Source organism: Tistlia consotensis USBA 355, assembly GCF_900177295.1.
Lineage (GTDB): Bacteria > Pseudomonadota > Alphaproteobacteria > Kiloniellales > DSM-21159 > Tistlia > Tistlia consotensis.
In genome coordinates this window covers 164,963-220,049 of record NZ_FWZX01000004.1, presented here as the reverse complement: position 1 = coordinate 220,049, position 55,087 = coordinate 164,963, and the positions used below count along the sequence as shown (strand labels likewise).

The following is a 55,087-nucleotide window of genomic DNA, read 5'->3' as shown; positions in this document are numbered from 1 at the left end:
CGGGATCTTCGGCAGGTCGCGCACCAGCAGGTTGACGAAATCCTGGACCACGAAATGGCAAACGCCATAGCCGACGTGGACCGCGGCGTCGGTCTCCGCCAGCGCCTGGTGGTAGAAGCCGGGCGGCACGTAGAGCAGGTCGCCGGGCTCGAGCGTCACCTCGAACAGCAGCGGGCCCTTGCGCTTCTCGCCCTCCTCGGGCGAGACGCTGGGGCTGTCGAAGCCGGGAATGCGCGCCGGATTCTGCTCGCGGTTGGCATAGATCTTCCAGGTCTTGCGGCCGACGATCTGCAGCGCAAAGACGTTCTGGGTGTCGAAGTGGACGTGATAGCCCTGGACCTTGTGCCAGGAGGCGAAGAGGCTGACGGAGACCGGCGCGCCGGCCGCCGAGGCGACCGCCGCCGCGGTCGAGCGGATGCCGGGCAGCAGCGTGTCGATGTAGTTCAGTACGACCGTCGCGCCGCGGGCGACCAGCTCCTGGACTCGCTGGCTGTCCGGCTTCAGCGTGCGCCGGCCCTCCCGATCGATGCCCTCGTAGCAATAGGCCTGGGGCGGCAGGGAGCGCCCGTTGAGCGCGAGCTCCAGTGACGAATCGCTCCAGATCGAGGTCATCGCCATGATCTCGTTGATCTGCGGCCAGGTCACCGTGCGGCCGGCCTTGTCGATCGCCCCGGCCGGAATGTGCAGCGGCCGGCGACCGTAGTAGTCGGCGAAGAAGCGGGCGGGCTCCAGCGGTGCGATCAACGCACGGAAGCTGAGCGGTGCCTCCGAAGGCGCACTCCCGGGAGAGGCGGCGGTCGGCTTGGCGAGCCCGGCAGATGTCACGTGGCGGTGCTCCGGTATCCGGGGCCGGACGGCGCGATCGGTCCGGCTGTCTGGAGACTAGTCACGGCAGTCACGGAACGCAAACGGAACGCTCGGTGGTCGCGGAACGGAAAAGGGGAGCAGCCGGAGCTGCTCCCCTTCCCGCAAAACAGGTACCGGTGTCGGATCAGAACTTCAGCTTGAACGCACCGATGACGGCCCAGGTCTCGGCATTCGAGCCGTTGTCCGCATCGAGGTTCTGGTAGCTGACCGAGCCGACGGCCGTCACGCCCGGGCCGAGGGCGTAGCTGGCCGCGCCCTCGTAGGCCTGGTACTCGCTGCGACCGGCAGCGGCAGTGGCGTCGGCCTCACCGTTGAAGTAGGTGAGCGACACGCCCCAGGGGCCGGTCTCGTAGGACGCACCGACGTCGAACGAACGGCCGGTGTTGGCGCCCATGTCGTTGGCCTTGGCATAGGAGCCACCGACCGTGAAGCCGGCGTAGCCCAGGTTGGCGCCGAACGAGTAGATGCTCGGGTCGGTACCGGCAGCCGACTGGTCGTTGGCCCAGTCGTAGCGGCCCGACACGGCGACGTCGAACCCGCTGAACGAGTTGACGAAGTTGCCGCCGAGCGAGAAGCCGTCACGGTAGGAGACGGTCGTCTCGTCGACCTGCGAGTTCGAATCCTGCTGCGGATCCGGCAGGTAGGACGCGCCGAACTGGAAGCCCGAGAAGCGCGGCGTGAAGTAGGTGATCTTGTTCGAGTCGTTGTTGCGATCGAGCTCGAGGTAGGTCGACCCCAGCGGCGCCCGGAAGAAGCCGGCACCGGCGAAGCCGCCGCTCTGCGGCAGGAAGCCGGTCAGAACGCCGGTCGAGTTGACACCGACGCCGACGTCCGGCGCGGCGTAGGTCATCAGGTAGCCGGCCGAGTTCTCGGAGCCGATGTTGAAGCGGCCGAACGAGCCCTCGACGAAGAGGAAGGACTCGTCGATCTGGTCGCCGGTGTTGGTGTTGCCCTCGAGCTGGATGTTGACGCCGAACTTGAGGCCGTTGTCGAGGGTCGTCGAACCGACGAACCAGACTTCGGAGTTCGACTTGACGTCGAAGCCGTTGAAGGCGTCGCTGCCGGAGCCGACGTTGGTGCTGCTGTTGCCATAACCCAGGTACTGGATCATGTAGCCGCCGAGGCCCAGCTGGATCTGGGCCTGGGCCGGAGCGGCCGCCACGCCAGCGACGACGCCGGCAGCAGCCAGAGCCGTACCGCTGAGAAGAAGCTTCTTCATTGCTCAACCCTTCCTTTTATCGTCCGGCCGAGACCGGACCAGTTGGTTTTCTGCCCCTAAGGGATTTGGGGATGTCCCCTGGCCCCAGTCACAGAAGGCGATCGCAGCGCTGAGCCGCGCGTCGATCCGAGCGGCAGTCTTATCGACGGGCGCCTCAGGGTCAACGCGGATCACATCCTCTCTGTGCTGTTTGTACAATACTGTGGCTTTCACGACACAGTCGGTGACTTTGGCATGGAATCAATGCCTTAGCCTTTCGCACTAGCGAGATGGGCGAAGGCCTCGCGCTCCTGCCGGTGCCTCCCGGCCGGGTTCGGGACGGCCCGGCGCCGGGGTCCGGCGGCGGCTGCGACAGCGTGTCTACGGCCGTGCGGCGATTTGGACGCCGCCGGCGGTCCGCTTCCGTGCCGTAGTTTCGCGCGTCCCCGGCAAGGCGAGCGCGCAACGTGAACGACGTCCTGTCCCTCGTCGAACGACAGCAGTGGAGCGAAGCGGAACGGCGCTGCCGCGCGGCCCTCGCGCGCGATGCCGTGAATCCGCAGCTGCTCACGCTGCTCGGCATGGCGCTCCTGATGAAGGGCGAGCCCGAGGCCGCGTTGCGGCCCCTCGAGGCGGCGCTCAGGCGGCAGCCGGGCCTGCCGGGGCCGTCAACGCCAAGGGCCTCGCCCTGGAGCGCACCGGGCGCTTCGCGGAGGCGGTTGCGGCCTACCGGCAGCTGGTCGCCACGACGCCGTCGGCGGCCGCCTGGTTCAACCTGGGCAATGCCTGCCGCCGGGCCGGTGACGCGGCGGCCGCGCTCGCCGCCTACGGCGAGGCCTGCTCCCGTGCGCCGGACGACCTGCGCGCGCGCTCGGCCCTGGTGCGGATGAAGCAGGATCTCTGCGACTGGCGGGGGCTCGACGCGCTGGCGGCCCGGCTCGTCGAGCAGGCCGAGCGCGTCGGCCAGCCGCTCGACCCCTTCCGCTTCCTGACCCTGACCGACGACGAGGCGGCCCAGCAGAGGAACGCCCGGCGCTGGGCCAGGCGCTTCGAAACGGCACGGCAGCAGCCCCGGCCGGCGGTCGCCAGGGACCGGATCGCGCTCGGCTACCTCTCCGCGGACCTGCAGCACCATGCGACGGCCCACCTGATGGCGCAGCTGTTCGAGCTGCACGATCGCCGGCGCTTCTCGGTCACCGCCTACTCGCTGGGCGCCGACGACGGCAGCGCCGAGCGGCGCCGCCTGCTGCGGGCGTTCGACCGCTTCGTCGACTGCGCCGGCCTGCCGGCCGAGGCCGTCGCCCGACGCATCGCGGAGGAGGAGACCGACATCCTGATCGATCTCAAGGGCTACACGCGCGATGCCGCGCCGCGGGTCCTGGCCGCCCGGCCGGCGCCGGTGCAGGTCCAGTGGATCGGCTTTCCGGGAACGCTGGGCGCGAGCTTCGTCGACTACCTGCTCGCCGACCGGCTGGTGCTGCCGGACCCGGCGCGGGGCTTCTACGACGAGCGCGTCGTCAGGCTGCCCGGGAGCTACCAGGTCAACGACCGCCGGCGGCCCCGGCCGCGGACGGCACCGCCGCGAGCCGCCTTCGGCCTGCCGGAAGGCGGGCCGGTCGCCGCCTGCTTCAACAATCCGAACAAGCTGACGCCCAAGGTCTTCGCGCTCTGGATGCGGCTGCTCGCCGCCGTCGGCGACGCGACGCTCTGGCTGCTCTGCGACCGCGCCGAGGGGCGGGCGAACCTGCGCGCCGCCGCGGAGGGCCACGGCATCGACGGCCGCCGGCTGGTGTTCGCGACCAAGCTGCCGCTCGAGGCGCACCTCGCACGCTACCGGCACGTCGACCTGTTTCTCGACACCCTGCCCTACAACGCCCATACGACGGCCAGCGATGCGCTCTGGATGGGCTGCCCCCTGGTCACCCGGATCGGCGACAGCTTCGCCGGGCGGGTCGCCGCCAGCCTGCTCGCCGCGGTCGGCCTGGAACGCTACGTGACCCGCACGCCCGAAGCGTACGAAGCCGTCGCGCGGCGCCTGCTGCAGAGCCCCGAGGAGCGCACGGCCGTGCGCGAGCATCTGGCCCGCAACCCCGAATCCCTGCCGCTCTTCGATACGCCGCGTACGACGGCCGCGGTCGAGCGCGCCTACGAGACCATGTGGGCGCGGGCGCTGGCCGGGCTCGCGCCGCAGTCCTTCGACCTCTGAGCGGACCGCAGGCCGGCCGTCACGCCGGGGCCGGCCTGCGGGGCCTTGCCCTGCCCGCTCAGAACTCGAGCTTGAGGCCGCCGACGACCGCCCAGGTCCGGGCGTTCGATCCGGTGTCGGCGTCGAGGTCCTGGTAGCTGACCGACCCGACCGCCGTGACGCCCGGGCCGAGGGCGTAGCTGGCGGCACCCTCGTAGGCCTTGTAGGTGCTGTCGCCGGGGGCCGCGCTCGCCTCGGCCTTGCCGTTGAAGTAGGTGAAGGAGACGCCCCAGGGCCCGGTCGCATAGGACGCGCCAAGGTCGAAGGAGCGGCCGGTGTCGGCGCCGTTGTCGTCGGTGTGGGCATAGGAGCCACCGACCGTGAAGCCGGCGTAGCCCAAGTTGACGCCGACGGCGTAGAGGCTGGGATCGCTGCCCGCGGCCGACTGGTCGTCGGCCCAGTCGTAGCGGCCGGAGACCGCGACGTCGACGCCGGCCAGCGTGTCGACGAAGTTGCCGCCCAGCGAGAAGCCGTTGCGATAGGAGACGGTGGCCTCGTCGACCTGCGCGTTCGAATCCTCGTTCGGGTCCGGCAGGTAGGAGGCGCCGAGCTGGAAGCCCCGGTAGCGCGGCGTGAAGTAGGTGATCTTCTCCGACTTTCCGCTCCCATCGAGCTCCAGGTAGGTCGAGCCGAGCGGCGCATCGAAGAAGTTGGCGCCAGCGAAGCCGCCGTCCTGCGGCAGGAAGCCGGTCAGGATCGAGGTCGAGTTGACACCCAGGCCGACATCCGGCGCGGCATAGCTCATCAGGTAGCCGGCCGAGTTCTCCGATCCGATGTTGAAGCGGCCGAACGCGCCCTCGACGTAGAGGAAGGACTCGTCGATCTGGTCGGCGGTGTTGGTATTGCCCTCGAGCTCGATGTCGACGCCGAAGGTCAGGCCGTTGTCGAGCGTCGTCTCGCCGAGGAAATGGACCTCGGAGTTCGACTTGACGTCGAAGCCGTTGAAGGCGTCGCTGCCCGAGCCGACGTTCGTGCTGCTGTTGGCGTAGCCGAAGAACTGCTGCATGTAGCCGCCGAGGCCCAGCTTGACCTGAGCCTGGGCCGGTGCCGCGACCGCGACGCTGGCTGCGGCCACCGCCACCATGGCGGTGCTGTTGAGAAGACCCCTCTTCATTGCCCAACCCCTCCTTCTGATCAGGAAGACCCGGGCGGTTGACGCTTTGCCCCTTAGGGGAAGGAGTTGCCCCCGAAGATCCCGGTCGGATGAAGCGATCGACACGCCGTGATCTGACGCGGTCACTGTCATCCCGGCCCTCAGGTCGGTCAATCTGTCGCAGTGCGGTATGCTACCAATCCATTTTGGCTGTAACATTCCCGCCACAGATCGAAGGCGGCTTGTGCTTCAATAGCTTGAAGGCCCATCCATGTTGCTGCATTGCAAACGATGCGATGCAACATCCGTGGCCGCGGGGCGGTTCGTCGCTACCGATGCGGATACACCTGCCCGCACGGAGGCGGCCGCGGCAGCCCGAGGCCTTGCGGTCGGCCGGTTCCGCTGGATCCTGCGCCAGCTTGACGGGGCGGCGGACCCCATGGTCTATCATCGGTCGCCCCTTGGACCACCGCGCGACGGGCGGTGGGCGGTCACCGACAAGAGAGCGATACGTCCCGTGGATTTCAAATCTCCCTTCAGCCGGTCAGCCGGCAAGCGCTCGCGGCTCTGTTGGCCGGCGCTGCGCTGGACGGCTGTGCTGCTGCTGAGCGCGACGGTCGCGGCCTGCTCGGCGGCCGACTCCAATACCGCCTACCCGCAGAGCAAGCCGGGCAAGGGCGGCGGCGCGACCTACAAGCAGCAGGAGAGCCTGTTCGGTCCCGGCGGCCTCAACCTGTTCGGCGGCGGCAAGGACCAGCCGACGCCCGACAGCGGCGGCACAGGCATCGGCGTCAACGCGTTCCTGTGGCGCGCGTCGCTCGACACGCTGTCGTTCATGCCCCTGGCCTCGGCCGATCCCTTCGGCGGCGTGATCATCACCGAGTGGTACTCGCCGCCGCAGAGCCCGAAGGAACGGTTCAAGGTCAACGTCTTCATCCTCGGCCGGGAGCTACGCGCCGACGGCGTGCGCGCCTCGATCTTCCGACAGGTGCGCGACGAGACGGGCGCCTGGGCCGACGCGCCCTCCAGCGAGGACTCCAATACCGAGATGGAGAACGCGATCCTGACCCGGGCGCGCCAGCTGCGCATCGCGCAGGCCGGCTGACGCCCGGCGGCCGCGACCGACAGGCTTTCGCCGAACCGAGGGGCGGCCCGCCGCCCTCAGCACGAGGATCCCCATGAGTCGTTACGATCCGAAGGTCAGCGAACCGAAGTGGCAGGCGGCCTGGAACGGCGCCGGCTGCTTCGAGGTGCGCGCCGAGCTGGATCGCCCCAAGTACTACGTCCTGGAGATGTTCCCCTATCCCTCGGGGCGCATCCACATGGGCCACGTGCGCAACTACACGATCGGCGACGTGATCGCGCGCTACAAGCGCGCGCGCGGCTTCAACGTGCTGCATCCGATGGGCTGGGATGCCTTTGGCCTGCCGGCCGAGAACGCGGCGATGGAGCGTGGGGTCCATCCGGCGACCTGGACCTACGGCAACATCGACGCGATGCGCGAGCAGCTGAAGTCGATGGGCCTGTCGATCGACTGGAGCCGCGAGCTCGCGACCTGTCATCCCAGCTACTACCGGCACCAGCAGCGCCTGTTCCTGCAGTTCCTCGAGGCCGGCCTGGTCTATCGCAAGGAATCCTGGGTCAACTGGGATCCCGTCGACCAGACTGTGCTGGCCAACGAGCAGGTCATCGACGGCTGCGGCTGGCGCTCGGGCGCGCCGATCGAGCGGCGCAAGCTGTCGCAGTGGTTCTTCCGCATCACCGCCTTCTCGGACGAGCTGGCCGACGCCCTCGACGGCATGGACGGCTGGCCCGAGAAGGTCAGGCTGATGCAGCGCAAGTGGATCGGCCGCTCCGAGGGCGCCCGCGTGTTCTTCGAGGTGCTCGGCCGCGACGAGCGGCTCGAGGTCTTCACGACACGGCCCGACACCTTGTTCGGCGCCTCGTTCTGCGCCCTCTCGCCGCATCATCCCCTGACCGCCGAGCTGGCCGCCGCCAATCCGGCGCTGCGCGACTTCGTCGCCGAGTGCGATCGCCTGGGCACCAGCGAGGAGACGATCGAGCGGGCCGAGAAGCAGGGCTTCGATACCGGACTCAGGGTCCGGCACCCCTTCCTGCCGGATCGGATCCTGCCGGTCTACGTCGTCAACTTCGTGCTGTACGAGTACGGCTCGGGCGCGATCTTCGGCTGTCCGGCCCACGATCAGCGCGACCTCGACTTCGCCCGCAAGTACGGCCTCGACGTCACTCCGGTGGTGCTGCCGACGGGCCAGGACCCGGCGACCTTCGAGGTCGGCGATACGGCCTTCGTCGAGGACGGCACGCTGATCAATTCCGCCTTCCTCGACGGCCTCGACGTCGCCGAAGGCAAGCGCGCGTCGATCGCCAGGCTCGAGGCGCTCGGCGCTGGCAAGGGCACGGTCCAGTACCGCCTCCACGACTGGGGCGTCTCGCGCCAGCGCTACTGGGGCTGTCCGATCCCGGTGATCCACTGCCCGAGCTGCGGCGCCGTGCCGGTGCCGGTCGCCGACCTGCCGGTCGCGCTGCCCGACGAGGTCGACTTCTCGCAACCCGGCAATCCGCTGGCCCGCCACGAGGGCTGGAAGTCCGTCGCCTGCCCGGGCTGCGGCGGCGCCGCGACGCGCGACACCGACACGATGGACACCTTCGTCGATTCCTCCTGGTACTTCGCGCGCTTCTGCGCGCCGCAGTTCGAGGAGGCGCCGCTCGACCCCGCGGCGCTCGACTACTGGATGCCGGTCGACCAGTACATCGGCGGCATCGAGCACGCGATCCTGCACCTGCTCTACTCGCGCTTCTTCATGCGCGGGCTGAAGCAGTTCGGCTACAGCCGCGAGGCCGAGCCCTTCGCCGCCCTCTTCACCCAGGGCATGATCGGTCACGAGACCTACCGCGATCCGGACGGCAAGTGGCTCTCGCCGGACGAGGTCGAGAAGGACTCCGACGGCGGGCTCTCGACGCGCGACGGCCGCCCGGTGACGCTCGGCCGCGTCGAGAAGATGAGCAAGTCGAAGCGGAACACGGTCGATCCGACGACGATCATCGGCAACTACGGCGCCGACACCGCGCGCTGGTTCATGCTGTCGGACAGCCCCCCGGACCGCGACATGGAGTGGACCGAGGCGGGCATCGAAGGCGCCTGGCGGTTCGTTCAGCGCCTGTTCCGCATCGTGACCGGGGCCGCGCCGTCTCTGCCTGCCGCCGGCAGCCCCCTGCCCGCCGCCTTCGGTGCCGAGGCCTTCGCCCTGCGGCGCCAGGTCCACAAGGCGATCGAGCAGGTCGGTCGCGATTTCGAGAGCTTCGGCTTCAACAAGGCGGTCGCCCGGCTCTACGAGCTGACCAACGCCCTGGCCGGCTTCCGCGCCGCCGACGAGGGCGACCGCTGGGCCCTGCGCGAAGCCTGCGAGACCCTTGCCCGCCTGGGCGCGCCGATGATCCCGCACCTCGCCGAGGAGCTCTGGCACCGGCTCGGCCGCGACGGCCTGCTCACCGACCAGCCCTGGCCGGCCTTCGATCCGGCCCTGACCCGAGACGAGAGCGTGACGATCGCGGTCCAGGTCAACGGCAAGCTGCGCGCCAAGCTCGATCTCGCCCGCGATCTCGACGAGACCAGCGTTCGCGAGGCGGCCCTCGCCGAGGAGGCGGTGCGCCGCCACCTCGACGGCAAGCCGCCCCGCAAGGTCATCGTCGTGCCGAACCGTGTGGTGAACATCGTTGCCTGAGGCGAACACACTCCCCGCCGCCGCCCGGCGGCGCCTGCTCGCGGCGTCCGGGCTGATGCTCTGCGCCCTGGCTCTGTCGGCCTGCGGCCTGCAGCCGCTCTATGGCCGCCAGTCCTCGGGCGGCTCGACGCTGGGCGAGCTGCAGACCATCCGGATCACGCCGATCGCCGACCGGCCCGGCCAGGAGCTGCACAACGCCTTGCGCAACGAGCTCAACCCGCGCGGCCAGCCGGCCGATCCGCGCTACGCCCTGAAGGTCACGCTGACGGTCTCCAAGGACGAGATCGGCGTGCAGAAGGACGACACCGCGACCCGGGCCAACCTGATCCTGTCCGGCACCTTCACCCTGGTCCGCCTGGCCGATCGAGTCCTGATGACCAGCGGCATCGCCAAGTCGATCGTCTCCTACAATATCGTCACCTCCGAGTTCGGCACCTATGCCGCCGAGGAGGACGCCCGCAAGCGCGGCATCAAGCAGCTGGCGCAGCAGCTGCGGCTGCGGCTCGCCACCTATTTCGAGCGCCTCGCCAGCGGCGCGGTCTCGCCCTGATCCCGGCGCACGGCGCCGTCCTCCCATGCAGGTCAAGCCCCAGCAGGCCGACGCGCTGATCAAGGCGCCGCCGCCGGCGCTGCGTGCCTTGCTGCTCTACGGCCCGGATTCCGGCCTGGTGCGCGAGCGTGGCCGCGCCGCCCGGATCGCGGTGCTGGGCGAGGGCGACGACCCCTTCCGGCTGAGCGAGCTGTCCGGCGGCGACCTCAAGGACGACCCGACTCGCCTTGCGGACGAGGCCGCGGCCCTGTCCTTCACCGGAGGACGGCGCGTCGTCGTCCTGCGCGACCTGACCGACGCCCAGGCGCGCCTGGTCCAGGACTTCCTGAAGGATCTGCCGGGCGAAGCGCTGGTCGTCGTCGAGGCCGGGGACCTGCCGAGACGCTCGGCCCTGGTCAAGGCCTTCGAGTCCGCCGGCGCCGAAGCTGCCGCCGTCGCCTGCTACCGCGACGAGGCCCGCGACCTCGGGCGCGTCATCGACGAGAGCCTGACCGCGAACGGCCTCGCCGCCTCGCCGGACGCCCGCGCCTATCTGGCCGCGAACCTGGGCGGCGACCGCCTGCTGACCCGCCAGGAGCTCGACAAGCTGGCGCTCTATCTGGCCGGCGGCGCAGACGGCAGCCGGCGGGTGGAGATCGACGACGTCCTCGCGGTGATCGGCGACAGTGCGGCGCTCAGTCTCGACGACCTTGCCTTCTCGGTGGCGTCGGGCGACCTGCCGGGCGTCGACCGGGCGCTCAAGCGCAGCCTCCAGGAGGGCGTCACCGTCGTCGGACTGCTGCGCGCCGTCGCCCGGCACTTCCAGCGCCTGCACCTCGCCGTCGGACTCGCTGCCGAGGGCGGCGATCCCGATGCGGCGCTCAAGAAGCTTCGGCCGCCGGTGTTCTGGAAGCAGGCGGCCCCCTTCAAGGCGCAGATGCGGCTCTGGCCGCCCCGTGCGCTCGGCGCCGCGCTCGGCCGGCTGCTCGAGGCCGAGGCCGACTGCAAGCGGACCGGCTTTCCGGACGAGGCGCTGGCCGGCCGGCTGCTGCTCGATCTCGCCGCCCAGGTGGCGGCACGGAGCGGCCGCGGCCGCTGAGGCGCCATCCCGGGATTCAGGCGGCGCCCAGGTTTCCGGCCTTGTTGAGCCGCTTCAGCACGTCGTCGAGCTGATCCAGCGTGTCGTAGTGAATGGTGATCGTGCCGCGCTCGCCGTCCTTGAGGTCGATCGAGACCTTGAGACCGAGCACCTGGGCGAGATCGCGCTCGATCGCCAGGGTGTCGGCGTCCTTCGAAGGCGCCGAGACGCGCGGCGGCCGGCCGGCCCTCGGGGCCTTGGGCTCCTCCCCGGCCAGCCGCTCGGTCTCGCGCACCGACAGGCCGCGCGCCAGGACGCGCTCGGCCAGCGCCTCCGGATCGCTGGCCGCGAGCAGCGCCCGGGCATGGCCCGCCGTCAGCGCGCGCTCGCGCAGCTTCTGCCGCACCGGCTCCGGCAGGTTGAGCAGCCGCAGGGTGTTGGCGATGTGCGGGCGGCTCTTGCCGATCAGCTTGGCCAGGTCGTCCTGGCTGTGGCCGAAGTCGTCGATCAGCCGCCGATAGCCCTCCGCCTCCTCGACGGGATCGAGGTCCTGGCGCTGGACGTTCTCGACCAGGGCCGCCTCCAGCGCCTGGCCGTCGGTGAACTCGCGGATGATGACCGGCACTTGGTGCAGCTGGGCGCGCTGGGCCGCGCGCCAGCGACGCTCGCCGGCGATGATCTCGTAGTCGTTGGCCTGGTCGGGATGGCGGCGCACCAGGATCGGCTGCAGCAGGCCCTGCGCGCGGATCGATTCCGCGAGGCTCTCAAGCGCCTCCTCGCTGAAGGTGCGCCGCGGCTGCACCCGGCTCGGATGCAGGCGCTCGATCGGAACCTCCTTGGCGGCGCGCATCCGGTCCAGGGAGGCATAGTCTTCGCTGTCCTCGCCGAGCAGCGCGGCGAGGCCGCGGCCGAGGTTGCTCCGGCGGGGAGTCTCGCTGTCGCTCATGACCTCTTCCTTCCGGTCACGAGGCGACCGCGGTCAGCGGCGGCGGCGCTTCCTCGCGCCGCAGCAGCTCCCGTGCGAGGCGGATGTAGGCCTGTGCGCCAGCGCAGCGGAAGTCGTAGAGCAGCACCGGCTTGCCGTGGGACGGCGCCTCGGAGATCCGCACGTTGCGCGGGATCATGGTGTCGTAGACCCGGGCCCCGAGATAGTCCCTGACGTCTTTCGCGACCATGTCGCACAAGTTGTTGCGTTTGTCGTACATCGTCAGCACCACCCCTTGAATCCGCAGCTCCGGATTCAGGGCGCGTCGGACGCGCTCGATGGTGCGCAGCAGGTGACTGAGGCCTTCGAGCGCATAGAACTCGGCCTGCAGCGGCACCAGCACCGACTGCGCGGCGACCATGGCGTTCAGAGTCAGCAGGCCGAGCGCCGGCGGACAGTCGATCAGGATGTAGTCCCAGGCCCGCGCCGTCTCGCTCAGCGCTTCGCGCAGGCGGTTCTCGCGGGCCAGCTCGCCGACCAGCTCGATCTCGGCGCCGGACAGCTCGACCGACGCCGGCACGATCTGCAGGTTCGGGACCGGGGTGTTGACCACGCACTCGGGCAGCGGCCGCTCGCCCATCAGCACGTCGTAGACAGTGATCTTGCGCCGCGAGGGGTCGAGGCCGAGGCCGGTGCTGGCGTTGCCCTGAGGATCGAGGTCGACGATCAGCACCTGCTTGCCGCAGGCCGCCAGCGCCGTCGCCAGGTTGATCGTCGTCGTGGTCTTGCCGACACCGCCCTTCTGATTGGCAATGGCGAGGATGCGGCCGGCGCGCTGCGGGGTCAGGGCGCGAGCCAACGGCACGGGGCCGGCTTCCGGTCGCGCGGCGGTGACCGACTCAGGAATCATGTCCAGGGTCCTCGAATGCGAAGTATGCGCGCCTCCGGATCGCTGAGGCTTGGCAGCAACTCGCTGCGATCCTGCACCGCGAGCGGGAGTCGGGTCAATTCGGCCTGCGCCCCCCGCCCCTTGTGGAAAAGGCAAATAGCGTGAGTCGATAGCTGCGGGCCGGCCCAGGCGAGCAGCTGCTCGGCGGAGGCCAGCGCCCGCGCGGTGACGACATCGGCCGCGAGCGGCGGCAGCGTCTCGATCCGTTCGTTGTGCAGCGTGACCGCCGCGCCGGTCTGCCGTGCCACTTCGCGCAGGAAGGTCGCCTTCTTGCGATCGGCCTCGACGAGGTGGACCTCGCCGGCCCCGGCGATCGCCAGTACCAGGCCGGGGAAGCCGGCACCGCTACCGAGATCGACGATTCGCGGGACACCGCCGGTTCGCGGGAAGGCGGCCCGGATCAGCGGCAGCAGCTGGAGCGAATCCAGGAAGTGACGGCGCCAGAGGTCGACCAGGCTGCTGCGCGCCACCAGGTTGATGGCCGGCGCCCAGCGCTGCAGGGACGCCGCGTAGATTTCCAGGCGCTCGCGTGTTTCACGTGAAACAGGGATGCGCTCGGCCAGCTCGGCCGAGGTCATCGCGCGGCCGGGCGCTCGGTCCCCGGGAGTCAGGCCGACCTCCCTGCCGGACGCTTGACATGGCGCAGCAGGGTCAGAACGGCGGCCGGCGAGACCCCGGGCAGACGCCCGGCCGCCCCCAGCGTCGCCGGCCGGGCCGCCGCGAGCTTCTGCGCCGCCTCCGTCGACAAGCCCGGCACCGCGCCATAGTCCAGCTCCGCCGGCAGCGTCAGCGCCTCGTCCCGCCGGAAGGCCTCCACGTCCGCCTCCTGCCGGGCGAGATAGCCGGCATAGCGCGCGTCGATCTCGAGCTGCTCCGCGATCGCGGCCGGAATCGCCGCGAGCTCCGGCCAGATCGCCGACAGCTGCGACCAGGAGAGCTGACGCAGCAGCTCGACCGCCGTCCGCCGCCGGCCGTCCCGGTTGACCTCGAAGCCGGAGCGCGCGAGGGCGTCCGGGGTCGCCGAGAGCCGACCGGCCAGCGCCCGCGCCTGCTGCAGCGCCTCGGCCTTGCCAGCGAAGAGAGCTGCACGCGGGCCCCCGATACAGCCGAGCGCCAAGCCGAGCGGCGTCAACCGCTGGTCGGCATTGTCGGCCCGGAGCCGCAGGCGATACTCCGCCCGGCCGGTCAGCATCCGGTAGGGTTCGGTCACACCGCGGCTGGTCAGGTCGTCGATCAGCACGCCGAGGTAGGCCTCGGCGCGATCCGGCAGGAAGCGGCGCTCGGAGCCGCCGACGGCGAGAGCGGCGTTCAGGCCCGCCACGAGGCCCTGTGCCGCCGCCTCCTCGTAGCCGGTCGTGCCGTTGATCTGGCCCGCGAGATAGAGCCCAGGCAGCCGTCGGCATTGCAGATCGCGGGTCAGCTCTCGCGGATTGACATAGTCGTATTCGATCGCATAGCCGGCCTGCAGCATGCGCGCGGACGCAAGGCCGGGTATGGTCCGGAGCAGCGCCAGCTGGATCTCTGCCGGCAGGGAGGTGGAGATGCCGTTCGGATAGACCGTCGGATCGTCCAGACCCTCGGGCTCCAGGAAGATCTGGTGCCGCTCCCGATCGGCGAAGCGGACCACCTTGTCCTCGATCGAGGGGCAATAGCGCGGCCCGACCGAGTCGATGCGCCCGCCATAGATCGCGGTCCGGTGCAGGTTCTCCCGGATCAGCGCGTGGCCTTCCGGAGAGGTATAGGTCACGCCGCAGTCGACCTGCGGATTCGTGATCCGCTCGGTCAGGCTGGAGAAGGGCTCCGGCGGATCGTCGCCGGCCTGGCCGTCGATCGACGCCCAGTCGATCGTGCGGCCGTCGAGGCGTGGCGGCGTTCCGGTCTTGAGGCGGCCGAGCGCGAAGCCGAGACGCTGCAGCGTCTCGCCCAAGGCGACCGCCGGCGCCTCGCCGACGCGCCCGGCCGGCCGTTGCGCCTCGCCGATGTGGATGACCCCGCGCAAGAAGGTGCCGGTCGTCAGGACCGTGGCGCCGCTGGATCGCTCGGCCCCGGTCGCAAGACGCACGCCGACGCAGCGGCCGGACCGGTCGAGCAGCAGATCGTCGACCGCCCCCTCCTCCACGGCCAGGCCGGGTTGCTCGGCGAGCAGCTGCTGGACGGCCTGGCGGTAGAGCTTGCGATCGGCCTGGGCCCGGGGGCCGCGAACCGCAGGGCCCTTGCTGCGGTTCAGGACACGAAACTGGATGCCGGCCCGATCCGCCGCCAGCCCCATGATGCCGTCGAGCGCATCGATCTCCCGCACCAGGTGGCCCTTGCCGAGGCCGCCGATCGCGGGATTGCAGGACATCACCCCGATGGTCTCGCGCCGATGGGTAAGCAGGAGCGTCGCCGCGCCGACGCGCGCGGCGGCCGCCGCAGCCTCGCAGCCAGCGTGCCCGCCCCCGACGACGATGACGTCCCACTGCTTGCCCATGGCTGGGAAGATGCGGGGACGTCGTCGGAGGGTCAAGCGCCAGCCGCACCACCCCGGCGGTGTTTCACGTGAAACAGGATCACTTGCCGATGCAGAACTCGCGGAACAGCCGGTCGAGCAGCTGCTCGACGTCGATCCGCCCGGACAGGCGCCCGAGCGCATCCCGGGCCATCCGCAGGTCTTCCGCCACGAGCGCCACCTCCCCCGCCGCGGCTGCCCGCTCGAGCGCGTCGGCGCAGTCCCTCAGCGCCACGCGATGCCGCTCCCGATTGAACAGGGCGCCGCCCACCCCGGCGGCGCCCAGGTCCGCGATCCTCCGGGCCAGCTCGGACTGCAGCTCGGCCAGTCCCTCACCGGTCCTGGCCGAGACCCGCAGCGCCGGCCGGCCGCTCACCACGCCCGCTCCCGGCGCCGCCAGGTCGCCCTTCGACAGCACCAGAACCGTGCGACCTCCTACCAGATCTAGCGTTGCCGCGTCGCAGTCCGGCCATATCTCGCTGTCGAACAAGGCGAGGACCAGGTCGGCCGCCTGTGCCCGCGCCCGCGCTCGCCGGATGCCCTCGCGCTCGACCGGGTCGACGGCGCCGTCCCGCAGCCCCGCCGTGTCGAGCAGCGTCACGGCAAAGCCCTCGAGATCGAACCGCACCTCGACAACATCCCGGGTGGTGCCGGCGGTCTCGTGGACGATCGCCGCCTCGCGGCGCGCCAAGGCGTTGAGCAGGCTCGACTTGCCGACGTTCGGCGCGCCAACCAGCGCGACCTCGAAGCCCTCGCGCAGCCGCTCGCCGAAGCCGACCTCCTCGACCGCCTGGCGCAGCGTCGTCGCGACCCCGACGATCTCCCGCCGGCAGCGGTCCAGCAGGTCGGCCGGCAGATCCTCCTCGGCGAAGTCGATCGCCGCCTCGACCCGCGCCGAGACCCCGAGCAGCGCCGCCTCCCAGCCGGCGAGCCGTGCCGACAGCGCGCCCCCTCCGACGGCCAGCGCCTGGCGACGCTGCCGCTCGGTCTCCGCAGCCACCAGATCGGCGACCGCCTCCGCCTCGACCAGGTCGAGACGCCCGGAGTCGAAGGCGCGCCGGGTGAATTCTCCCGGCTCGGCCGGCCGCAAGCCCGGCAGCCCTGCCAGGGCGTCGAGCAGGGCGCGCACCACCGCAGGCCCCCCGTGCACCTGGAGCTCGGCCATGTCCTCACCGGTGTAGCTCGCGCCCGCCGGGCCCGCCGGCAGCCAGATCGCCACGCCCTCGTCGAGCAGCTCGCCGTCCGCCCCGAGGATCCGGCGCCGCGCGAAGCGCCGCGCCGCCGGCAGCGTCCCGCCCAGAAGCCCGCGCAGCGTATCCGCGGTCCGGGCTCCGGACAGGCGCACCACGGCGATCGCGCCGCGGCCGGGCGGCGTCGAGAGCGCGAAGATCGTATCGGAGCGGCCGCTCACGGCCCCCTGCCGAGACGGCCGGATCAGTCGGCAGCGGCGTCGAGCGCCTGCGCGCCATGCCACTGCCGCACGAAGTCGCTCGCCTCCGGGCGCCGCTTCGCCGGCTGCGGATCGGTCGGCGTGCCGACGTAGACGAAGCCGACGAGCTCGTCCTTCGGCTGCAGGCCGAAGGCGGCCTTGACGAAGGGATCGTGGGCGTTCGGGCCGGTCAGCTGGATCGCGCCGTAGCCCTTGGCGTGCAGCGCCACCAGCATGTTCTGCACCGCGGCCCCGGTCGAGACGACCTGCTCGATCGGCGGCACCTTCGGATGGCCCTCGCGGATCTCGGCCCAAACGGCGATCACCAGCGGGCTGCGCAACGCCTTCTTGCGGGCCTCCTCCACGACCTCCTCGCCGACCTCCGGCTCGCGCCGCCGCAGCGCTTCGCCGAACAGGTCGGCCAGCCGCTCCAGCCCCTCGCCGCGGATCACCGCGAAGCGCCAGGGCCGGATCGCCCCGTGGTCCGGCGCCGTGACGGCGGCGGCGAAGACCTCCGCCAGCTCGTCGTCGCTCGGCGCCGGTTCCTTCAGCAGCTGCGCCGGTACCGAACGACGGGTCAGGATCGCATCCAAAGCTTCCAAGGGGCTCACTCCTTCCGGCCGCTGCCGGCCATCTGACTCCAGAACAGCTTCTGCAGCTGCTCCCAGTTCTGGATCGTCGCCGGCAGCCAGGTCTTGAACAGCGTCTCCGGCTCCATCGCCTGGAGGTTGGCCTTCATGCGCTTCTCGATCTCGTCCATCAGCGCCGCCTGCATCGGCGCGATGTCCGGAAGACCGAGGAAAGCCCGCGCTTCCGCCGGCGTGCAGTCGATATCGATGGTCACCTTCATCCGCCCCCTCCCAGCGCCTGGCCGGCCCGCCGCCGCAACCCTTGCGCTTTCGCCACGGGCCGCCGACGGTTGAGTCCTGACGTCCAGCCCTTCATATAGGCGGAAGCGCTCGTCCGGTCCAAGGGCGCCGGAGCGGGCGCTGGCAAAGCCCGAGTCCCTCCCCCGAACCCCAGCGAGGCCCGATGGCGAGTTCCTCCGACAGCAGCAGCGCCACGACCAACCGGCTCGCCGGGGAGAGCAGCCCCTACCTGTTGCAGCACCAGCACAACCCGGTCGACTGGTATCCCTGGGGCGAGGAGGCCTTCGCCCTCGCCCGGAGCGAAAACCGGCCGATCCTGCTGTCGGTCGGCTATGCCGCCTGCCACTGGTGCCACGTGATGGCCCACGAGTCCTTCGAGGATCCCGGCGTCGCGGCGCTGATGAACCGGCTGTTCGTCAACGTCAAGGTCGACCGCGAGGAGCGCCCCGACGTCGACGCGCTCTATCAGAACGCCCTGGCCCTGCTCGGCGAGCACGGCGGCTGGCCGCTGACTATGTTCCTGACCCCAGCCGGAGAGCCCTTCTGGGGCGGCACCTACTTTCCGCCGACCCCGCGCTTCGGCCGGCCCAGCCTGTCCCAGGTCCTGGAAGGCATGGCCGCGGCCTGGCGCGACTCGCGGGACGACGTCACCAAGAACGTCGCGACGATCCGCCAGGGCCTGGAGCGCCTGGCCTCGCCGGAGGCCGGCGGTCCCCTGACCCCGGACGCGCCGCTCACGGTCGGCCGGCGCCTGCTGCGGGAGCTCGATCCCTTCGAGGGCGGCATCGGCGGCGCGCCGAAGTTCCCCCAGCCGGCGATCCTCAAGCTGTTCTGGCTGAACTGGCTGCGCAGCGGCGAGGCGCCGCTCCGCCACGCCGTCGACCTGACCCTGACCAAGATGAGCCAGGGCGGCATCTACGACCACCTCGGCGGCGGCTACGCCCGCTACGCGACCGACGAGAAGTGGCTGGTGCCGCACTTCGAGAAGATGCTCTACGACAACGCCCAGATCCTCGACCTGCTGACCTGGGCGTGGAGCGAGAGCGGCAGCCGGCTCTACGCCGCCCGGGCGCGCGAGACCGTCGAGTGGCTGCAGCGCGAGATGCTGGCCGAGGACAGACCCGGCGGCCCGGCCAGCGGCGGCTTCGCGGCGAGCCTCGACGCCGACAGCGAGGGCGAGGAGGGCCGCTTCTACGTCTGGACGGACTCCGAGATCGACGCCCTGCTCGGCCGCGAGGCCGAGCTCTTCAAGCGGCACTACGACGTCTCGCCGCGCGGTAACTGGGAAGGCCGCACGATCCTCAACCGCTCCGACCGCCCGGAGCTGCTCGACGAGGACGGCGAGCGCCTGCTGGCGGAGGCCCGCGCCAAGCTGCTCGCGGCCCGCGCCGAGAGGGTCCGGCCGGGCTGGGACGACAAGGTGCTGGCCGACTGGAACGGCCTGGCGATCGCCGCCCTCGCCCAGTCGGCGCCGGTCTTCGACGAGCCGGCCTGGCTGGCCCTCGCCGCCCGCGCCTTCGACTTCGTCGCGAGCCGCATGGCCGAGGGCGACCGCCTGCACCACGTCTGGCGCCACGGCCGCAACCGCCAGGCCGGCCTGCTCGACGACTATGCCCAGATGGCCAACGCCGCGCTGGCCCTGCACCAGACGACCGGCGAGGCCGCCTACCTCGAACGCGCCCGGGCCTGGGTGGCGACGCTCGACCGGTGCTTCTGGGACGGCACCGACGGCGGCTATTTCCAGACGGCCGACGACAGCAACGACCTGATGATGCGGCCGAAGAGCGCGCTCGACAACGCTACGCCGTCCGGCAACGGCACGGCCGCGGCGGTGCTCGCGCGCCTGCACCACCTGACCGGCGAGCCCGCCTACCGCGAGCGCGCCGAGCGGCTGATCGCCGCCTTCTCCGGCGAGATCCAGCGCAACCCCTTCGGCTATCCCAGCCTGCTCGCCGCCAACGACCTGCTCCAGGACGCCGTCCAGGTCGTCGTGGCCGGACCTGCCGACGCCGAGGCGACGGCGCGGCTCGTCCGCACGGCGCTGCGCCGCCCGCTGCCCTACCTGGTGTTCCAGCGGGTCACGAGCGCCGACGGTCTGCCGCGCCTCCATCCGGCTGCCGGCAAAGGCCCGCTGGGCGGGCAGCCGGCGGCCTATCTCTGCCGCGGCACGACCTGCTCGCTGCCGCTGACCGACCCCGACGCCCTGGCCGAGGCGATCGCCGCCAGCCGTGCCTGACGGCCGCCGACGGTCCAGGCCACGGTCCAGGCGGCGGATGACGGCCGGCGGCTCCGCGGCTAGGCTCACGCAACGCAGGACCGGCCGCTCGCGAACGGCCGGCCCCGAGAGGTCCACGACACGAACGGGAGGAGGTTTCCCATGGCATCGCTCACGATCCAGGCCAGCGACGGCAGCGGCAGCTTCGGCGGCTATCTTGCCCTGCCGGGCAAGACCCCGGCCGCGGCCGTCCTGGTGATCCAGGAGATCTTCGGCATCAACAAGGTGATGCGCGACCTCTGCGACGGCTTCGCCGCCCAGGGCTACCTCGCCTTCTCGCCGGACCTGTTCTGGCGCATCAAGCCGGGCATCGACATCACCGACCAGACCGAGGCCGAGTGGCAGCAGGCCTTCGAGCTGTTCCAGAAGTTCGACGTCGACAAGGGCATTGAGGACCTCAAGGCCTCGCTCACCACGTTGCGCGGGCACGAGGCCTGCAACGGCAGGGTCGGCAGCGTCGGCTACTGCCTGGGCGGCAAGCTGGCCTTCCTGATGGCGACGCGCTCCGACGCCGACTGCAACGTCAGCTACTACGGCGTCGGCCTGCTCGACCACATCGCCGAGGTCAAGAACATCGCGAAGCCGCTGCTGATGCACGTCGCCCGCGAAGACGGCTTCGTGCCCAAGGACCAGCAGGACGAGGTCGCCGCGGCGGTCGCCGCGAATGCCCACGTGACGCTGCACAGCTACGAGGGCCAGGACCACGCCTTCGCGCGGGAGGGCGGTGCCCACTACGACGCCGCGGCCGCCAGCACCGCCAACCAGCGCACCCGGGAGTTCTTCGCCCGTAACCTGCGCGACTAGCGCCTGTTCCGGGCCGTCGCGATCGGCTCGCCGATTCCCGTCCGGGCGCCCGCTAGGATAGCGCTGCTTCTGCCGGCGCCCGCCGTGCCGTCCCTGGCCGACGGATCCGCCCCCGGCACCACGAAACGAACCAGAACGAGGGAGAGAGCTACGTCATGCCGCATGCCATCCGCTTCCACGAGACCGGCGGCCCCGAGGTCCTGCGCTGGGAGGAGGTCGAGGTCGGCGCGCCGTCCGCCGGCCAGGTCCGGCTGCGGCAGACCGCCGTCGGCCTCAACTACATCGACACCTACCACCGCACCGGCCTCTATCCGGTGGCGCTGCCGAGCGGCATCGGCCTCGAGGCTGCCGCGGTCGTCGAGGCGGTCGGCGAGGGCGTGACCGAGCTTAAGCCCGGCGACCGGGTCGCCTATGCCGGCGGCCCGCTCGGGGCCTACGCCGAGGCGCGGCTGATGCCGGCCGACCGCGTGGTCAAGCTGCCCGATTCGATCCGCGACGAGACCGCCGCCGCGATGATGCTGCAGGGCATGACCGTCGAGTACCTGATCCGCCGCACCCACCGCTGCCAGAAGGGCGAGACCGTGCTGTGGCACGCCGCGGCCGGCGGCGTCGGCCTGATCGCCTGCCAGTGGCTCAAGTCGCTCGGCGTCGCGGTGATCGGCACGGTCGGCAGCGACGAGAAGGCTGCCCTCGCCAAGGCCCACGGCTGCACCCACACGATCAACTACCGCACGGAGAACTTCGTCGAGAAGGTCAAGGAGCTGACCGGCGGCGCCGGCGTCCCGGTGGTCTACGACGGCGTCGGCAAGGACACCTGGGACGGCTCGCTGGACTGCCTCTCCCCGCTCGGCCTGATGGTCTCCTTCGGCAACGCCTCGGGGGCCGTGGCGCCGGTCAACCTCGGCATCCTCAGCCAGAAGGGCTCGCTCTTCGTCACCCGTCCGACCCTGATGACCTACACGGCCAAGCGCGAGGACCTGGTGACCAGCGCCCAGGCGCTGTTCGAGGTCGTCGGCAGCGGCGCGGTCGAGATCGAGATCAACCAGCGCTACGCCCTCAAGGACGCGCAGCAGGCGCACCGCGACCTCGAGGCGCGCAAGACCACGGGCTCGACGATCCTGCTGCCCTGAGACGGCCGGCGCCGACGGCTCGCCGAAAAGACGCTGGCCTCGTCAGGCGAAGCGTGCCAGATGCGTGACTTGGCGATCCCGCGGCCCCCGGGGGCCGCGGGATCTTTTCCGTGCTACGTTGCCCGCCCGCCGACCCGCCCCGCCTCGCTCCCGGCGACGCCTGCCCCGACCACCCTGCCGGTACCGCCTTGAACGCGATCCTCGACAGCCGCCCGGTCTTCTTCATCCTCGGCCTCGTGCTGCTCATGGTCAGCGCGGCGATGCTGGTGCCGGCCTTCGTGGAATGGGGCTACGGCCATCCCGATTCCGCGGCCTACTTCATCTCCAGCGTGCCCTCGCTGTTCCTCGGCGGCGCCCTGGTGCTGGCCAACCGGAGCAGCGGCAAGATCGCCCTGCACCGGCGCGACGTCTACATCCTGACCGCGCTGACCTGGATCGTCGTGCCGGCCTTCGCCGGCGCGCCCTTCATGATCACCAACCTCGGCCTGTCGCCGGCCGACGCCTACTTCGAGTCGGTCTCAGGCCTGACCACGACCGGCTCGACGGTGATCGCCGACCTCGCCCAGGTCCGGCCCGGCCTCCTGATGTGGCGCTCGCTGCTGCAGTGGCTCGGCGGCATCGGCATCGTCGTCATGGCGATCGCGATCCTGCCCTTCCTGCGCGTCGGCGGCATGCAGCTGATGCGTGCCGAATCGTCCGACCGCTCGGACAAGATCCTGCCGCGCCCCGGCCAGACCGCGGCGGCGATCGGCGGCATCTACCTCGGCCTCAGCCTGCTCTGCGTGTTCGGCTACCTGGCCTCGGGCATGACGGTCTTCGAGGCGATCAACCACGCCATGACCACGCTCTCGACCGGCGGCTACTCGACCAGCAACACCTCGCTCGGCGCCTTCTCGCCGGCCGCCCAGTGGGTCGCGATCGTCTTCATGCTGTCCGGCGCCCTGCCCTTCGCGGCCTACGTCCGGGCGGTGCGCGGCGTGCGCGGCGCCCTGGTCAGCAACCCCGAGATCCGCCTGCTCGCCGGCGTCATGGTCGTCGCCAGCCTGCTGTTCGTGCTGCCGATCTGGCTGCACGGCACCGACCGGCCGGTCGAGGCGCTGCGCCACGCCGCCTTCACCGTCGCGACCCTGGTCACCACGACCGGCTACGCCTCGACCGACTATCAGCAGTGGGGCGGCTCTGCGGTCATCCTGGCCTTCCTGCTGACCATGGTCGGCGGCTGCACCGGCTCGACGGCCGGCGGCATCAAGATGCTGCGCTGGCGGGTCCTGGCGGTCCATGCCCACAGCATCGTGCGCCACACCGTCCAGCCGCACCGGGTGATCCCGCGCAGCTACCACGGCAAGCCGCTGCCCGACGACGTCGTCGCCGGCGTCATGGGCTTCTTCGTGCTCTACGTCGCGGTGGTCACCCTGATCGCCCTGGCGCTCGGCTTCTGCGGGCTCGACTTCATCACCGCGCTGTCGAGCTCGGCCCAGGCGGTCTCGAACGTCGGCCCGGGCCTCGGCGCGATCGTCGGCCCGTCCGGCAACTTCGCCAGCCTGCCCGACGCCGCCAAGTGGCTGCTCAGCCTGGGCATGATCCTCGGCCGGCTCGAGCTGCTGACTCTTCTGGTGCTGTGCGATCCGGCCTTCTGGCGCGCTTGACCGGCCTCAGTCGCCGTAGCCGAAGGCCTCGATCCAGGGCTGCAGGACCGGCAGGACCGGCGCCATCTGCGTCTCGTAGCGCCGCCAGCGGCCCTTCGCCCGGCCATGCAGCGGCTCGGTGACCTGGCGGTAGCTCGGCGTGTCGATGCGCCGGCCGCGCGCCGTCTTCACGTGGTCGAGCAGCGCCGGGTGCCAGGCGAGCCCCAGGAACTCGATCAGCGGACGGGCCGTCGCCTCGGGGTCGGCGATCAGGTCCTCGTAGCGCAGGCGGTGCACCGCCATCGGGAAGACCTCTTCGTAGCGCCGCCACAGGCCGAAGGCCCGGTCGTAGAGCCCCGCCGAGCCCTCCAGGGTCAGGAAGTTGGCCATCGCCGTGTTCAGGCGGAACTGCTGCATGAAGCAGCTCAGCACGCAGTCGCAGGGATGGCGTAGCGCCAGGATGAAGCGCGCCGAGGGGAAGAGCCGCTGGATCAGCGGCACCTCGACGAGGTTGAGCGGCAGCTTGTCGACGATCAGCCGGCCCGGCGCCGGCTCGACCCCCTCGTCCCGCACCGCCTGCCAGTAGCGGCCGCGCAAGGCCTCCAGCGCCGCCCGGTCGAGCCTCGCCAGGCTCTCGGGATAGTCCTCCGGCCGCGCGCCGGCGAGCAGCGCCTTCTCTTCCAGCACCGTCACGGCCGGGTGGCCGCTCAGGAACTGGTCGAGCAGCGTCGTGCCGGACCGCGGGAAGCCGACCAGGAAGACTGGCGCGCCTTCCGGCCTCTCCGGCAGCGGCGCGTCGAGCCAGTCTGGCCTGCCGACCGCGTCGAGCCAGCGCTCGAGCCGCTCGATGCCGGCCAGGAAGGCCTCCTTCGGCGCCCGCCGGCCCGCGGCCGAGACGCTCTGCAGCCGGTTGCCCTCGGCGAAGTGCCCGAAGGCCCGCGCGGCGTCGCCTTCGGCGTCGTAGAGCTGTCCGAGATCGAAGTGCCGGGCGTAGGCCCAGTCGCCCTGCCACTGCGGCCCCGGCCCCTCGGGCTCCAGCAAGGCGATCGCCCGCGCCCGGTCGCCGCGCCGCGCCGCGATGCGCGCGGCCGTCAGGGCCATGCCGGGATGCGGCAGCCCCGTGCCTGCCGCGAGCACCGCCTCGGCCTCGTCGAGCCGGCTGAGCCGCTCCAGCAGCGTCGCCTTGAGATAGAGGATCTCCGGCTGCCGCGGCTTCAGGGCCAGCGCCTTGTCGAACCAGGCGAGCGCCGCCTCGGACTCGCCGAGGTCGCGCAGCAGGTTGCCGAAGTTGGTCAGCAGCTCGACGCTGTCCGGCTTCAGCGCCAGCGCTCGCTCGTAGAGGTCCCGCGCCTCCGCGAGCTCGCCGAGATCGGCCAGGATCAGCGCCAGGTTGCCGAGGATGCCGACCTGCCCGGGATGGCGCCGGGCCAGCGCCCGGCCGGCCCTCTCGGCCTCGGCCAGCCGCTCGCCGCGGCGCAGAGCCGCCAAGAGGTTGCTGCCGATCTCCGCGACGCCCGGCGCCAGCTTCAGCGCCTGGCGGTAGAACCCGATCGCCTGGTCGAAGTCGCCGCGGGCCTGGGCCACGTCACCCAGCGCCGAGACCGGCCGCGGATCGCGCGGCGCCAGCTTGGCCGCCTGGCGGAACAGGCCCTCGGCCTCGGCGAGGCGCCCGGCCAGGGCCGCTCTCTGCGCCCGGCCGAGAAGGTCTGCATTGCCTGCCGGCGCCAGCAAGAAAGCCGCCTGCCCTCGTCGGGTCTCGTCGTTTCGGGGGCTACTGGTTCATCGCCTCGAAGAAGTCCGAGTTGTTCTTCGAGTGCTTCAGCTTGTCGAGCAGGAATTCCATCGAGTCGGTGACGCCCATCGGCATCAGGATGCGGCGCAGGACCCACATCTTCGACAGCGTGCCCTTGTCGACCAGCAGCTCCTCCTTGCGGGTGCCCGACTTGCCGATGTCGATCGCCGGGAAGGTGCGCTTGTCGGCCAGCTTGCGGTCCAGCACGATCTCGGAGTTGCCGGTGCCCTTGAACTCCTCGAAGATCACCTCGTCCATGCGGCTGCCGGTGTCGATCAGGGCGGTGCCGATGATCGTCAGGCTGCCGCCTTCCTCGATGTTGCGCGCCGCGCCGAAGAAGCGCTTCGGCCGCTGCAGGGCGTTGGCGTCGACGCCACCGGTCAGCACCTTGCCCGAGGACGGCACGACGGTGTTGTAGGCCCGCGCCAGTCGGGTGATCGAGTCGAGCAGGATCACCACGTCCTTCTTGTGCTCGACCAGGCGCTTGGCCTTCTCGAGCACCATCTCGGTGACCTGGACGTGGCGCTGCGCCGGCTCGTCGAAGGTCGAGGACACGACCTCGCCCTTCACCGTGCGGTCCATGTCGGTGACCTCCTCGGGCCGCTCGTCGATCAGCAGCACGATCAGGTAGACCTCGGGGTGGTTCGCCTCGATGGCACGTGCCAGGTTCTGCAGGATCACCGTCTTGCCGGTGCGCGGCGGCGCCACGATCAGGGCGCGCTGGCCCTTGCCGACCGGCGCCGTCAGGTCGATGACCCGGTTGGTCATGTCCTTGTAGGTCGGGTCGTCGATCTCGAGCGTCAGCTTCCGGGTCGGATAGAGCGGTGTCAGGTTGTCGAAGTTGATGCGGTGGCGCGTCGACTCCGGCTGGTCGAAGTTGATCGTCCGCACCTTGAGCAGCGCGAAGTAGCGCTCGCCGTCCTTGGGGCTGCGGATCTGGCCCTCGACCGTGTCACCGGTGCGCAGGCCGAAGCGCCGCACCTGGCTCGGGCTGACGTAGATGTCGTCCGGGCCGGCGAGGTAGTTGGCCTCGGGGCTGCGCAGGAAGCCGAAGCCGTCGGGCAGCACCTCCAGCACGCCGGCGCCGTAGATCGGCACCTCGTTGTCGGCCAGCTGCTTGAGGATCGCGAACATCATGTCCTGCTTGCGCAGGGTGCTGGCGTTCTCGATCTCGAGCTCCTCGGCATAGGCCAACAGGTCGGCCGGGGACTTCGCTTTGAGTTCCTGAAGATTCATGGCTCTACCGGCGCGTTGCCGCGCGTGTCGGATGGGGGGCGATGGCGGGGACCGCCCGGCCTCTCGGCCTTGTCGGGGGGCGGCACGGCCACGGGTGGAATGCAGCCGTTGCTGCCGTCCTGGCCTGCCGGATGATCACGGCGCGCGACGCGGACGGCGAATGGACTGGGAATGGCGCGGAAGGGTCCCTTGGCGGGCCGCTGTTCTCGAACCGAAGGTGGGATGCGAGCCGGGCGATGGCAAGCACCGCCGTCTCTTGCGACCGTCGATACCCGAGCCTGCCCGGCCCGTCAAGCGGATCGCGGCCGCGACCTCCGTTCAGAAGGGCTTGGCGACCGCCAGCAGCACGATGCCGATCATGAGCAGCGTCGGGGCCTCGTTCATGATCCGGTAGAAGCCGGCACCGCGCCGGTTGCGGTCCGCGGCGAAGTCCTTGCGCCAGCGCGAGAAGAAGCCGTGCAGCGCGAACATGCCGAGCAGCAGCAGGATCTTGCTGTGGAACCAGCCGGCGTGGAGCAGCCCCGGATTGGCCCAGAGCATCAGCAGGCCGAACAGCAGGGTCGCGATCATTGCCGGATTGACGATGGCCCTGAGCAGGCGCCGCTCCATCACCTTGAAGGTCTCGCTGGTCTCGGAGCCGGCCGCGGCCTGGGCGTGGTAGACGTAGAGCCGCGGCAGATAGAGCATCCCGGCCATCCAGGCGATCACCGAGATGACGTGCAGTGCCTTGATCCAGGGATAGACGCTCGCCAGGAAGTCGCTCATCGCCCGTCCTGCTCCTCCGTTGCCGCCGGCAGCCAGCCAGCCAGCTCGCGCCGCGTCAAGCCCTCCAGCAGATCGATCGAGCCCGGCGTGTCGTTGAGGCAGGGCAGGTAGGCGAAATGCTCGCCGCCGCCCTCCAGGAAGGTCTCGCGCAGGCCGATGTTGAGCTCCTCCAGCGTCTCGACGCAGTCGGCGACGAAGCCCGGGCTGATCACAGCCAGCCGTTTCGTGCCCTGGCGTGCCAGCTCGGCGGTCGTGACGTCGGCATAGGGCTGCAACCATTCCTTCGGCCCGAAGCGCGACTGGAAGACGATGCGCAGCCGCTCCTCCGGCCAGCCCAGCGCCTCGCGCAGCAGCCGCGCGGTCTTCTGGCAATGGCAGTGGTAGGGATCGCCCTTCGCCAGGTTCTCCTTGGGCAGGCCGTGGAACGAGGCGAGCAGGACCTCCGGCTCCCAGTCGAGCCGGGCGAGGCCGCTGCGGACGCTGTCGGCCAGGGCGCCGATGTAGGCCGGATCGTCGTGGTAGGGCGGCAGGGTGCGCACCGCCGGCTGCCAGCGCAGGGTCATCAGGTGCCGGAAGGCCTGGTCGCAGGCCGTGGCACTCGTCGCCGCGCTGTACTGCGGGTAGAGCGGCGCCAGCAGGACCCGCCGGCAGCCCGCGGCGAGCAGCGCGTCCAGGCGCTCGGCGATCGAGGGCCGGCCGTAGCGCATCGCCCAGTCGACGACCACCGCCTCCGCTGCGCCGAAGCGGCCGGCCAGCGCCTCGGCCTGGGCCCGGGTGATGGTCCTCAGCGGCGACTCGTCGCGCTCGCGGTTCCAGATCTTGGCGTAGTTCCGCCCGCTCCGCGTCGGCCGGGTCGTCAGGATCACGCCCTGCAGGATCGGCTGCCAGAGCCAGGGCGACAGCTCGACGACCCGGCGATCGCTGAGGAACTCCCGCAGGTAGCGACGCATCGCGTGATAGCCGGTGTCGTCCGGCGTGCCGAGGTTGATCAGCAGGACGCCGAGGCGCTCGTGCGGGACGGCCGGATGTCCGGCCGGCCTGCGCGCCTCTGCCCTCGCGTCCTCGCTCATCGCCCCGCTCCTCTTCCGGTTCCGCGCAAGAGCTAGGCCGTCGACCGACCGTGACCAGCCGGCCGTCCCCTCAAGCGCCACGCAGCAGCGTCATCAGGCGCTCGACATGGGCCGGCGGCGTCGATTTGTCGATGCCGTGGCCGAGATTGAAGACGAAGGGCCCGCCCCGGAAGGCCTCGAGAATGCGCCCGGCCTGACGCTCCAACGCCGGCTCGCCGACGATCAGTGCCACCGGATCGAGATTGCCCTGGACGCAGACCCGGCTCTGCAGCTCGGCCCGCGCCCAGTCGAGCGGCACGGTGGTGTCGAGCGACAGGGCATCGGCGCCGGCCCGCTCGGCGACGTCCCGGTAGAGCGCTCCGGCCCCCCGCGGAAACAGGATCACCGGCAGGTCCGGGTGGGACCGCTTGAGGGTCGCGACGATCCGCGTCGCCGGCTCCAGGCACCAGCGTCGGAACTGGTCGTCGGGCCAGACGCCGGCCCAGGAATCGAACAGCTGCACAGCCTCGGCACCGGCCTCGACCTGTGCCAGCAGGTAGTCGCTGGTGGCCTCGACCAGCAGGTCGATCAACCCCTGGAAGCCCGCCGGGTCGCCGTAGGCCCAGGACCGGCCCTTCTGGAAGTCGCGGCTCGAGCCGCCCTCGATCATGTAGCTGGCGACCGTCCAGGGCGCCCCGGCAAAGCCGATCAGCGCGGTCTCCGCCGGCAGCGAGCTGCGAAGCCGCCGCAGCGTCTCGAAGACCGGCGCCAGGCGCTCCCGCAGCGCCGACGGCTCGAGGCGCCCGATCGCGGCCGGCGAGTCGAGCGGCTCGAGCCGCGGGCCGGTCCCTTCCTCGAACCAGACCTTCTGGCCGAGGCCATGGGGCACCACCAGGATGTCCGAGAACAGGATCGCCGCATCGAAGCCGAAACGCCGTATCGGCTGCAGGGTGACCTCGACCGCGAGCTCCGGCGTCAGGCAGAGATCGAGGAAGTCGCCGGCCTCGGCCCGCGTCTTGCGGTACTCCGGCAGGTAGCGCCCGGCCTGGCGCATCAGCCAGACCGGCGGCGGCCAGACCGCCTCGCCGCCCAGGGCCCTCAGGAACCGCTTGTCTGCCGACTGTCCGGGCACCATCCGAGGGGTCCTTTCGTGGGAGCCGAGGGGTCAGGTGCTTTCCCTACTCCAGTTTCTCTTATCGAATAAAGGTTTGAAGGCTGTTGTAGTAGAGGCTGTGGATGACGGGGATCGGCCTGTTTCAGCAAGTCCTCCCCAGGACTCTCCGCCCGGGCCGCCGGATCGGCCGGCCGGGGAAAAGCGTGGGGAGCTCGACGCACGGCAACCGGCCGGGCGGGCCTTGCGCGGTCTTCGGAATCAGGGGGATAACAGGGAAAAGTTTCTGCCGGGACCTCGGTCCACAGGCAGGGAGGAGGACCATCCACCTGGGCAGCACCGCCGGAAGGACTTGTCGGCTTCCGGGGAGGGAAATCGACCCGCTGCCCGTTTCGCCGACCTGTCCACCGCCATCGACGGCTTTTCCCGGGGACCCTGAGGACAGCTTGCCGAGCTACCATCATCTCCACCTGGTGTCCGACGCGACCGGCGAGACCGTCGGCACCGTGGTGCGCGCCTGCTCGGTGCAGTTCCGCCAGATCGAGACGATCGAGCACGCCTGGACCATGGTGCGCACGCCGCTGCACATGGAACGCGTGCTGGCCGGCATCGGCGCCAACCCCGGCCCGGTGCTCTTCACCCTGGTCGACGGCAAGCTGCGCCGCCAGCTGACCGAAGGCTGCGCACGCCTGGCGGTGCCCTGCGTGTCGATCCTCGATCCGGTCATCGCCGTGCTGGCCAGCCACTACGGTGTCGAGACCGAGGGCCGCCCCGGCGCCCAGCACGAGATGGATGCCGAGTACTTCGAGCGGATCGCCGCGATGGACTTCGCGCTGGCCCACGACGACGGTGCCGGCCTGGAGACGATCCACAAGGCGGATGTGATCCTGCTCGGCGTGTCGCGGACCTCGAAGACGCCGACGACGGTCTATCTCGCGAACCGCGGCATCAGGGCCGCGAACTACCCGCTGGTGCCTGGTGTGGCGCTGCCGCAGGAGATCGAGCGGGCCGAGGGCCCGCTGATCGTCGGCCTGACCAAGGATCCTGCGCGGCTGGTCGACATCCGGCGCAACCGGCTGAGAATGATCGGCGGCGACGCCAAGGAGGACGACTACGTCGACCTCGACTCGGTGCGCCGCGAGGTTGCCGAGGCGCGCCGTCTCTTCACCCGCCACGGCTGGCCGGTCGTCGACGTCACGCGTCGCTCGATCGAGGAGACGGCGGCGGCGATCATCACCCGCCTCGCCAATCACCGCGCCGAGCAGGCCGAAGGGGCCGCCCGATGAGCGCTCTGCTGTACGAGACGGCGGCGCCGGACCTCGTCTTGGCCTCGGCCAGCGGCTCGCGGCGGCGGCTGCTCGGCGCGGCCGGGCTCGCCTTCGAGGCGCTTGCTGCCGGCGTCGACGAGTCGGAAGTCAAGGAGTCGCTCAAGGCCGAGGGCGCCGAGCCGATCCAGGCCGCCGAGACCCTGGCCGAGCTGAAGGCGGCGCGGATCGCGGCACAGCGGCCGGGTGCGCTGGTGATCGGCGCCGACCAGCTGCTCGCCTGCGAGGGCCGCTGGTACGACAAGCCGGCCGATCTCGCGGCCGCGGCGGACCAGCTGCTGGCGCTCGCCGGCCACACCCACAGCCTGGAGACGGCGGTCTGTGTCGTGCAGAACGGTACCCGGCTGTGGCACCATAACGCGGTCTGCCGCCTGACCATGCGCCCTTTCGACCGTGCCTTCGTCGACCGCTACCTGGCGGCGGTCGGGCCGGCCGCCCTCGAGTCGGTCGGCGGCTACCAGCTCGAGGGTCTCGGCGTGCAGCTGTTCAGCCGCATCCAGGGCGACTTCTTCGAGATTCTCGGCCTGCCGCTGCTGCCGCTGCTCGGCTTCCTGAGGGATCGCGGCGTGGTGCCGAGATGACGAGAGGACTGGGGGGAAAGGCGACGTGATCCTGTCCGGCAAGGCGAAGCTGGCCGGCGTGCTGGGCTGGCCGGTCGGGCATTCCCGTTCGCCGCGGCTGCACGGCTTCTGGCTCGAGCACTACGGCATCGACGGCGCCTACCTGCCGCTGCCGGTCCGTCCGGAGCGTTTCAAGGCAGCGGTCCGGGCCCTCGCCGACCTCGGCTTCCGGGGTGCCAACGTGACCGTGCCGCACAAGCTGGCCGCCCATGAGCTCGCCGACAGCCTGACCGGGCGCGCCGAGGCGATCGGCGCGGTCAACACCCTGGTCTTCGAGGACGGCCGGATCCGGGGCGACAACACCGACGGGATCGGCTTCTACGAGAACCTGCGCACCGCTGCGCCGCGCTGGCCGCCGTCGGATGGCCCGGCGGTAGTGCTCGGCGCCGGCGGAGCGGCCCGTGCCGTGCTCGTCGCGCTGCGCGACGCCGGTGTCCCGGAGATCCGCCTGCTCAACCGGACCCGGCCGACCGCCGAGCGGCTGGCCGCCGAGCTCGGCGGCGGCATCCGGGCGCTGGACTGGGAGCGGCGGCCGGAGGCGCTGGCGGAGGCCTGTCTCCTGGTCAACACGACCTCGCTCGGCATGACAGGGCAGCCGGCCCTGGAGCTGGATCTTGCGGCCCTGCCGCGCGAAGCCGCGGTCTGCGACCTGGTCTACGCGCCGCTGACCACGCCCCTGCTGGCGGCGGCAGAAGCGCGCGGCAACCCCACGGTCGACGGGCTCGGCATGCTGCTGCACCAGGCGGTGCCGGGCTTCGCCGCCTGGTTCGGCGTCGAGCCCCAGGTCACGCCGGCCCTGCGCGCCTTCGTGCTGGCACCGGGATGACCGCCCGACGCGCTTCCGGACGGCGCGGTGGTCGCCCCGGTGGCCACCCCCGCGTGCTCGGCCTGACCGGCTCGATCGGCATGGGCAAGTCGACGGCGGCCGGCATGCTGCGCCGGCTCGGCGTCCCGGTGCACGACGCCGATGCCGCCGTGCACCGCCTGATGGCCAAGGGCGGCGCGGCGGTGCCGGCGATCGAGGCGGCCTTCCCCGGCGTCGTCGTCGAGGGGCGGGTCGACCGCCGCCGGCTCGGCGCCCGGGTCTTCGCCGATCCGGCGGCGCTGCGCCGGCTCGAGGCGATCCTGCATCCGCGGGTCCGGGCCGCGGCGCGGCGCTTCGTCGAGCGCCACGCCCGGCGCCGGGTGCCGCTGATCTGCCTCGACATTCCCCTGCTGTTCGAGACCGGCGGCGAGGCGCAGTGCGACGCCGTCGCCGTGGTCACGGCCCCGTCCTGGCTGCAGCGGCAGCGTGTGCTGCGCCGCCCCGGCATGACCGAGGACAAGTTCCGGCAGATCCTGGCGCAGCAGCTGCCCGATGCCGAAAAGCGCCGCCGGGCACAATTTGTGGTGCAGACGGGACTGGGTAAGCGCGATACCTTGAGGCAGTTGCGGTCTATCGTCCGGCAGATGGAAGCCAGCCCATGCGGGAAATCGTCCTCGACACGGAAACCACGGGCCTCGACCCGAACGGCGGCCACCGCATCGTCGAGATCGGCTGCGTCGAGCTGATCAATCGCCTGCCGACCGGGCAGGTCTTCCACGTCTACATCAATCCGGAGCGGGACATCCCCGAGGACGCCCTCCGGGTCCACGGCATCACCTCCGAGTTCCTGGCGGACAAGCCCCGTTTCGCCGAGATCGCCGAGGATTTCCTGGCCTTCATCGCCGGCGACCCCCTGATCATCCACAACGCCGCCTTCGACATCGGCTTCCTCAATGCCGAGCTGCAGCGCCTGAAGCATCCGCCGCTGCCGATGGAGCGCTCGATCGACACGGTGCAGATCGCCCGCAAGCGCTTCCCGGGCGCGCAGGCCAGCCTCGACGCGCTCTGCCGGCGTTTCGAGATCGACCTGTCGGGTCGCGACCTGCACGGTGCGCTGCTCGACTGCCGGCTGCTCGCCGAGGTCTATCTGGAGCTGCACGGCGGGCGCCAGCCGGGCCTCGAGCTGGCCCGCGAGCGGGCGCAGGCCGTCGTCGCGGCGGTACCGGCCGCCGAGCGCCGCCGCCGCGAACCTCGGCCGCACGCCCCGAGCGAGACGGAGCTCGCGGCGCACGCACGCCTGCTGGAAAAGCTCAAGGAGCCGCTCTGGCGGCAGTAGCCGCCCGCGCCGCGGGGCCCGTGGAGAGGCCCGGCCGGCTCAGGCCTCGGCGAAGCCGCCCTGGCGGCGCTGCTCGTAGAGTCGCGTGAAGTCGATCGTGTTGATCAGCACCGGCGGGAAGCCGCCGTCGCGGGTCACGTCCGCAATGACCCGGCGTGCGAAGGGAAAGACCGTGCGCGCGCCTTCGATCATCAGCAGCTGCTGGACCGTATCGTTGTCGAGCGTCGGCTCGACGGTGCAGAGCGCGCCGTACTCGAGCTCGAGCACGAAGGCGGTCTGCTCGGCCTGCTTCGCGGTCAGGTCGATCTTCAGCAGCAGCTCGTAGATCTGCTCCTGCAGGCGCCGGGCCCCGACGTCGAGCTTGACCTCGATCTTCGGCTGCTCCCCCTGGTTGGCCAGGCTGGCCGGCGCGTTCGGGTTCTCGAACGACAGGTCCCGGACGTACTGGCTGTGCACCACCAGGGGCGGCTGGTTCGACGGCTCGGCTGGCGGGGCGCCGTTGCCGGCGGCGGTCTCGTCGAGATCGCTCATCGCGCTGCTGGATCCTCGATCTGGCTCTGCAAAGGGCGCTTCGCTACCACGTCGGCACCGATCCCCACAAGCAGCGCCGGTGTCCTAGGCCGACGAAGCGCCGCTGCCGGCGGGATCGAAGCGCAGGTGGGTGCCGTTGGCGATCGCCTCGCCGGTCAGGCCGCGGATGAAGGCCCAGTGCGAGACCACGAGGGTCTCGCGCCAGTCCTCCCGAGCGGCGATCCGCTCCCGGAACGAACGGCAGCGCAGCAGCATCTCGCTCTCCGGCTCCTCGCCGTCGGGCCACCAGCGCTCGGGCAGCCCGCCGAAGTCGAGGTGCGGCCAGCCCTGCTCGAGCGCCGAGCGCGGGCTGCCGACGTCGCAGACGAAGAAGGCGCGCTCGCGCACCAGCGGCTCGACCACCACCTCGACCTCGGACTCCAGGGTCTGCAGCAGCTCGGCCGCGGTCTCCAGCGTGCGGCGATAGGGACTGACCAGGACCCGCCGGATCCCGGCGCCGGCCAGCGCCCGGCCGGCCGCGGCGGCCTGGCGCCGCCCCTCGTCGGTCAGGCCCGGATCGACGATGCCCGGATCGATCCGCGTCTTGTTGAAGTGCAGGTTGAAGTGCGATTCGCCGTGGCGCAGCAGGATCATCGGGACGCTCCGCCCTTCGGCTCGTCGGGCTCGTCGGCGGCCCGGCCGGGTCCCGGCAGGACCTCAGCGGAGCCGCCGGCCGGGGTCTCCTCGTCGCCGACCTCGGTCCATTCGCCCTCGATCGTGCCCGGCGGCGCGCCGCGGCCCCAGCGGCTGCGCGGCCCGGCCGGCCCCGGCTCGCCGGGGCGGATCTCCTCGCCGTTGACGAAGATCCGGGTGCCGGCGTTGCCGGCGCGCGCGCGCGCCTCGAGATGACGGGCGAAGGCGCGGCGCAGCCAGCGGCGCACCGGCGGCAGGAACAGCGAGGCGCCGACGAGATCGGTGACGAAGCCGGGGGTCAGCAGCAGGGCGCCGGCGGCCAGCAGGCAGACGCCGTCGAACAGCTCGCGCGTCGGGATCTCGCCCTGGTCCATCTGGCGGCGCGCCCGCGCCAGCGTGGCCATGCCCTGCAGGCGCAGCTGCCAGGATCCGAGCAGCGCGGTCAGGATGATCAGCGCCAGCGTCGGCCACAGGCCGATCCAGTCGCCGACCCGGATGAACACCGCGATCTCGACGACCGGGATGGCGAGGAACAGCAGCAGAAGAACCAGACCCATCCTTGCCCTTTCTCGTGTGGGTGCTTATGTCTTGGGGGCGCCGGAGGCCGCTGGCAAGGAATTATGCCAGCGGACAGTTCGGTGCGCTCGGCCGCTTCCTTCGCTGCGAGCCGCGGGGGCCCAAGGGCCGACGCTGGAAGCTTTACCGGCCCGACCTGATGTTGGGCCCGAGGAACGGATCGGCGGCGATGGGTGACGGTTTCCAATACGTGGACATTCTCTTCTTTGCCGCCATTGCGGCCTTCCTGGTGCTGCGCCTGCGCAGCGTGCTGGGCAAGCGCACCGGACACCAGTCGAACGACTTCGACCCCTTCCGCGACCGCCAGGGCGCGGAGAAGGCGGCCGACGAGAAGATCGTGCGCCTGCCCGACGGTCGCCGTCCGGCCGAGCCGCAGCCGGCCGACCAGCCCGAGGACACCGCCCTGGCCGGGACCGAGCGGCCGGCCGTCAAGGGCGTGGCCGCGGTCCGGGCGGCCGATCCCGCCTTCGACGAGGCCGGTTTCCTGCAGGGCGCCCGCGCCGCCTTCGAGATGATCGTGACGGCCTTCGCCCAGGGCGACGCCAAGGCCCTGCGCCCGCTGCTCGCCGACGAGGTCTACAAGGACTTCTCCGGCGCCATCGACGAGCGGCAAGCGCGCAAGGAGACCCTGGACACGACCCTGGTTGGCATCGAGAAGGCCGAACTGGCGGAGGCCGAGCTGCAGGGCCGCACCGCCTTCGTCACCGTCCGCTTCGTTTCGCAGCAGGTCAACGTGACCCGCGACGCCGAGGATCGCATCGTCGACGGCGACGCCAACGAGGTCGAGACGATCACCGACCTCTGGACCTTCGCGCGCAACGTCAAGAGCCGCGATCCCAACTGGAAGCTGGTCGCGACCCAGAGTTCCCAGTAGCGGGCCGTGGCGTCGCCTCGGCCCGCTCCCGCGCGCGCGGCGGCCTCGCTGCGGCTGGCGGCGCTCGTCCTGTGCGGCGCCCTGCTCGCCGCCTGCAGCCGCGAGACCCCGGCGCCGCCGGAGCCGAGCGCCGGATACCAGCCGAGCGATTTCGCCGCCCTGCCGGGCTGGCGCGACGACGACCTGCTGGCCGCATTGCCGGCCCTCGAGCGCTCCTGCGGCCGGCTCGCCGGGCTCGACGGCGACGCGGCCGTCGGCCCGGCCGCTCTGCGCCTGCGCGCGGCCGACTGGCGTCCGCTCTGCCAGAGCCTGAGAGGCTTCCACGGCGACGGCGCGACGCTGCGCGAGGTGCTGGAATGGCACCTGCAGCCGGTCGCGGTGACCGACCAGGGCGGCGATCCCGAGGGCACCTTCACCGGCTACTACGAGAGCGAGCTGTCCGGGGCCGAGAAGCCGGGCCCGGGCTACCGGGTCCCGCTGCTCGGCCCGCCGCCCGGATTGGCGCTCGACACGATCGGCGGCGGCTGGTTCTCCGGGCCGGCGCAGCAGGTCTGGCGCTTCGACGCCGGCAGGGAGCGCGAGCCGGTGCCCGACCGCGCGGCAATCGAGACCGGGGCGCTCAAGGGCTATGCGAAGCCGATCCTCTGGCTCGCCGACCCGGTCGAGGCGCACATCCTGCACATCCAGGGGTCCGGGCGGGTCCGCCTGCCCGACGGCCGGGTCGTCCAGGTCGGCTATGCCGGCTCGAACGGCAAGGCCTTCACCGGCATCGCCCGGGTGCTGCTCGACGAGGGCCTGATCACGCCGGGCCAGGCCTCGATGCAGCAGGTCCGCGCCTGGCTGAAGGCCCATCCCGAGCAGGCCCGCACGCTGATGCGCCGCAACGCCCGCTACATCTTCTTCAAGCGCATCGAGGGCCCCGGCCCGATCGGTGCCGAAGGCGTCGCCTTGACGCCGGGGCGCTCGCTCGCCGTCGACACCCGCTTCGTGCCGCTCGGCGCGCCGCTCTGGCTCGACACGCGCTGGCCGGCCGGCGACCGGCCCCTGCGACGCCTGGTTGTCGCCCAGGATGTCGGCAGCGCCATCAAGGGCCAGGTGCGCGGCGACTTCTTCTTCGGCGCCGGCGAGCAGGCCTTCCAGCTGGCCGGCCGCATGAAGCGCGACGGCCGCTACTGGCTGCTGCTGCCGCGCCGGGCCCTGGCGCGCCGGGTGGCGGCGGCTGTCGGCGGCGACTAGCGGCCGGGATCCGGGCCGGGACCCGCGGTCGCGCCGGCTTGCCATTTCGCCGGGGCCGCCCCATTCTCCGCCGCGCGGAAGGGCAAAAGGCCGAGATGCCACAGAACAGCGAGAGACAGCCGGGGCCGCGGGTCGGCCTCTTCGTGACCTGCCTGGTCGACCTGATCCGGCCGTCGGTCGGCTTCGCGGCGGTCCGGCTGCTGGAGGCGGCCGGCTGTCGGGTCGAGGTGCCCGAGGCCCAGACCTGCTGCGGCCAGCCCACCTACAACTCGGGTGACCGGGCGGACACCAAGGCGATCGCGCGGCAGGTCGTCGCCGCCTTCGAGCCCTACGACTACGTCGTGGCGCCCTCGGGCTCCTGCGCGGCGATGATCCGCGACCACTATCCGGCGCTCTTCGCCGACGAGCCGGACGTCCTGCCACGGGTCCGCGCCGTCGCCGGCAAGACCTGGGAGCTGGTCAGCTTCCTGGCCGACGTGATGGAGCTCGAGACGGTGCCGGGCCGCTTCGCCGGCACGATCACCTACCACGATTCCTGCTCGGGCCTGCGCGAGCTCGGCATCAAGGCGCAGCCGCGCCGCCTGCTCGGCAGCGTCGAGGGCCTGGAGCTCAAGGAACTGCGCGACGCCGAGGTCTGCTGCGGCTTCGGCGGCACCTTCTGCGTTAAGTACCCGGAGATCTCCGACAAGATCGTCAGCGAGAAGTGCGCGGCGATCGAGGAGTCGGGTGCCGGACTGCTGCTGGCCGGCGACCTGGGCTGCCTGCTCAACATGGCCGGCAAGCTGAAGCGCCGCGGCAGCGCGGTCGAGGCGCGCCACGTCGCCGAGGTGCTGGCCGGCGAGCTCGACCAGCCGGCGATCGGCGAGCCGGGGGAATAGCGGCGATGCAGGCGACCTCGCGCAACTTCAAGGACAACGCCCACCGGGCCCTGGAGGACGCCAACCTCCAGAAGGCCATGGGCTTCGTGCGCACCGGCTTCATCGACAAGCGCAAGGCCGCGGCCGACGCGCTGCCCGAGTTCGAGGCGCTGCGCGACGCCGCGCGCGACATCAAGAACCACACCCTCGCCAACCTCGACCGCTACCTGGAGCGCTACGAGGCCAAGGCCACGGAGACCGGTGCGCAGGTCCACTGGTGCACGACCGCCGAGGACGCCCGCGAGACGATCCTGGAGATCTGCCGCTCGGTCGGCGCGCGCACCGCGACCAAGGGCAAGTCCATGATCGCCGAGGAGATCGGCCTCAACGACTTCCTGGAGAGGAACGGCATCACGCCGATCGAGACGGACCTCGGCGAGTACATCATCCAGCTGCGCAAGGAGCCGCCGAGCCACATCATCGCGCCGGCGGTGCACGTCACCCAGGACCAGGTCGAGGCCGATTTCCGCAGCCACCACAAGGCGCTGCCGGCCGACCGTTCGCTCGCGGAGCCGCAGCAGCTGGTCGCCGAGGCGCGCGAGATGCTGCGCCAGAAGTACCTGGACGCCGACGTCGGCATCACCGGCGCCAACTTCCTGGTCGCCGAGACCGGGACCTCGGTCATCGTGACCAACGAGGGCAACGGCGACCTGACGCAGATCCTGCCGAAGATCCACATCGTCATCGCCTCGATCGAGAAGGTCATCCCGACCCTCGAGGACCTGGGCGTGATCCTGCGCGTCCTCGCGCGCTCGGCGACCGGCCAGGAGATGTCCGCCTACACGACGCTCTCGACCGGCCCCAAGCGGCCCGACGATCCGGACGGCCCGGAGCAGTACCACGTCGTGATCCTGGACAACGGCCGCTCGGCGATGCTGGGCACCGAGTACCAGGAGATGCTGCGCTGCATCCGCTGCGGCGCCTGCATGAACCACTGCCCGGTGTACCATGCCGTCGGTGGACACGCGTACGGCTGGGTGTACGTCGGCCCGATGGGCGCCGTGCTGACGCCGAGCCTGATCGGCGTCGACCAGGCCGGCCACCTGCCGAATGCCTCGACCTTCTGCGGCCGCTGCGAGTCGGTCTGCCCGATGCGCATCCCCCTGCCCAAGATGATGCGCCACTGGCGCGAGCGCGAGTTCGAGCGCCACCTCAATCCGCCGGCCTGGCGCTGGGGCCTCAAGGCCTGGGCCTTCCTGGCGCGCCGGCCGAGGCTCTACCAGGCCCTGACCGGCCTGCAGGTCCGCCTGATGGGCCTCGCCGGCCGCCGCAGGGGACGCTTCGCGAGCCTGCCGCTGGCCGGCGGCTGGACCGAGCACCGGGACTTCCCGGCGCCCCAGGGCCGGACCTTCCAGCAGCTCTGGGCCGAGCGGAAGCGCGCGGCATGAGCGGCGAGCGCAGCAGCACGGCGCGGGGCCAGATCCTCGGCGCGATCCGCCGCGCGGTGAAGCGCGACGGCACCGACGCCGGGTCGGCGGTCGAGCGCCGCCTGGCCGAGCACCCCGAGGGCCCGCGCGTCGAGCGCGCCCGCCTGCCGCACGAGGCCCTGGTCGCCCTCTTCGTCGAGAAGGTCGAGGCAGTCCAGGGCAGCGTCGCCCGCGTCGACAGCCCCGAAGCGCTGCCCGAGGCGGTCGCCGACTATCTGAAGCGCCACAACCTGCCGACCGCCCTCCGGGTTGCGCCGGATCCGGCCCTGACCGACCTGCCGTGGCAGGAGAAGGCGCCGCTGCTCTCGGTCTCGGCCGGGCGCGCCGAGGCCGCCGACGCGGTCTCGCTGACCGGCTGCTTCGCCGGCGTTGCCGAGACCGGCACGCTGATGCTGGCCTCCGGACCCGAGGCGCCGACCACGCTCAACTTCCTGCCCGAGACCCATCTGGTCGTGCTGCGCGAGAGCGACCTGGTCGGCCCCTACGAGGAGGCCTGGCGGAAGCTGCGCGCCCGCGAGGGCGCCGAGGGCCCGGGGGGTGCCCTGCCGCGCACCGTCAATTTCGTAACCGGGCCGTCGCGCACCGGCGACATCGAGCAGAAGATCCAGCTCGGCGCGCACGGCCCGCGCCGCCTGCACGTCCTGCTGGTCGCCGACGGCGAAGGCTGAGCCGCCGTGGCCGAGGACCGGCACCGGCCGTCCCGCCCCCGGCTGCCGCCCGACATGGACCTCTGGCAGCGGGTCGCGCGTGAGGTCACGCCGCTGCGCCGCAACCGCATCGGCGGCGTCGCCGTTCCGGAGCCGGAACCGGCACCGCCGCCGCCCGAGCCGGCGCCGCCGAAGGCCCGGCCGGAGCGGCTGCTGCAGCCGCGCGCCCTGCCCCGGCCGGTCGCCACGGAGCCGCGCCCCTCGCTCAGCCACGGCTCGCTCGCCGATCTCGACCGGCGCACCGCCCAGCGCCTGCAGCGTGGCCGGCTGCCGATCGAGGCGACCCTCGACCTGCACGGCCTGAACCAGGCCGCGGCCCACGAGGCGCTCAACGGCTTCATCGCGCGCTCCGAGGCGCTCGGCCGGCGCTGCGTGCTGATCGTCACCGGCAAGGGCCTGGGCCGCGAGGAGTCCGGCGTGCTGCGCCGCCAGGTGCCTCACTGGCTGAACCAGGCGCCGCTGCGCCAGCGGGTCCTGGCCTTCGACTACGCCCGGCCGGAGCACGGTGGCCAGGGCGCGCTCTACCTGCTGCTGAAGCGGCGGCGCGAGAAGCCCTAGCGGCGGCGCTCTTCCGCGATAAACTGGATTCCGGTTATCGGGAGCGCGTCATGACACCCTTCGGCCAGCGGCTGCGCGCCCTGCGTGCCGAGCACGGCAGGAGCCTCGCCGAGACGGCGGCGGCGCTCGGCGTCTCCTCGGCCTATCTCTCGGCCCTGGAGCACGGTCACCGCGGCCGGCCTTCGCCCGAGCTGATCCACCGGGCCTGCCAGCACTTCAACATCATCTGGGACGAGGCCGAGGAGCTGGCCCGCCTGGCCCGCCTGTCCCACCCGCGCGTCACGGTCGATACGGCCGGCCTCAGTCCCGAGGCGACCCTGCTCGCCAACCGGCTCGCCGAGCGGATCGCCGATCTGCAGCCGGCGCGCCTGGCTGCGTTGCTCGAACTGCTGGAGTCGCCGGACATTCCGTCCGGCGGACGCTCACAGGGCTGACCGCCGCCCCGTCTTCCCTGCGGGCGTGGCGCCCAGCGGACCGACGGCGGCGGAGGCGGATGTTTCGAGACCTTTCCGGACGGCAGGAGCTTCTCGACAGGGCCAACCGGCTGCACGGCCAGGGCCGGCTGCGCGAGGCCGAGATCCTCTATCGCCGGGTCCTGCTCGCCGACCCGCAGCAGCCAGACGCCCTGGCCCTGCTCGGCGGCCTGCTCGCCGAGCGCCAGCGCGGCACCGAGGGCAACCTGCTGATCCGCCAGGCGCTGGCCGGGCGGCCGGGCGATCCGGCGCTGCATGTCGCGCTGGGGCGCAGCGAGATGAAGGCCGGCGACCTCGGCGCTGCCGAGGCCTGCTACCGGGCCGCCCTGCAGTTCAACGCCGCCCACGAGGAAGGCGTGCTGACCCTCGCCGGGATGCTGCTCGACCAGGGCCGGGTCGAGGAGGCGGAGCGCGTCCTGCGCGGCGCCCTCAGCCACGAGTCCGACGGGCCGGCGGTGCTGCGCCTGCTGGCCCAGGTCTGCGAGCGCCTCGGCAAGGCCGAGGAGGCCGAGCTGCTCTACGAGCGGGTCCACGACGCCGATCCGGAGGACCTCGCGGTGCTGCTGGCGCTCGGCCGCCTGCGCCTCGCCGACGGCCGGCCGGGTGCGGCCCTGGAGGCCTTCCACGGTGCCGTGCTGCTCGACGACGGCGCGGCCGAGGTCCACGAGGGCCTCGGCCGTTGCCTGGTCGGGCTGGGCCGGGCGGAGGAGGCGGTCGCCGAGTTCCGGGCCGCGCTGCTGCGCGATCCGGCCCGCGCCGCCGGCTGGCGCGCGCTGGTCACCTGCCTGCTCGACCTCGGCGAGCTGGAGAGCGCGGCCGAGGCGCTGGACCAGGCCGCGGCGCTGGTCGCCGGGCCGGCGCGCTGGAAGGCGCAGCTCTTCGCCGAGCTGGCCGAGGCCTGGCGCGGCCAAGCTGCCGCCGAGCGCGCCCTGGCGGCGCTGGTCAAGGGGCTCGCCCAGGATCCGCGGGAGCTGTCGCTCTACCGCTCGCTGGCGCCGGTGCTGCGCGCCAACGGCCGCGCCGGCGAGGCCGAGGCGCTGTTCGACTTCCCGCGCCTGCTGCTCTGGCGCCAGATCCGCGAGGTCCCGGACTTTCCGAGCCCGGCGGCCTTCAACCGGGCGCTGGCCCAGCAGCTGCGCGACCGCGCCGACCGGCGGCCGGCGGAGGCCGAGGGCGCCGACGCCGGCCAGCACGGCGGCTGGCGCTCGGGCGAGCTGTTCGGGCGGCCGTCGGCCGCGCTGGTCGCGCTGGAGCGGCTGGTCCGGGCGGCGGCCGGCGACTATCTCGCCGGGCGCGAGGGCCTGGACGGCAACCCCTTCCTCGCCGAACCGCCGACGCGCCTGGCGCTGCGCGGCCGGGCGATCGGCCTTGCCGCCTCGGGCTGGCTGGAGCCGCAGACCCGGCCCGATGCCTTCCTGTCGGGCCTCTATTTCCTGGAGGTGCCGCGCGAGATCGCGCGCGGCGAGGACGCGGCCGGCTGCCTGCGCTTCTACGACGCCGAGCTGCAGGGCGAGGCGACGCGCTTCGAGACGCTGCGGCCGAAGCCCGGGCTGCTGGTGCTGGCGCCCGGCTACTTCCGCCACGGCACCCTGCCGTTCCGGTCCTGGCGCGAGTGCCTGGCGGTGCTCTTCGACCTGGTCGAGGCGGCGGCCGGCGAGGCCGGCGCGAGGGGCGCCTCTAGAGGATGAACTTGCTGAGGTCGGCGTTCTTGGCCAGCTCGCCGACCCGCCCGCGGACCAGGGCGGCGTCGATGGCGACGCTCTCCCCGGAGCGGTCCGAGGCGGTGAAGGAGATCTCCTCCAGCAGCTTCTCCATGACCGTGTGCAGGCGCCGCGCGCCGATGTTCTCGACGCTCGAGTTGATCTCGGCGGCGAGGTCGGCCAGGGCGTCGATCGCCTCCTCGGCGAAGTCCAGGCTGACGCCCTCGGTCTTCATCAGCGCGGTGTACTGGCGGATCAGCGAGTTCTCCGGCTCGGTCAGGATGCGCTTGAAGTCGTCGCGGGTCAGCGCCGAGAGCTCGACGCGGATCGGCAGGCGGCCCTGCAGCTCGGGCAGCAGGTCCGAGGGCTTGGCGGTGTGGAAGGCGCCGGAGGCGATGAACAGGATGAAGTCGGTCTTCACCTGGCCGTACTTGGTCGCGACCGTCGTGCCCTCGATGAGCGGCAGCAGGTCGCGCTGCACGCCCTCGCGGCTGACGTCGGCGCCCGAGCGCAGGTCGGAGCGCGAGGCGACCTTGTCGATCTCGTCGAGGAAGACGATGCCGTTCTGCTCGACCGTGCGGATCGCCTCGCCGGTCACCTTCTCCTCGTCGATCAGCTTGTCGGATTCCTCGGCCATCAGGATGTCGTAGGACTCCTGGACGGTCATCTTCTTGGTCTTGGTCTTGCCGCCGAAGGCCTTGCCGAAGATGTCGTTGAGGTTGACCATGCCCATCTGGGCCCCGGGCATGCCGGGGATGTCCATGGTCGGCAGCTGCAGGCCGCCGGTGTCGCGGATCTGCAGCTCGATCTCCTTGTCGTCGAGCTGGCCGCTGCGCAGCAGGCGGCGGAACTTGTCCTTGGTCTCGCGGCCGGAGCTCTCGCCGACCAGGGCGTCGATCACGCGGTTCTCGGCGGCGATCTCGGCCTTGGCCTGGACCTCGCGGCGCAGCCGCTCGCGGGTCATATGCAGCGCGACCTCGACCAGGTCCCGGACGATCGACTCGACGTCGCGGCCGACGTAGCCGACCTCGGTGAACTTGGTCGCCTCGACCTTGACGAAGGGCGCCTGGGCCAGCTTGGCGAGGCGCCGGGCGATCTCGGTCTTGCCGACGCCGGTCGGGCCGATCATCAGGATGTTCTTGGGCAGCACCTCGTCGCGCAGCTCGTCGGACAGCTGCTGGCGCCGCCAGCGGTTGCGCAGGGCGATCGCCACGGCGCGCTTGGCGTCGCGCTGGCCGACGATGTAGCGGTCCAGCTCCGAGACGATCTCGCGCGGGCTGAAGGCCGCGGCGGCCGGCACGGCGCTCTCGCCGTCCTTGTCGCGCGGGCCCGGCCCGGCGGCGCCGTCCGGCGCGTCGCCGGGCGTTGCGGGGGGCAGGTCAGAGGCGTTCGAGAACGAGTTCATGATTCGTGTACACGCAGATATCGGCCGCGATGGCCATGGAACGGCGGGCGATGTCCTCGGCGTCGATGCCGTCGACCGGCATGAGTGCGCGCGCGGCCGAGAGCGCGTACATGCCGCCGGAGCCGATGCCGATCAGGCCGTCCTGCGGCTCCAGCACGTCGCCGGTGCCGGTCAGGACCAGGGAGATCGACTTGTCGGCGACCGCCATCATCGCCTCGAGCCGGCGCAGGGCCCGGTCCATGCGCCAGTCCTTGGCCAGCTCGACGCAGGCCCGGGTCAGCTGGCCCGGATAGGTCTCCAGCTTGGCCTCGAGCCGCTCGAACAGGGTGAAGGCGTCGGCGGTCGCGCCGGCGAAGCCGGCGACGACCTCGCCGCTCTTGCCGATCCGACGGACCTTGCGGGCGTTGGACTTGATGACGGTCTGGCCGAGCGTCACCTGGCCGTCGCCGGCGACGACGCACAGGCCGTCCTTGCGCACGGAGAGGATGGTGGTCCCGTGCCAGAGAGTGCTGTCTTCGGACATGCCGGACAAATGGCGGGGCGGAGGCCGGCGGTCAAGGCGAAGCATCGCGCCGTCCGCCATATGGGCGATCCGGCTTAGGCTTTGCCCTGGCCGGGCGGTGCTGCTAAACAGCCGGCCTTCGGACAGGCTCGAGCGTCGCGCTCGCCGTTCCGGCCCCTGTTCCAGCACCTGGGCGCCGGACCGGCCGTGGCGCTCAGGAAACGGGCAGGATCCCGCCATGCGCAGCGCGAAGGTGGAACGCAACACCAAGGAGACGCGGATTGTCGCCGAGGTGAACCTCGACGGCACCGGCGAGTCGCGGATCGCGACCGGCATCGGCTTCCTCGACCACATGCTGGACCAGCTGGCGCGCCACGGCCTGATCGACATCGCCCTCGAGGCGAAGGGCGACCTGCACATCGACTTCCACCACACCACCGAGGACAGCGGCATCGTGCTCGGCCAGGCGGTCTCCAGGGCGCTCGGCGAGCGGCGCGGCATCCGGCGCTACGGCGACGCGCTGATCCCGATGGACGAGACCCTGACCCGGGTCGCGCTCGACGCCTCGAACCGGCCCTACCTGATCTGGAAGGTCGAGTTCACCCGCGACAAGCTGGGCGAGTTCGACACCGAGCTATTCAAGGAGTGGTTCCAGGCCTTCGCCCAGCACGCCGGCCTGACCCTGCACGTCGAGACCCTCTACGGCACGAACAACCACCACATCGTGGAATCCTGCTTCAAGGGCCTGGCCCGCGCCCTGCGCGACGCGCTCGAGATCGACCCGCGCAAGGCCGACGCCATCCCCTCGACCAAGGGCACGCTCTGATCCGGCCCATGATGAGCAGCATGTCATGACCTGCGTCCTGATCGACTACGGCTCGGGCAACCTGCGCTCGGCGGCCAAGGCGCTGGAGCGCGCGGCCGCCGAGAGCGGCCTCTCGACGCCGATCCTGGTGACCGCCGACGCCGAGGCCGTGCGCCAGGCCGAGCGGATCGTGCTGCCCGGCGTCGGCGCCTTCGCCGACTGCATGAGCGGGCTCTCGGCCGTCGCCGGCATGACCGAGGCGCTGAACGAGGCGGTGATCGGCCGGGGCCGACCCTTCCTCGGCATCTGCGTCGGCATGCAGCTGATGGCCGAGCGTGGCCTGGAGCACGGCAGCTACCCGGGCCTCGGCTGGATCGAGGGCGAGGTCGAGGCGCTGCCGCCCGGCGGGCCGGACCGCAAGATCCCGCACATGGGCTGGAACGAGCTCGCGGTCGAGCGCGCGCATCCGGTGCTGGCAGGGCTCGGCGACGATCCCCACGTCTACTTCGTGCACAGCTACCATCTCCGCCCGAAGCGTCCCGAGCTGCAGCTCGGCTCGGTCGACTACGGCGGACGCTTCGCCGCGGTGGTCGGGCGGGACAACCTGATCGGCACGCAGTTCCATCCGGAGAAGAGCCAGGCGGTCGGCCTGCGTCTGCTGACCAACTTCCTGGCCTGGAAGCCCTAGGTCCGAGCCCTCATTCTGGGGAAATCATGAGCGCCACCGAATCCCGCCACGCGCCGACGCTCAGCGTCGAGCAGGTCACCTCGTTCCGGGGCGCGCAGCTGCACGAGCTCTGCGAGGCCGCCGAGGAGGCGATCGTCGACGGCGGCGGCTTCGGCTGGCTGACCCCGCCGCCGCGTCCGACCATGGAGTCCTACTGGAAGGGCGTGCTGCTGGTGCCCGAGCGCGCGCTCTTCCTCGGCAGCCTCGACGGCACGGTCGCCGGCTCGGCGCAGCTGCTGCATCCCTCGCCGAACCAGGAGGGCCAGCGCCACTGCGGCTCGCTGACCACCTTCTTCGTGGCGCCCTGGGCGCGCGGCCACGGCCTTGCCCTGCAGCTGGTTCAGGCGGTCGAGGCCGCGGCACGCGAGGCCGGCCTCAAGGTGCTGAACCTCGACGTCCGCGAGACCCAGACGCGGGCCATCGAGATCTACGGCCAGCTCGGCTTCACCTGCTGGGGCAGCCATCCCCGCTACGTCTGCGTCGACGGGCGCTGGTTCGCCGGCCGCTACTACTACAAGGACCTCGAGCCGCTCGAGGCCGGGACCCCCGGCGACGAGACGCCCGGCTCCGGGTCGCGCGGGCGCTGAGCCGCCGGGCGGCCGTTCCACCCCTCCTGCCGATCCTCACGGGGACGCCCGATGATTCTCTTCCCCGCCATCGACCTCAAGGACAACCAGGTCGTCCGCCTGCGCCTCGGCGAGATGGACCAGGCTACGATCTTCAATTCCGACCCGGTCGCCCAGGCCGAGGCCTTCGCCAAGGCCGGCTTCGAGTGGCTGCACGTCGTCGACCTCAACGGCGCCTTCGCCGGCCGTGCCGTGCACGAGCCGGTCATCGAGTCGATCCTCTCGGCGACCCGCCTGCCAGTGCAGCTCGGCGGCGGCATCCGCAGCATGGAGCGCATCGAGCGCTGGCTCGAGATCGGCGTGAACCGGGTCATCCTCGGCACCGTCGCGGTCAAGGACCCGCAGCTGGTCCGCGAGGCCTGCCGGCGCTTTCCCGGCCGCATCGTGGTCGGCGTCGACGCCAAGGGCGGCCGCGTCGCGGTCGAGGGCTGGGCCGAGGTCAGCGACCTCGCGGCGCCGGAGCTGGCAAAGCGCTTCGAGGACGCCGGCGTGACCGCCCTGCTCTACACCGACATCGACCGCGACGGCCTGCTGGCCGGCGTCAACGTCGACTCGACGGTCGCGCTGGCACGGGCCACCCGGCTGCCGGTCATCGCCTCGGGCGGCGTCGCCTCGCTGGACGACATCGCCGAGCTGATGGCCTACGAGGAGGACGGCATCTGCGGCGTGGTCTGCGGGCGCGCGCTCTACGACGGCCGCATCGATCCGGCCGAGGCCCTGGCGCTGCTGGCCGGGGGAGAGGTCTAGGATTTGTTGGGCGCTTGCGCGCCGGCACCAGCCCGCACCCCCACCCGGCCACCCAACGACAGTATCCTGGAATGGGTGGCCGGGTGGGGGTGCGGGCTGGTGCAGAACCACACAACGAGGTCCCCTTCATGCTGAAGATGCGCGTGATCCCCTGCCTCGACGTCAAGGATGGCCGCGTCGTCAAGGGCATCAACTTCGTCGGCCTGCGCGACGCCGGCGATCCCGTGGAGCAGGCGGCGATCTACGACGCCGCCGGCGCCGACGAGCTCTGCTTCCTCGACATCACGGCGAGCCACGAGGAGCGCGGCATCCTGCTCGACGTGGTGCGGGCGACGGCCGAGCGCTGCTTCATGCCGCTGACCGTCGGCGGCGGCGTGCGCACGCTCGACGACATCCGCCAGCTGCTGCTGGCCGGCGCCGACAAGGTCTCGATCAACACCGCCGCGGTGAAGGATCCCGACTTCGTGCGCGCCGCCGCCCACAAGTTCGGCACCCAGTGCATCGTCGTCGCGGTCGATGCCAAGCGGGTCGGTGACGGCGAGCACGGCGAGGGCCGCTTCGAGATCTTCACCCATGGCGGCCGCAACGCCACGGGCATCGACGCCGTCGCCTGGTCCCGGCGCATGGTCGAGTACGGCGCCGGCGAGATCCTGCTGACCTCGATGGACCGCGACGGCACCAAGCAGGGCTTCAACATCCCGCTGACCCGCGCCGTCGCCGACGCGATCACCGTGCCGGTCATCGCTTCGGGCGGCGCCGGCACGCTCGAGCACATGGTCCAGGGCATCAAGGAGGGCCACGCGACCGCCGTGCTGGCCGCCTCGATCTTCCACTACGGCGAGATCTCGATCGCCGAGGTCAAGGCGGCGATGGCGGCGGCCGGCATCCCGGTGCGGCCGATTGCCCTGTCCGGCACGGCGGGAGCGGCGGCATGACCGGCGAGACCGCCGAGGTCCTGGAGCGGCTCTTCGCGACCATCGAATCGCGCAAGGGCGCCGATCCGGCGTCGTCCTACACAGCCAAGCTGTTCGCCAAGGGGCCGAACAAGATCGCCCAGAAGGTCGGCGAGGAGGCAGTCGAGACGGTGATCGCCGCCACCGCCGAGGGCCGCGAGTCGCTGGCCGCGGAGAGCGCCGACCTGCTCTACCACCTGCTGGTGCTCTGGGCCGCCCACGGCTTGCGCCCCGAGGAGGTCTGGGCCAAATTGGCCGCGCGCGAGGGGACGTCCGGCATCGCCGAGAAGGCAGCCCGCAAGGGCTCGTGACCGGCAGCCTTTCGCTGCGTTTCGAGGGCTTCGGAGCGAACCTGTGGGGGAAGCATGGCCGGCTACGACCAGAACAACGTCTTCGCCAAGATCCTGCGCGGCGAGATCCCCTGCAGGAAGGTGCTGGAGACCGAGCACGCCCTCGCCTTCCACGACATCGCGCCCCAGGCGCCGGTCCATGTCCTGGTCATCCCGAAGGGCGCCTGGCTCTCCTCGGCCGACTTCTACGCCAGGGCGAGCGATGCCGAGATCGCCGGCTTCCACCGGGCGGTGGCGCAGGCCGCCGAGCAGCTCGGCGTGGTCGACAAGGGCTATCGCATCCTGGCCAACCACGGTGTCGACGCCCACCAGGAAGTGCCGCACTTCCACATGCACATCTTCGCCGGCCGCGACCTCGGCCGGATGATCAAGCCGCCGGAGAAGTAGGCGGCGCCGCGGCTCAGCCCTCGACCGGCCGGTAGCTGCCGTCCGGCAGCAGCTCGGTCAGGAAGACCCGGTCGGAGCCCTGGTTGCAGTCCGGCCCGAAGGCGAGGCGGAAGCCGGCGATGTCGAGCTCCCGGCGCGCGCCGGCCGCCGTCTGCAGGAAGCCGGGGCGGGTCAGCGGCTCCCCGGCCGCCGCCAGCAGCTCGCCGACCGCGAGGCCGGTCACGTAGCCTTCCAGCGACTGGAAATCGGCCTGCCGGCACAGGCCCAGTCGGTCGGTGGCATCGAGATAGCGCGCGACCAGCGGCTGGCGCCGGTCGGTCGGCAGCGGCACGACCTGGCTGATCACCACGCCGGCCCCGGCCGGCCCGACCTGCCGGGCGAAGTCGTTGCTGCCGACGAAGGAGATGGTCGCGAGCGGGCAGTCCAGGCCGCCCTCCCGGGCCAGACGCACGAAGTCGGCCGTCGTCCTGGCGGTCCCGGCTATGAAGACCAGGTCCGGCTCGGCCCGCCGGATCTCCTCGAAGGCCGGGCCGACGTCGGCGGTCCGGCGGTCGAAGGCGGCGCTCGCGGCGAGGGCGATGCCGTGCGGCTGCAGGGCTCTGGTCAGGGCGCTCAGCACCGTCTGGCCGTAGGCGTCGCCCTGCAGCAGCAGGGCCGGCCGTCGGGCCTTGACCCTGCCGGTCATCCAGCCGACCAGCGCGTCGATCTCCTGCTGGTAGGAGGCGCGGATGTTCAGCACGTGGCGAAGCCCCGGATCGCGCAGGAACCCGGCACCGGTGACCGGCCCGACGAAGGGAATGCCGCCGCCCCGGGCGACCAGCTCGGCCAGCTTGGCGGTCGGCGTGCCGACCGAACCGAGCAGGCCGAAGACCGTGCCGCTGCGCACCATCTTGCGGACGTTGGCGAGCGTGCGCTCCGGGTCGTAGGCGTCGTCCAGCGTTTCGAGCCGGAGCTGGCGGCCCCCGCTGCCGCCGGCGGCGTTGATCTCGGCGAAGGCCAGCGCGATGCCGTCGCGCATCGCGGTGCCGAGCCCGGCGGCATCGCCGGTCAGCGGGGCGCTCTGGCCGAAGGTGACCGCGTCGGCGGAGACGCCGGCCTCCGCCCGGATCTGCGAAAGGAAGTCGCCGGCGCCGCGGTGCACCTGCTCGACGCCGCCGCGGATGTCCGCCATTCGCGCCTCGAAGCTCCGCATCCTGGCCGAGGCCTCCTCGGAGCCGGCGGCGATCTCCCGGTTGGCGGCGCTCTGCTCGACGACGGCGGAGGCGACGACCCGGGCGTTCTCGCTCAGCTCGCCGACCGCCCCGGCGATGGCGCCGGTCGCCTCGGTCACCCGGCCGGCCGCCGACTGCACGGCCGCGATCAGGCTCTTCACCCGCTCGGTCGCCTCGGCGGTCTGCTGGGCCAGGGTCTTGACCTCGCTGGCCACCACCGCGAAGCCGCGCCCGGCCTCGCCGGCCCGCGCGGCCTCGATGGTGGCGTTGAGCGCCAGCAGGTTGGTCTGGGCAGCGATGGCCTGGATGATGTCGGCGACGCCGAGCACGTCCTCGGCCGCCGTGCCCAGCTCCGTCGTCGTCGAATGGGCGACTCGCGCCTGCTCGGCCATCCTGGTGGTCAGGTCGGCGGTCTGCTGGGTCATCCGGTCGATCTCGGCGACGCCGGCCGAGCTCTGGGTCGTGGCCGAGGCGACCTGGGCGACCCGGGCGACGGCGTCGGCCGAGGCCTCGAGGGCGGTCGAGACGTGCTCGTCGACCGATTCGATCGCGCCGGCGACCACGGCCTCGAAGCTGCCGGCGAGGTCGCGCATGGCCTCGCGCCGCTGGCGTTCGGAGGCGCCCTCCTCCAGGGTCTGCTCCTCGAGGGTGCGGGTCAGGGAGGCGAGCCGGCCGCGCAGGCGCTCGACCTGTTCGAGGTGGCCGTGCAGGGGCGACTTGGTGGGCAGCGGCGGCAGCGGCGCGTCGAGCTGGCCGTCGACGATGCGGCGGATTGCCTCGGTCAGCTCGAGCAGGCCGTCGGGCGGCGCGGCCGCCGCAGGGCCTTCGGCGGCGGTCCGGCGTCGGCGCGGCGTCTTTCGCTGAAGCAGCTCGGCTATGGCACTCAAAGCTCTTCCCCCGAAAAAGGGTCCCGTCGGGAAGGAGATGCGACGGCGGTGCGGTCGCCTCGTCGCAGGCGTCGTCTGCCTACATACGAGCAGGCCGATTGGTTTTCGGTTAACGTTACAGTCTCCGCGTGCGGCAGGCCGGCGGCCGGGGCCGAAAAGTTGTCCCGGGCTAGCTCCGGCTCGGCGCGATCCGGCGATAGGTCAGGGCCTCGGCGACCTGCAGGCGGGTGACCGGGCCGCCGCCCTCGAGGTCGGCCAGGGTGCGGGCGACGCGCAGGACGCGGTGGTAGCCGCGGGCCGAGAGCTTCAGGCGCTCCGCCGCCCGGGTCAGCAGCTCCCGACCGGCCGCGTCGGGCTCGGCGATCGTCTCCAGCAGCGTGCCGTCGGCCTGGGCGTTGCTGGTCAGCTCGGGCCGGCCGAGGTCGGCGAAGCGCGCGACCTGGATCGCCCGGGCGGCCGCGACCCGCGCCGCGACGGCGGCGGAGTCCTCGGCCGGCGGCGGCAGCGACAGGTCGGCGGCGCTGACCGCCGGCACCTCGACGTGCAGATCGATGCGGTCGAACAGCGGCCCCGAGATCTTGCCCTGGTAGTCGAGGGCGCAGCGCGGCGCCTTGTTGCAGGCGAGGCCCGCGTCGTCCAGGTGGCCGCAGCGGCAGGGGTTCATCGCCGCGACCAGCTGGAAGCGCGCCGGGTAGCGGACGTGGGCGGCGGCGCGGGCGACCGTCACCGTGCCGCTCTCGACTGGCTGCCTCAGCGCCTCCAGGGTGCCGCGTGCGAACTCCGGCAGCTCGTCCAGGAACAGCACGCCCTGGTGGGCGAGGCTGATCTCGCCCGGCCGGGCGCGCTGGCCGCCGCCGACCAGGGCCGGCAGCGAGGCCGAGTGGTGCGGGTCGCGGAACGGCCGCCGGCGCAGCAGGGCGCCGTTCTTCAGCTGCCCGGCGACCGAGTGCAGCATCGAGACCTCCAGGGCCTCGGCCGGGGTCAGCGGCGGCAGCAGGCCGGGCAGGCGCTGGGCCAGCATCGACTTGCCGCTGCCCGGCGGGCCGATCATCAGGAGGTTGTGGCCGCCGGCGGCGGCGATCTCCAGGGCGCGCTTGGCGCTCTCCTGGCCCTTGATGTCCTTGAGGTCGGGCAGCGCGCCGGCCGGCTCGGCGACGCGCGGCATCGGCGGGGTCAGGACCTGGTCGCCCTTCAGGTGGTTGACCAGGCCGATCAGCGAGTCCGGCGCCAGGATCTCGACGCCCTCGGCCCAGGCGGCCTCCGGCCCTTGCGCCTTCGGCACGACCAGTGCGCGGCCGCTCGCCGCGGCGTGGATCGCCGCCGGCAGCACGCCGGCGACCGGCGAGAGGCGGCCATCCAGGGACAGCTCTCCGAGCGCGACCAGCCCGGCCGCCTCGTCGAGCGGCAGCACGCCGACCGCGGCCATCAGGGCGATGGCGATCGGCAGGTCGTAGTGGCTGCCCTCCTTCAGCAGGTCGGCCGGCGCCAGGTTGACGACGATGCGCTCGCTCGGCAGGGCGAGGCCGATCGCCTCCAGGGCGCCGCGCACCCGCTCGCGGCTCTCGGCGACCGCCTTGTCGGGCAGGCCGACGACCAGGAAGTTCGGCAGCCCGCCGCCGACGCGGACCTGCACGTCGACGTCGACCACCTCGATGCCCTGGAAGGCCACCGTCCCGACCCGTGCGACCACCTGTCGCGCCTCCTGCGCCGTTGCGGGCCGGCGTTCCCGTCCCGTTCCGGGCCAGTCTAGCCGCGAAGGCCGGGCACGCGCCAGTTGCAAGCGCATCCCGGCTCGACAGCCGGGCGAGCCGCGCCACATTGAGGACATGTCGGGGCCGGAGCCTGCCGGCCTCTCCGCCACTCCCCGCGAAAGGACCCAGCCCGATGCGAGCGCTCGAACGATTGACCGCCCTGGCCGCCGCCCTGGTGATGCTGGCGGCGCTGGCGCTGCCGGCCGCCGCCGCGCTGTCCGAGCAGGACCAGGCCGCGATCCGGAACTACACCCTGACCACCAGGTACCTCAGCCAGGTCCAGGCCCTGACCCGGGACGCCGAGGCCAAGGGGGTCAAGGCCAGCCTCGACGCCGACGACTTCAAGAAGGCCAAGGACCTCGACGCCCTGGCCGCGCAGCTCGACGCCAAGCCGGGGGTCCACGCGCTGATGGCCGCCCACGGCCTGACCGCCCGCGAGTACCTGGTCGGGGCGCTCGCCCTGTACGGCGCCGGCATGGTGGTCAAGTACGGCGACGATCCGCAGCAGGGCAAGTACATCGACAAGAGCAAGGCCAACCCGAAGAACGTCGAGTTCTACAAGCAGCACCAGAAGGAGATCGAGGCGATGATGGCGGCCGAGCAGAAGTGATCGGCACTCGTCGCCATTGCTCGTGACCACCGGTCACTCCTCAAGATTGCTGCCTTTTCCCCCAGGATCGGCTAGAAACGTCGATCCGGGGGGAGCAACGGGATGGACGAGGCGAGCAGCGCGCCCGGCGGCGCGGCCCGGGGTCGGGCGAGAGGACGGACCGGGAGTCAGCCGCGGACCAAGCCGGCGGAGCAGCGCCGCGACGACCTGATGGCCGCTGCCGAGGCCCTGTTCCTGGAGCAGGGCATCGAGGCGACGACGGTCGAGCAGATCACCGTCGCCGCGGGCGTCGCCAAGGGCACCTTCTACCTGCAGTTCAAGACCAAGGAAGAGCTGCTCGACGCCCTGCGCCGGCGCTTCGTCGAGCGCTATCTCGTCGAGCTCGAGGTGGCGATCAGGGAACTGCCGGCCAACCACCACGCGGCCCGGCTCGGCCTCTGGACCGCGGTGACGATCGGCGTCTTCCTGGACCGCGACAGGCAGCGCCGGCTGCTGTTCCAGGGGCCGCGCGACTATGCGGCGGCCGGCGGCGACGCCGCGGTCGCGCGCCTGGCCGAGCTGCTGGCGGCCGGCGGCCGCGCCGGTGCCTGGTCGCTGCCCGACGCGCGGGCCGCCGCGGCCTTCCTGTTCCACGGCCTGTGCGGCCTGCTCGACGCCGGCGCGCGGCCGACAGGTGCCTCGCTCGCCGATACCGCCGCGGCGATCGAGGACGCCGCCATGGTGGTGGTCGAGCGCTTGGTGCTGGCGAGCGACTGAGCGCCGCAGCCCCCGCCTCAGTCGATCCAGAGGCCCCGCTTCTTGTGCCAGGCCTCGATCGATTCCTCCGGATAGCCGTCGAAGCAGTCGTCGTCGGGGCCGATCTGCGGCACCACCCAGGACGGCTTGTCGGCCAGCATGATGTGCACCGTCTCCGGCGGCACCGGCAGCGCGCTGTCGATCGCCGAGGCGAAGGGGTGGACCAGCTCCGGCCAGCTCGGGTCGTAGAGCCAGAGCGCGCTCGCGCAGTGCCGGCAGAAGTTGCGCTGGCCCGTGCTGATCTCGCAGCGGCCGCCGCGCTCGATCCCGGCGCGATAGACGGCCAGCGCGTCGCGCCCCTCGCGGCCCTCGACCTTCAGGGTCCGGTAGACCCCGGCCAGGTTGATGGCATAGCCGCCGCCGCCCGCGGTCTT

Annotated in this window: 54 protein-coding genes and 2 pseudogenes (2 of these 56 cut by a window edge); 33 read left to right on the top strand and 23 right to left on the bottom strand. The window is 71.8% G+C overall.

Annotated features, from left to right (window positions below):
• Together B9O00_RS07850 and B9O00_RS07845 are read right to left on the bottom strand one after the other, a co-directional pair.
• Nucleotides 1-825: the 5' portion of a JmjC domain-containing protein gene (locus B9O00_RS07850; protein ID WP_159460142.1), read on the bottom strand. It extends 393 nt beyond the left edge of the window; only the first 825 of its 1,218 coding nucleotides appear in the window; it begins with the start codon at nt 823-825; its stop codon lies off the left edge, out of view.
• 166 nt (nt 826-991) lie between these two features.
• Complete coding sequence (locus B9O00_RS07845) at nt 992-2,086, bottom strand: porin (RefSeq protein WP_085121910.1); 1,095 nt, start codon at nt 2,084-2,086, stop codon at nt 992-994.
• Nucleotides 2,087-2,532: 446 nt separating this feature from the next.
• Here B9O00_RS07845 and B9O00_RS34245 point away from each other — a divergent pair.
• The 3 genes and pseudogenes from B9O00_RS34245 to B9O00_RS07840 form a co-directional block, all read left to right on the top strand.
• Nucleotides 2,533-2,715 (top strand): annotated as a pseudogene (locus tag B9O00_RS34245) (hypothetical protein); the annotation flags it as partial.
• A 35-nt stretch (nt 2,716-2,750) separates the two neighbouring features.
• A pseudogene (locus B9O00_RS34240) lies at nt 2,751-2,942 on the top strand (tetratricopeptide repeat protein); the annotation flags it as partial.
• Between the two features lie 9 nt (nt 2,943-2,951).
• Complete coding sequence (locus B9O00_RS07840; protein WP_143596178.1) at nt 2,952-4,271, top strand: O-linked N-acetylglucosamine transferase, SPINDLY family protein; 1,320 nt, start codon at nt 2,952-2,954, stop codon at nt 4,269-4,271.
• Between the two features lie 58 nt (nt 4,272-4,329).
• Here B9O00_RS07840 and B9O00_RS07835 read toward each other — a convergent pair whose 3' ends face one another.
• Nucleotides 4,330-5,424: a porin gene (locus B9O00_RS07835; protein ID WP_159460141.1), complete on the bottom strand. Its 1,095-nt coding sequence runs from the start codon at nt 5,422-5,424 to the stop codon at nt 4,330-4,332.
• A 496-nt stretch (nt 5,425-5,920) separates the two neighbouring features.
• On the opposite strand from B9O00_RS07835, the gene B9O00_RS07830 reads away from it, so the two are divergent.
• From B9O00_RS07830 to holA, 4 genes are all read left to right on the top strand, one after another.
• Entirely contained in the window at nt 5,921-6,508 is a 588-nt protein-coding gene (locus B9O00_RS07830) for a DUF3576 domain-containing protein (protein ID WP_235017064.1), read from the top strand.
• A 73-nt stretch (nt 6,509-6,581) separates the two neighbouring features.
• Nucleotides 6,582-9,146: a leucine--tRNA ligase gene (leuS, locus tag B9O00_RS07825; protein ID WP_085121906.1), complete on the top strand. Its 2,565-nt coding sequence runs from the start codon at nt 6,582-6,584 to the stop codon at nt 9,144-9,146.
• Nucleotides 9,139-9,696: an LPS assembly lipoprotein LptE gene (gene lptE, locus B9O00_RS07820; RefSeq protein ID WP_143596177.1), complete on the top strand. Its 558-nt coding sequence runs from the start codon at nt 9,139-9,141 to the stop codon at nt 9,694-9,696. The genes leuS and lptE overlap by 8 nt, the downstream gene beginning before the upstream one ends.
• Nucleotides 9,697-9,721: 25 nt before the next feature.
• Entirely contained in the window at nt 9,722-10,774 is a 1,053-nt protein-coding gene (holA, locus tag B9O00_RS07815) for a DNA polymerase III subunit delta (protein WP_085121904.1), read from the top strand.
• A gap of 16 nt (nt 10,775-10,790) precedes the next feature.
• Here holA and B9O00_RS07810 read toward each other — a convergent pair whose 3' ends face one another.
• From B9O00_RS07810 to B9O00_RS07780, 7 genes are all read right to left on the bottom strand, one after another.
• Nucleotides 10,791-11,699, bottom strand: coding sequence for a ParB/RepB/Spo0J family partition protein (locus tag B9O00_RS07810; RefSeq protein WP_085121903.1), 909 nt, complete (start codon nt 11,697-11,699; stop codon nt 10,791-10,793).
• Nucleotides 11,700-11,715: 16 nt separating this feature from the next.
• On the bottom strand, nt 11,716-12,588 hold the full coding sequence (locus B9O00_RS07805; protein WP_085121902.1) for a ParA family protein: 873 nt from the start codon (nt 12,586-12,588) through the stop codon (nt 11,716-11,718).
• Nucleotides 12,585-13,205, bottom strand: coding sequence for a 16S rRNA (guanine(527)-N(7))-methyltransferase RsmG (rsmG, locus tag B9O00_RS07800; RefSeq protein WP_085121901.1), 621 nt, complete (start codon nt 13,203-13,205; stop codon nt 12,585-12,587). The genes B9O00_RS07805 and rsmG overlap by 4 nt, the downstream gene beginning before the upstream one ends.
• Nucleotides 13,206-13,234: 29 nt before the next feature.
• Nucleotides 13,235-15,097: a tRNA uridine-5-carboxymethylaminomethyl(34) synthesis enzyme MnmG gene (gene mnmG, locus B9O00_RS07795; protein ID WP_085121900.1), complete on the bottom strand. Its 1,863-nt coding sequence runs from the start codon at nt 15,095-15,097 to the stop codon at nt 13,235-13,237.
• A 79-nt stretch (nt 15,098-15,176) separates the two neighbouring features.
• The gene (gene mnmE / locus B9O00_RS07790; protein ID WP_085121899.1) at nt 15,177-16,526 is read right to left on the bottom strand and encodes a tRNA uridine-5-carboxymethylaminomethyl(34) synthesis GTPase MnmE; all 1,350 of its coding nucleotides are present in this window, start codon (nt 16,524-16,526) and stop codon (nt 15,177-15,179) included.
• A gap of 23 nt (nt 16,527-16,549) precedes the next feature.
• On the bottom strand, nt 16,550-17,146 hold the full coding sequence (locus B9O00_RS07785; protein WP_159460140.1) for a nitroreductase family protein: 597 nt from the start codon (nt 17,144-17,146) through the stop codon (nt 16,550-16,552).
• 5 nt (nt 17,147-17,151) lie between these two features.
• On the bottom strand, nt 17,152-17,394 hold the full coding sequence (locus B9O00_RS07780; RefSeq protein ID WP_085121897.1) for a DUF6489 family protein: 243 nt from the start codon (nt 17,392-17,394) through the stop codon (nt 17,152-17,154).
• A 182-nt stretch (nt 17,395-17,576) separates the two neighbouring features.
• On the opposite strand from B9O00_RS07780, the gene B9O00_RS07775 reads away from it, so the two are divergent.
• The 4 genes from B9O00_RS07775 (at nt 17,577) to B9O00_RS07760 (ending at nt 23,268) form a co-directional block, all read left to right on the top strand.
• Nucleotides 17,577-19,649: a thioredoxin domain-containing protein gene (locus tag B9O00_RS07775; protein WP_085121896.1), complete on the top strand. Its 2,073-nt coding sequence runs from the start codon at nt 17,577-17,579 to the stop codon at nt 19,647-19,649.
• Between the two features lie 141 nt (nt 19,650-19,790).
• Entirely contained in the window at nt 19,791-20,492 is a 702-nt protein-coding gene (locus B9O00_RS07770; protein WP_085121895.1) for a dienelactone hydrolase family protein, read from the top strand.
• A 155-nt stretch (nt 20,493-20,647) separates the two neighbouring features.
• Nucleotides 20,648-21,622 (top strand): quinone oxidoreductase family protein, encoded by a 975-nt coding sequence (locus B9O00_RS07765; RefSeq protein ID WP_085121894.1) that lies wholly within the window; start codon nt 20,648-20,650, stop codon nt 21,620-21,622.
• Between the two features lie 110 nt (nt 21,623-21,732).
• Nucleotides 21,733-23,268: a TrkH family potassium uptake protein gene (locus B9O00_RS07760; protein WP_218822787.1), complete on the top strand. Its 1,536-nt coding sequence runs from the start codon at nt 21,733-21,735 to the stop codon at nt 23,266-23,268.
• Between the two features lie 6 nt (nt 23,269-23,274).
• Here the strand turns inward: B9O00_RS07760 and B9O00_RS07755 are convergent, their stop codons facing one another.
• The 5 genes from B9O00_RS07755 to hemE all read right to left on the bottom strand — a co-directional run bounded on the left by B9O00_RS07755 (nt 23,275) and on the right by hemE (nt 29,224).
• On the bottom strand, nt 23,275-24,978 hold the full coding sequence (locus B9O00_RS07755) for a tetratricopeptide repeat-containing sulfotransferase family protein (RefSeq protein ID WP_085121893.1): 1,704 nt from the start codon (nt 24,976-24,978) through the stop codon (nt 23,275-23,277).
• Between the two features lie 40 nt (nt 24,979-25,018).
• A complete protein-coding gene (gene rho, locus B9O00_RS07750) occupies nt 25,019-26,275 on the bottom strand; it encodes a transcription termination factor Rho (RefSeq protein WP_085121892.1) in 1,257 nt (418 codons plus the stop codon).
• 318 nt (nt 26,276-26,593) lie between these two features.
• Nucleotides 26,594-27,040 carry a protoporphyrinogen oxidase HemJ gene (gene hemJ, locus B9O00_RS07745; protein WP_085121891.1) on the bottom strand — a complete coding sequence of 149 codons (447 nt, stop codon included), beginning with the start codon at nt 27,038-27,040 and terminating at the stop codon, nt 26,594-26,596.
• Nucleotides 27,037-28,110 (bottom strand): ferrochelatase, encoded by a 1,074-nt coding sequence (hemH, locus tag B9O00_RS07740; protein ID WP_085121890.1) that lies wholly within the window; start codon nt 28,108-28,110, stop codon nt 27,037-27,039. The genes hemJ and hemH overlap by 4 nt, the downstream gene beginning before the upstream one ends.
• Nucleotides 28,111-28,180: 70 nt before the next feature.
• Nucleotides 28,181-29,224, bottom strand: coding sequence for a uroporphyrinogen decarboxylase (gene hemE / locus B9O00_RS07735; RefSeq protein ID WP_085121889.1), 1,044 nt, complete (start codon nt 29,222-29,224; stop codon nt 28,181-28,183).
• Between the two features lie 422 nt (nt 29,225-29,646).
• Here hemE and B9O00_RS07730 point away from each other — a divergent pair, with 422 nt between their 5' ends.
• From B9O00_RS07730 to dnaQ, 5 genes are read left to right on the top strand one after another with little or no spacing between them, the layout of a single operon-like run.
• Nucleotides 29,647-30,486 carry a pyruvate, water dikinase regulatory protein gene (locus B9O00_RS07730; RefSeq protein WP_235017063.1) on the top strand — a complete coding sequence of 280 codons (840 nt, stop codon included), beginning with the start codon at nt 29,647-29,649 and terminating at the stop codon, nt 30,484-30,486.
• On the top strand, nt 30,483-31,106 hold the full coding sequence (locus B9O00_RS07725) for a Maf family protein (protein WP_085121887.1): 624 nt from the start codon (nt 30,483-30,485) through the stop codon (nt 31,104-31,106). The genes B9O00_RS07730 and B9O00_RS07725 overlap by 4 nt, the downstream gene beginning before the upstream one ends.
• Nucleotides 31,107-31,131: 25 nt before the next feature.
• Nucleotides 31,132-31,971 (top strand): shikimate dehydrogenase, encoded by an 840-nt coding sequence (locus B9O00_RS07720; protein ID WP_085121886.1) that lies wholly within the window; start codon nt 31,132-31,134, stop codon nt 31,969-31,971.
• Nucleotides 31,968-32,696, top strand: a complete 729-nt coding sequence (gene coaE / locus B9O00_RS07715; RefSeq protein WP_085121885.1) for a dephospho-CoA kinase — start codon at nt 31,968-31,970, stop codon at nt 32,694-32,696. Before B9O00_RS07720 ends, coaE begins: the two co-directional genes overlap by 4 nt.
• A complete protein-coding gene (gene dnaQ / locus B9O00_RS07710) occupies nt 32,609-33,286 on the top strand; it encodes a DNA polymerase III subunit epsilon (RefSeq protein ID WP_085121884.1) in 678 nt (225 codons plus the stop codon). The genes coaE and dnaQ overlap by 88 nt, the downstream gene beginning before the upstream one ends.
• 39 nt (nt 33,287-33,325) lie before the next feature.
• On the opposite strand, the gene secB is transcribed toward dnaQ, so the two are convergent.
• The 3 genes from secB to B9O00_RS07695 all read right to left on the bottom strand — a co-directional run bounded on the left by secB (nt 33,326) and on the right by B9O00_RS07695 (nt 35,046).
• Nucleotides 33,326-33,817, bottom strand: coding sequence for a protein-export chaperone SecB (gene secB, locus B9O00_RS07705; protein ID WP_085121883.1), 492 nt, complete (start codon nt 33,815-33,817; stop codon nt 33,326-33,328).
• An 84-nt stretch (nt 33,818-33,901) separates the two neighbouring features.
• On the bottom strand, nt 33,902-34,450 hold the full coding sequence (locus tag B9O00_RS07700; protein WP_085121882.1) for a histidine phosphatase family protein: 549 nt from the start codon (nt 34,448-34,450) through the stop codon (nt 33,902-33,904).
• The gene (locus B9O00_RS07695; protein WP_085121881.1) at nt 34,447-35,046 is read right to left on the bottom strand and encodes an FxsA family protein; all 600 of its coding nucleotides are present in this window, start codon (nt 35,044-35,046) and stop codon (nt 34,447-34,449) included. The genes B9O00_RS07700 and B9O00_RS07695 overlap by 4 nt, the downstream gene beginning before the upstream one ends.
• A 188-nt stretch (nt 35,047-35,234) precedes the next feature.
• Between B9O00_RS07695 and B9O00_RS07690 the strand changes: the two genes are divergently transcribed.
• From B9O00_RS07690 to B9O00_RS07655, 8 genes are all read left to right on the top strand, one after another.
• Nucleotides 35,235-35,939: a Tim44/TimA family putative adaptor protein gene (locus B9O00_RS07690; RefSeq protein WP_085121880.1), complete on the top strand. Its 705-nt coding sequence runs from the start codon at nt 35,235-35,237 to the stop codon at nt 35,937-35,939.
• A gap of 6 nt (nt 35,940-35,945) precedes the next feature.
• Entirely contained in the window at nt 35,946-37,175 is a 1,230-nt protein-coding gene (gene mltA, locus B9O00_RS07685) for a murein transglycosylase A (RefSeq protein ID WP_085121879.1), read from the top strand.
• A gap of 95 nt (nt 37,176-37,270) precedes the next feature.
• A complete protein-coding gene (locus B9O00_RS07680; protein WP_085121878.1) occupies nt 37,271-38,053 on the top strand; it encodes a (Fe-S)-binding protein in 783 nt (260 codons plus the stop codon).
• A gap of 5 nt (nt 38,054-38,058) precedes the next feature.
• Complete coding sequence (locus B9O00_RS07675) at nt 38,059-39,480, top strand: lactate utilization protein B (RefSeq protein WP_085121877.1); 1,422 nt, start codon at nt 38,059-38,061, stop codon at nt 39,478-39,480.
• Nucleotides 39,477-40,187, top strand: a complete 711-nt coding sequence (locus B9O00_RS07670) for a LutC/YkgG family protein (RefSeq protein ID WP_085121876.1) — start codon at nt 39,477-39,479, stop codon at nt 40,185-40,187. The genes B9O00_RS07675 and B9O00_RS07670 overlap by 4 nt, the downstream gene beginning before the upstream one ends.
• A gap of 6 nt (nt 40,188-40,193) precedes the next feature.
• Nucleotides 40,194-40,784 carry a Smr/MutS family protein gene (locus tag B9O00_RS07665; RefSeq protein WP_235017062.1) on the top strand — a complete coding sequence of 197 codons (591 nt, stop codon included), beginning with the start codon at nt 40,194-40,196 and terminating at the stop codon, nt 40,782-40,784.
• A 50-nt stretch (nt 40,785-40,834) separates the two neighbouring features.
• Complete coding sequence (locus B9O00_RS07660; protein ID WP_085121875.1) at nt 40,835-41,218, top strand: helix-turn-helix domain-containing protein; 384 nt, start codon at nt 40,835-40,837, stop codon at nt 41,216-41,218.
• 59 nt (nt 41,219-41,277) lie between these two features.
• The gene (locus B9O00_RS07655; protein ID WP_085121874.1) at nt 41,278-42,945 is read left to right on the top strand and encodes a tetratricopeptide repeat protein; all 1,668 of its coding nucleotides are present in this window, start codon (nt 41,278-41,280) and stop codon (nt 42,943-42,945) included.
• On the opposite strand, the gene hslU is transcribed toward B9O00_RS07655, so the two are convergent.
• Together hslU and hslV are read right to left on the bottom strand one after the other, a co-directional pair.
• Nucleotides 42,935-44,362 carry an ATP-dependent protease ATPase subunit HslU gene (hslU, locus tag B9O00_RS07650; protein ID WP_085121873.1) on the bottom strand — a complete coding sequence of 476 codons (1,428 nt, stop codon included), beginning with the start codon at nt 44,360-44,362 and terminating at the stop codon, nt 42,935-42,937. The two genes, B9O00_RS07655 and hslU, sit on opposite strands and share 11 nt — an antisense overlap.
• Entirely contained in the window at nt 44,337-44,885 is a 549-nt protein-coding gene (gene hslV, locus B9O00_RS07645; protein WP_085122017.1) for an ATP-dependent protease subunit HslV, read from the bottom strand. The genes hslU and hslV overlap by 26 nt, the downstream gene beginning before the upstream one ends.
• A gap of 217 nt (nt 44,886-45,102) precedes the next feature.
• Between hslV and hisB the strand changes: the two genes are divergently transcribed.
• From hisB to B9O00_RS07610, 7 genes are all read left to right on the top strand, one after another.
• Entirely contained in the window at nt 45,103-45,690 is a 588-nt protein-coding gene (gene hisB / locus B9O00_RS07640) for an imidazoleglycerol-phosphate dehydratase HisB (RefSeq protein ID WP_085121872.1), read from the top strand.
• 25 nt (nt 45,691-45,715) lie between these two features.
• Nucleotides 45,716-46,357, top strand: a complete 642-nt coding sequence (gene hisH / locus B9O00_RS07635; RefSeq protein ID WP_085121871.1) for an imidazole glycerol phosphate synthase subunit HisH — start codon at nt 45,716-45,718, stop codon at nt 46,355-46,357.
• A 26-nt stretch (nt 46,358-46,383) separates the two neighbouring features.
• Nucleotides 46,384-46,983 (top strand): GNAT family N-acetyltransferase, encoded by a 600-nt coding sequence (locus tag B9O00_RS07630; RefSeq protein WP_085121870.1) that lies wholly within the window; start codon nt 46,384-46,386, stop codon nt 46,981-46,983.
• A gap of 51 nt (nt 46,984-47,034) precedes the next feature.
• Nucleotides 47,035-47,769, top strand: coding sequence for a 1-(5-phosphoribosyl)-5-[(5-phosphoribosylamino)methylideneamino]imidazole-4-carboxamide isomerase (hisA, locus tag B9O00_RS07625; RefSeq protein WP_085121869.1), 735 nt, complete (start codon nt 47,035-47,037; stop codon nt 47,767-47,769).
• A 128-nt stretch (nt 47,770-47,897) separates the two neighbouring features.
• Nucleotides 47,898-48,704: an imidazole glycerol phosphate synthase subunit HisF gene (gene hisF / locus B9O00_RS07620; RefSeq protein ID WP_085121868.1), complete on the top strand. Its 807-nt coding sequence runs from the start codon at nt 47,898-47,900 to the stop codon at nt 48,702-48,704.
• A complete protein-coding gene (locus tag B9O00_RS07615; RefSeq protein WP_085121867.1) occupies nt 48,701-49,033 on the top strand; it encodes a phosphoribosyl-ATP diphosphatase in 333 nt (110 codons plus the stop codon). The genes hisF and B9O00_RS07615 overlap by 4 nt, the downstream gene beginning before the upstream one ends.
• A gap of 54 nt (nt 49,034-49,087) precedes the next feature.
• Nucleotides 49,088-49,459 carry an HIT domain-containing protein gene (locus B9O00_RS07610; protein ID WP_085121866.1) on the top strand — a complete coding sequence of 124 codons (372 nt, stop codon included), beginning with the start codon at nt 49,088-49,090 and terminating at the stop codon, nt 49,457-49,459.
• 13 nt (nt 49,460-49,472) lie between these two features.
• On the opposite strand, the gene B9O00_RS34125 is transcribed toward B9O00_RS07610, so the two are convergent.
• Complete coding sequence (locus tag B9O00_RS34125) at nt 49,473-51,557, bottom strand: ABC transporter substrate-binding protein (protein ID WP_085121865.1); 2,085 nt, start codon at nt 51,555-51,557, stop codon at nt 49,473-49,475.
• A gap of 169 nt (nt 51,558-51,726) precedes the next feature.
• Entirely contained in the window at nt 51,727-53,247 is a 1,521-nt protein-coding gene (locus B9O00_RS07600) for a YifB family Mg chelatase-like AAA ATPase (RefSeq protein WP_085121864.1), read from the bottom strand.
• Nucleotides 53,248-53,441: 194 nt separating this feature from the next.
• Here B9O00_RS07600 and B9O00_RS07595 point away from each other — a divergent pair, with 194 nt between their 5' ends.
• Both B9O00_RS07595 and B9O00_RS07590 read left to right on the top strand, forming a co-directional pair.
• A complete protein-coding gene (locus B9O00_RS07595) occupies nt 53,442-53,918 on the top strand; it encodes a hypothetical protein (protein ID WP_143596176.1) in 477 nt (158 codons plus the stop codon).
• Nucleotides 53,919-54,020: 102 nt separating this feature from the next.
• The gene (locus B9O00_RS07590; protein WP_085121862.1) at nt 54,021-54,674 is read left to right on the top strand and encodes a TetR/AcrR family transcriptional regulator; all 654 of its coding nucleotides are present in this window, start codon (nt 54,021-54,023) and stop codon (nt 54,672-54,674) included.
• 17 nt (nt 54,675-54,691) lie between these two features.
• On the opposite strand, the gene B9O00_RS07585 is transcribed toward B9O00_RS07590, so the two are convergent.
• Nucleotides 54,692-55,087 carry the 3' portion of a GFA family protein gene (locus B9O00_RS07585; protein ID WP_085121861.1) on the bottom strand. The gene runs 105 nt beyond the window's last position, so 396 of the gene's 501 nt are visible here — the last part of the coding sequence; its start codon lies off the right edge, out of view — the gene reads right to left on this strand; it ends in the stop codon at nt 54,692-54,694.

Coding starts and splice junctions, on each gene's coding strand:
- B9O00_RS07845 (WP_085121910.1), bottom strand. CDS start 2,086: ATGAAGAAGCTTCTTCTCAGCGGTACGGCTCTGGCTGCTGCCGGCGTC.
- B9O00_RS07840 (WP_143596178.1), top strand. CDS start 2,952: ATGAAGCAGGATCTCTGCGACTGGCGGGGGCTCGACGCGCTGGCGGCC.
- B9O00_RS07835 (WP_159460141.1), bottom strand. CDS start 5,424: ATGAAGAGGGGTCTTCTCAACAGCACCGCCATGGTGGCGGTGGCCGCA.
- leuS (WP_085121906.1), top strand. CDS start 6,582: ATGAGTCGTTACGATCCGAAGGTCAGCGAACCGAAGTGGCAGGCGGCC.
- holA (WP_085121904.1), top strand. CDS start 9,722: ATGCAGGTCAAGCCCCAGCAGGCCGACGCGCTGATCAAGGCGCCGCCG.
- B9O00_RS07810 (WP_085121903.1), bottom strand. CDS start 11,699: ATGAGCGACAGCGAGACTCCCCGCCGGAGCAACCTCGGCCGCGGCCTC.
- B9O00_RS07805 (WP_085121902.1), bottom strand. CDS start 12,588: ATGATTCCTGAGTCGGTCACCGCCGCGCGACCGGAAGCCGGCCCCGTG.
- rsmG (WP_085121901.1), bottom strand. CDS start 13,205: ATGACCTCGGCCGAGCTGGCCGAGCGCATCCCTGTTTCACGTGAAACA.
- mnmG (WP_085121900.1), bottom strand. CDS start 15,097: ATGGGCAAGCAGTGGGACGTCATCGTCGTCGGGGGCGGGCACGCTGGC.
- B9O00_RS07780 (WP_085121897.1), bottom strand. CDS start 17,394: ATGAAGGTGACCATCGATATCGACTGCACGCCGGCGGAAGCGCGGGCT.
- B9O00_RS07775 (WP_085121896.1), top strand. CDS start 17,577: ATGGCGAGTTCCTCCGACAGCAGCAGCGCCACGACCAACCGGCTCGCC.
- B9O00_RS07770 (WP_085121895.1), top strand. CDS start 19,791: ATGGCATCGCTCACGATCCAGGCCAGCGACGGCAGCGGCAGCTTCGGC.
- B9O00_RS07765 (WP_085121894.1), top strand. CDS start 20,648: ATGCCGCATGCCATCCGCTTCCACGAGACCGGCGGCCCCGAGGTCCTG.
- rho (WP_085121892.1), bottom strand. CDS start 26,275: ATGAATCTTCAGGAACTCAAAGCGAAGTCCCCGGCCGACCTGTTGGCC.
- hemJ (WP_085121891.1), bottom strand. CDS start 27,040: ATGAGCGACTTCCTGGCGAGCGTCTATCCCTGGATCAAGGCACTGCAC.
- hemH (WP_085121890.1), bottom strand. CDS start 28,110: ATGAGCGAGGACGCGAGGGCAGAGGCGCGCAGGCCGGCCGGACATCCG.
- hemE (WP_085121889.1), bottom strand. CDS start 29,224: ATGGTGCCCGGACAGTCGGCAGACAAGCGGTTCCTGAGGGCCCTGGGC.
- B9O00_RS07725 (WP_085121887.1), top strand. CDS start 30,483: ATGAGCGCTCTGCTGTACGAGACGGCGGCGCCGGACCTCGTCTTGGCC.
- coaE (WP_085121885.1), top strand. CDS start 31,968: ATGACCGCCCGACGCGCTTCCGGACGGCGCGGTGGTCGCCCCGGTGGC.
- dnaQ (WP_085121884.1), top strand. CDS start 32,609: ATGCGGGAAATCGTCCTCGACACGGAAACCACGGGCCTCGACCCGAAC.
- secB (WP_085121883.1), bottom strand. CDS start 33,817: ATGAGCGATCTCGACGAGACCGCCGCCGGCAACGGCGCCCCGCCAGCC.
- B9O00_RS07700 (WP_085121882.1), bottom strand. CDS start 34,450: ATGATCCTGCTGCGCCACGGCGAATCGCACTTCAACCTGCACTTCAAC.
- B9O00_RS07695 (WP_085121881.1), bottom strand. CDS start 35,046: ATGGGTCTGGTTCTTCTGCTGCTGTTCCTCGCCATCCCGGTCGTCGAG.
- B9O00_RS07690 (WP_085121880.1), top strand. CDS start 35,235: ATGGGTGACGGTTTCCAATACGTGGACATTCTCTTCTTTGCCGCCATT.
- B9O00_RS07680 (WP_085121878.1), top strand. CDS start 37,271: ATGCCACAGAACAGCGAGAGACAGCCGGGGCCGCGGGTCGGCCTCTTC.
- B9O00_RS07675 (WP_085121877.1), top strand. CDS start 38,059: ATGCAGGCGACCTCGCGCAACTTCAAGGACAACGCCCACCGGGCCCTG.
- B9O00_RS07670 (WP_085121876.1), top strand. CDS start 39,477: ATGAGCGGCGAGCGCAGCAGCACGGCGCGGGGCCAGATCCTCGGCGCG.
- B9O00_RS07660 (WP_085121875.1), top strand. CDS start 40,835: ATGACACCCTTCGGCCAGCGGCTGCGCGCCCTGCGTGCCGAGCACGGC.
- B9O00_RS07655 (WP_085121874.1), top strand. CDS start 41,278: ATGTTTCGAGACCTTTCCGGACGGCAGGAGCTTCTCGACAGGGCCAAC.
- hslU (WP_085121873.1), bottom strand. CDS start 44,362: ATGAACTCGTTCTCGAACGCCTCTGACCTGCCCCCCGCAACGCCCGGC.
- hslV (WP_085122017.1), bottom strand. CDS start 44,885: ATGTCCGAAGACAGCACTCTCTGGCACGGGACCACCATCCTCTCCGTG.
- hisB (WP_085121872.1), top strand. CDS start 45,103: ATGCGCAGCGCGAAGGTGGAACGCAACACCAAGGAGACGCGGATTGTC.
- hisH (WP_085121871.1), top strand. CDS start 45,716: ATGACCTGCGTCCTGATCGACTACGGCTCGGGCAACCTGCGCTCGGCG.
- B9O00_RS07630 (WP_085121870.1), top strand. CDS start 46,384: ATGAGCGCCACCGAATCCCGCCACGCGCCGACGCTCAGCGTCGAGCAG.
- hisA (WP_085121869.1), top strand. CDS start 47,035: ATGATTCTCTTCCCCGCCATCGACCTCAAGGACAACCAGGTCGTCCGC.
- hisF (WP_085121868.1), top strand. CDS start 47,898: ATGCTGAAGATGCGCGTGATCCCCTGCCTCGACGTCAAGGATGGCCGC.
- B9O00_RS07615 (WP_085121867.1), top strand. CDS start 48,701: ATGACCGGCGAGACCGCCGAGGTCCTGGAGCGGCTCTTCGCGACCATC.
- B9O00_RS07610 (WP_085121866.1), top strand. CDS start 49,088: ATGGCCGGCTACGACCAGAACAACGTCTTCGCCAAGATCCTGCGCGGC.
- B9O00_RS07595 (WP_143596176.1), top strand. CDS start 53,442: ATGCGAGCGCTCGAACGATTGACCGCCCTGGCCGCCGCCCTGGTGATG.
- B9O00_RS07590 (WP_085121862.1), top strand. CDS start 54,021: ATGGACGAGGCGAGCAGCGCGCCCGGCGGCGCGGCCCGGGGTCGGGCG.